General features: G+C 44.0%; 30 protein-coding genes and 3 pseudogenes (1 of these 33 running past the window's edge). 23 read left to right on the top strand and 10 right to left on the bottom strand.

All coding sequences use genetic code 11. The features are described 5' to 3' along the window. Positions 1 to 80: 80 nt before the first annotated feature. The 12 genes from BDD26_RS20675 to BDD26_RS20565 all read left to right on the top strand — a co-directional run bounded on the left by BDD26_RS20675 (position 81) and on the right by BDD26_RS20565 (position 37,679). Complete coding sequence (locus tag BDD26_RS20675) at positions 81 to 1,076, top strand: SpvB/TcaC N-terminal domain-containing protein (protein WP_342353469.1); 996 nt, start codon at positions 81 to 83, stop codon at positions 1,074 to 1,076. Then, positions 1,030 to 4,497 carry a toxin TcdB middle/C-terminal domain-containing protein gene (locus BDD26_RS15010; protein ID WP_342353470.1) on the top strand — a complete coding sequence of 1,156 codons (3,468 nt, stop codon included), beginning with the start codon at positions 1,030 to 1,032 and terminating at the stop codon, positions 4,495 to 4,497. Before BDD26_RS20675 ends, BDD26_RS15010 begins: the two co-directional genes overlap by 47 nt. Before the next feature lie 51 nt (positions 4,498 to 4,548). Further along, on the top strand, positions 4,549 to 7,704 hold the full coding sequence (locus tag BDD26_RS15015) for an RHS repeat-associated core domain-containing protein (RefSeq protein WP_115826984.1): 3,156 nt from the start codon (positions 4,549 to 4,551) through the stop codon (positions 7,702 to 7,704). 300 nt (positions 7,705 to 8,004) lie between these two features. Further along, positions 8,005 to 15,192 (top strand): amino acid adenylation domain-containing protein, encoded by a 7,188-nt coding sequence (locus BDD26_RS15020; protein ID WP_170140415.1) that lies wholly within the window; start codon positions 8,005 to 8,007, stop codon positions 15,190 to 15,192. Continuing rightward, entirely contained in the window at positions 15,189 to 16,358 is a 1,170-nt protein-coding gene (locus BDD26_RS15025) for an FAD-dependent monooxygenase (RefSeq protein WP_115826986.1), read from the top strand. The genes BDD26_RS15020 and BDD26_RS15025 overlap by 4 nt, the downstream gene beginning before the upstream one ends. Positions 16,359 to 16,638: 280 nt before the next feature. Next, positions 16,639 to 17,418: a lysoplasmalogenase gene (locus tag BDD26_RS15030; RefSeq protein WP_115826987.1), complete on the top strand. Its 780-nt coding sequence runs from the start codon at positions 16,639 to 16,641 to the stop codon at positions 17,416 to 17,418. Next, complete coding sequence (locus BDD26_RS15035; RefSeq protein WP_115826988.1) at positions 17,415 to 18,818, top strand: coniferyl aldehyde dehydrogenase; 1,404 nt, start codon at positions 17,415 to 17,417, stop codon at positions 18,816 to 18,818. Before BDD26_RS15030 ends, BDD26_RS15035 begins: the two co-directional genes overlap by 4 nt. An 854-nt stretch (positions 18,819 to 19,672) precedes the next feature. Further along, positions 19,673 to 35,266: a non-ribosomal peptide synthetase gene (locus BDD26_RS15040; RefSeq protein WP_115826989.1), complete on the top strand. Its 15,594-nt coding sequence runs from the start codon at positions 19,673 to 19,675 to the stop codon at positions 35,264 to 35,266. A gap of 285 nt (positions 35,267 to 35,551) precedes the next feature. After that, positions 35,552 to 35,815, top strand: a complete 264-nt coding sequence (locus BDD26_RS15045) for a hypothetical protein (RefSeq protein ID WP_115826990.1) — start codon at positions 35,552 to 35,554, stop codon at positions 35,813 to 35,815. 99 nt (positions 35,816 to 35,914) lie between these two features. Further along, positions 35,915 to 36,955: an IS630 family transposase gene (locus BDD26_RS15050; protein ID WP_115825370.1), complete on the top strand. Its 1,041-nt coding sequence runs from the start codon at positions 35,915 to 35,917 to the stop codon at positions 36,953 to 36,955. Positions 36,956 to 36,967: 12 nt separating this feature from the next. Next, positions 36,968 to 37,297, top strand: coding sequence for a methyltransferase (locus BDD26_RS20865; RefSeq protein ID WP_425330445.1), 330 nt, complete (start codon positions 36,968 to 36,970; stop codon positions 37,295 to 37,297). Beyond that, positions 37,248 to 37,679 carry a methyltransferase gene (locus BDD26_RS20565; RefSeq protein ID WP_342353483.1) on the top strand — a complete coding sequence of 144 codons (432 nt, stop codon included), beginning with the start codon at positions 37,248 to 37,250 and terminating at the stop codon, positions 37,677 to 37,679. Before BDD26_RS20865 ends, BDD26_RS20565 begins: the two co-directional genes overlap by 50 nt. A 154-nt stretch (positions 37,680 to 37,833) precedes the next feature. Here BDD26_RS20565 and BDD26_RS15065 read toward each other — a convergent pair whose 3' ends face one another. Continuing rightward, complete coding sequence (locus BDD26_RS15065) at positions 37,834 to 38,253, bottom strand: type II toxin-antitoxin system VapC family toxin (RefSeq protein WP_115826993.1); 420 nt, start codon at positions 38,251 to 38,253, stop codon at positions 37,834 to 37,836. Then, a pseudogene (vapB, locus tag BDD26_RS15070) lies at positions 38,250 to 38,484 on the bottom strand (type II toxin-antitoxin system VapB family antitoxin). Before vapB ends, BDD26_RS15065 begins: the two are co-directional and overlap by 4 nt. 469 nt (positions 38,485 to 38,953) lie before the next feature. Here vapB and BDD26_RS15075 point away from each other — a divergent pair. Further along, positions 38,954 to 39,373 carry a bleomycin resistance protein gene (locus BDD26_RS15075; protein WP_244922748.1) on the top strand — a complete coding sequence of 140 codons (420 nt, stop codon included), beginning with the start codon at positions 38,954 to 38,956 and terminating at the stop codon, positions 39,371 to 39,373. Between the two features lie 66 nt (positions 39,374 to 39,439). Here the strand turns inward: BDD26_RS15075 and BDD26_RS15080 are convergent. Then, positions 39,440 to 39,670, bottom strand: a pseudogene (locus BDD26_RS15080) (ISNCY family transposase); the annotation flags it as partial. A 473-nt stretch (positions 39,671 to 40,143) separates the two neighbouring features. Here BDD26_RS15080 and BDD26_RS15085 point away from each other — a divergent pair. Together BDD26_RS15085 and BDD26_RS15090 are read left to right on the top strand one after the other, a co-directional pair. After that, entirely contained in the window at positions 40,144 to 41,247 is a 1,104-nt protein-coding gene (locus BDD26_RS15085) for an NAD(P)/FAD-dependent oxidoreductase (protein WP_115826995.1), read from the top strand. Between the two features lie 207 nt (positions 41,248 to 41,454). Continuing rightward, positions 41,455 to 42,555, top strand: coding sequence for an alkene reductase (locus BDD26_RS15090; RefSeq protein WP_115826996.1), 1,101 nt, complete (start codon positions 41,455 to 41,457; stop codon positions 42,553 to 42,555). 46 nt (positions 42,556 to 42,601) lie between these two features. Here the strand turns inward: BDD26_RS15090 and BDD26_RS15095 are convergent, their stop codons facing one another. The 4 genes from BDD26_RS15095 to BDD26_RS15110 are packed head-to-tail and all read right to left on the bottom strand — an operon-like array spanning position 42,602 to position 47,254. Next, the gene (locus tag BDD26_RS15095) at positions 42,602 to 43,852 is read right to left on the bottom strand and encodes an HlyD family secretion protein (RefSeq protein ID WP_115826997.1); all 1,251 of its coding nucleotides are present in this window, start codon (positions 43,850 to 43,852) and stop codon (positions 42,602 to 42,604) included. After that, on the bottom strand, positions 43,845 to 45,308 hold the full coding sequence (locus tag BDD26_RS15100) for a TolC family protein (RefSeq protein ID WP_115826998.1): 1,464 nt from the start codon (positions 45,306 to 45,308) through the stop codon (positions 43,845 to 43,847). The genes BDD26_RS15095 and BDD26_RS15100 overlap by 8 nt, the downstream gene beginning before the upstream one ends. Further along, on the bottom strand, positions 45,301 to 46,524 hold the full coding sequence (locus tag BDD26_RS15105; protein WP_115826999.1) for an ABC transporter permease: 1,224 nt from the start codon (positions 46,522 to 46,524) through the stop codon (positions 45,301 to 45,303). The genes BDD26_RS15100 and BDD26_RS15105 overlap by 8 nt, the downstream gene beginning before the upstream one ends. After that, a complete protein-coding gene (locus tag BDD26_RS15110) occupies positions 46,517 to 47,254 on the bottom strand; it encodes an ABC transporter ATP-binding protein (protein ID WP_115827000.1) in 738 nt (245 codons plus the stop codon). The genes BDD26_RS15105 and BDD26_RS15110 overlap by 8 nt, the downstream gene beginning before the upstream one ends. A gap of 455 nt (positions 47,255 to 47,709) precedes the next feature. Here BDD26_RS15110 and BDD26_RS15115 point away from each other — a divergent pair, with 455 nt between their 5' ends. The 3 genes from BDD26_RS15115 to BDD26_RS15125 all read left to right on the top strand — a co-directional run bounded on the left by BDD26_RS15115 (position 47,710) and on the right by BDD26_RS15125 (position 49,341). After that, a complete protein-coding gene (locus tag BDD26_RS15115; RefSeq protein WP_115827001.1) occupies positions 47,710 to 48,054 on the top strand; it encodes a hypothetical protein in 345 nt (114 codons plus the stop codon). 444 nt (positions 48,055 to 48,498) lie between these two features. Then, complete coding sequence (locus BDD26_RS15120; RefSeq protein ID WP_115827002.1) at positions 48,499 to 48,777, top strand: LCI fold-containing protein; 279 nt, start codon at positions 48,499 to 48,501, stop codon at positions 48,775 to 48,777. A gap of 279 nt (positions 48,778 to 49,056) precedes the next feature. Beyond that, positions 49,057 to 49,341, top strand: a complete 285-nt coding sequence (locus BDD26_RS15125; protein ID WP_038266040.1) for a hypothetical protein — start codon at positions 49,057 to 49,059, stop codon at positions 49,339 to 49,341. Positions 49,342 to 49,389: 48 nt separating this feature from the next. On the opposite strand, the gene BDD26_RS15130 is transcribed toward BDD26_RS15125, so the two are convergent. Further along, entirely contained in the window at positions 49,390 to 50,331 is a 942-nt protein-coding gene (locus BDD26_RS15130) for a helix-turn-helix transcriptional regulator (RefSeq protein ID WP_115827003.1), read from the bottom strand. An 88-nt stretch (positions 50,332 to 50,419) separates the two neighbouring features. Here BDD26_RS15130 and BDD26_RS15135 point away from each other — a divergent pair, with 88 nt between their 5' ends. The 3 genes and pseudogenes from BDD26_RS15135 (at position 50,420) to BDD26_RS15145 (ending at position 53,021) form a co-directional block, all read left to right on the top strand. Beyond that, positions 50,420 to 50,869 (top strand): carboxymuconolactone decarboxylase family protein, encoded by a 450-nt coding sequence (locus BDD26_RS15135; protein WP_115827004.1) that lies wholly within the window; start codon positions 50,420 to 50,422, stop codon positions 50,867 to 50,869. Positions 50,870 to 50,976: 107 nt separating this feature from the next. Then, positions 50,977 to 51,877, top strand: a pseudogene (locus BDD26_RS15140) (LysR substrate-binding domain-containing protein). A gap of 211 nt (positions 51,878 to 52,088) precedes the next feature. Then, entirely contained in the window at positions 52,089 to 53,021 is a 933-nt protein-coding gene (locus BDD26_RS15145; RefSeq protein ID WP_115827005.1) for an acyl-CoA thioester hydrolase/BAAT C-terminal domain-containing protein, read from the top strand. A gap of 286 nt (positions 53,022 to 53,307) precedes the next feature. Here the strand turns inward: BDD26_RS15145 and BDD26_RS15150 are convergent, their stop codons facing one another. Further along, positions 53,308 to 54,492: a DmpA family aminopeptidase gene (locus tag BDD26_RS15150; RefSeq protein ID WP_115827006.1), complete on the bottom strand. Its 1,185-nt coding sequence runs from the start codon at positions 54,490 to 54,492 to the stop codon at positions 53,308 to 53,310. A gap of 332 nt (positions 54,493 to 54,824) precedes the next feature. Beyond that, complete coding sequence (locus BDD26_RS15155) at positions 54,825 to 55,928, bottom strand: alkene reductase (RefSeq protein WP_115827007.1); 1,104 nt, start codon at positions 55,926 to 55,928, stop codon at positions 54,825 to 54,827. A 149-nt stretch (positions 55,929 to 56,077) separates the two neighbouring features. On the opposite strand from BDD26_RS15155, the gene BDD26_RS15160 reads away from it, so the two are divergent. Both BDD26_RS15160 and BDD26_RS15165 read left to right on the top strand, forming a co-directional pair. Next, the gene (locus BDD26_RS15160) at positions 56,078 to 56,575 is read left to right on the top strand and encodes a GNAT family N-acetyltransferase (protein WP_115827008.1); all 498 of its coding nucleotides are present in this window, start codon (positions 56,078 to 56,080) and stop codon (positions 56,573 to 56,575) included. 193 nt (positions 56,576 to 56,768) lie between these two features. Then, positions 56,769 to 57,671: the 5' portion of an amidohydrolase family protein gene (locus BDD26_RS15165; protein WP_051502391.1), read on the top strand. 633 nt of this gene lie beyond the right edge of the window; only the first 903 of its 1,536 coding nucleotides appear in the window; it begins with the start codon at positions 56,769 to 56,771; its stop codon lies beyond the right edge, outside the window.

A 57,671-nucleotide genomic window follows, 5' to 3' on the forward strand; every position in this document is an offset into this window, starting at 1 on the left:
ATCATTCGCAACACCATCCGTTCCTGATAATTGACTACAGAAATACAGACTCTTTCAAGAGCCTGTTGAGGGAGAGTTATATGCAGAGTTCAAAAGATCTGAAACTGGAGATGCCATCGTTACCGAAAGGAGGAGGGGCACTCTACGGAATGGGGGAATCGTTGGGGGCAATTGGGCCGGATGGACTGGCGTCTTTCTCACTGCCATTACCCGTGTCTGGAGGTCGGGGAGTTGCTCCGGCATTGGCATTAAGTTACAGCAGTGCAGCGGGCAATGGGGCATTTGGTATGGGATGGCAGTGTGGAACAGGTTTAATCAGCCTGCGGACATCTCATGGTGTGCCTCAATATAGAGGAGAGGATACGTTTCTCGGTCCTTCCGGCGAAGTGTTGTCTGTTGTTCCCGACGCAAAAGGGCAGCCAGATCGACGTACTGCCACTTCATTACTGGGAACTGCGTTGAAGCAACCGCATATCGTCACCCGTTATCAGCCACGTATTGTCAATGATTTCAGCAAGCTGGAGTATTGGCAGCCGCAGCAAAGCGGTCAGGATAAGCCTTTTTGGGTCATGTTTGCGACAGATGGGCAGGTACATCTGTTAGGAAAACACAACCACGCTCAGATTTCTGATCCGAAAGATGCAACAAAAATTGCCTGTTGGTTATTGGAAGAGACGGTAACGCCAACGGGGGAACATATTTATTATCATTATCGTGCAGAAGATGATGCAGGCGGCAATGCCGATGAACTTCGTCAGCACCCCGGTATGTATGCTCAGCGTTATCTGGTGAAAGTCTGTTACGGCAATATTCTCCCGGAAGCGGCATTTATCGCGCTGAAATCCGGTATTCCGGCGGATGATGCCTGGTTGTTTCATCTGGTGTTTGATTATGGCGAGCGTTCCTCCTCCCTTTATACGGTGCCGGAATATCATACTTCCGGCGAGTGGTTGTGCCGGCCGGACTGTTTTTCCCGCTATCAGTTTGGTTTTGAAGTGCGCACACGCCGTTTGTGTCGGCAGGTTTCTGATGTTTCACCGTTTGCAGATGCTGGCAGGGGAAAACGTCACGAATGAAATTCCGGCACTGGTATCCCGTCTGATCCTGGATTATGACCTGAACAACAATGTTTCTCTGCTACTGAGTGCGCGTCGTCTGGCACATGAAGCAGATGGTACACCGGTTACTCTGGCTCCGCTGGAAGTCGATTATCAGCGCTTTGAAAATGATTTCAACCTGAACTGGCAGAAGATGCCTGAGTTGGAAAATTTTAATGCGTTCCAGCCTTATCAATTAGTCGATTTATATGGTGAGGGAATTCCCGGTGTGCTTTATCAGGATATTCCCGGCACCTGGTGGTATCGCGCACCAGTGAGAGATATGGCAGCAGATGAAGCCGATGTTGTCACCTATGATACGGCAAAACCGTTGCCCCATATTCCGGTTCAGCAGGACAGTGCCATGCTGATCGATTTCAATGGTGACGGACGGCTGGATTGGTTGATCACAGCCGCCGGGCTCAGAGGTTACCACGCTATGACGCCGGAGAGAGAATGGACGCCATTTATCCCTTTGTCTTCTATTCCGGTGGAATATTTTCATCCACAAGCTCAACTGACTGATATCACTGGCACAGGATTACCCGATATCGCACTTATTGGCCCCAAGAGTGTTCGGTTCTGGGCTGACAGCCAAACAGGATGGGATAAAGCTCAAGATGTCGAACACAGAGGAATTATTCCCTTACCGATACCCGGAAGAGATGAGCGCAAGTTAGTTGCATTCAGTGATATGACGGGATCTGGGCAGCAACATCTCGTAGAAGTTTCTGCCGAAGGTGTTCGCTGTTGGCCAAATCTGGGATGGGGACGTTTTGGTGAACCGTTGACCCTGCCGGGTTTCCAAATCATCGGGGAAACCTTTAACCCCAATCGGTTGTATATGGCGGATATAGACGGTTCCGGCACCACTGATCTGATTTATGTCCGTGATACTTATATGGAGCTCTATATCAATGAAAGCGGCAATCAATTCGCAGCGCCGTTGAAAATTGATCTGCCATCTGGAGTGCATTTTGATGACACCTGTCAACTCCAGATGGCAGACACGAGAGGGCTTGGGGTTACCAGCATTATTCTGACTGTGCCACACCTCTCCGTACAGCACTGGCGTCTGGAAATAACAACACAGAAACCCTGGCTGTTGAATGCGATAAACAACAATATGGGGAGTGATACTGTATTAACTTATCGCAGTTCTGCTCAATTCTGGCTGGATGAAAAACAGCAGGCGGCCGAGGAAGGGCGTACGATAGCCAGTTACCTGCCATTCCCGGTCCATCTCTTGTGGCGTACAGAAGTATTAGATGAGATTACAAGAAACCGACTATCAAGCCGTTGTGATTATGCTCATGGGGCATGGGACGGGCGGGAGCGGGAATACCGTGGTTTTGGGCGAGTCACGCAAACGGATACCGATGAACAGGCAGGGGCTACTCATGGAACAGTCGCTGAAACACCAGCCCCCTCCCGCACTATTAGCTGGTTTGCAACGGGAATACCAGAGCTGGATTGTCTGTTACCACACGAATACTGGCAAGGAGATAAACAGGCTTTTACGCATTTTACTCCTCGTTTTACCCGCTATGATGCTACAACCAACCGTGAAATCACAATCACTCCCGGTCAAGAGGAAATGTACTGGTTAAACCGGGCAATGAAAGGGATGCCATTACGCAGTGAAGTGTACGGAGTTGACGGTACAGAGCTGGCAGGAATACCGTATGCTGTCAGTGAGTCACGCCCTCAAATCCGGATAATTGCGGGAGTATCAGTAAATGAACCTTCAGCCTGGCCATCCATTCTGGAGTCACGGAGTTACCAATATGAGCGTATTACCGTTGATCCACAGTGCAGCCAACAGATTATTTTGAAAAGTGATGTGTTGGGATTTCCGACAGATACTTTGAGCATTGCTTATCCCCGACGGCATAAACCTACAGCATCGCCATACCCGGATACCTTGCCAGAAACCTTGTTTGACAGCAGTTATGACGATCAACAAATGTTGTTACGTCTGACTCGTCAGCGCTACGAATATCACCATTTACTTGACGAAACATCATGGATACCGGGATTGCCAGCGATCTCACGCAGTGATGCGAAGGAACTATCTCAGGATATCGTGCCTGACAGAGGATTATCGCTGGAATGGTTCGATGCTACTGATAATGCCGGAGTACTGCCTGGAACGGAAAATGATTATTTGGGGCATTCTGTGGTGAATTATACAGGTGCCGGAGGAAAACCGGATTTTCCGCCCCTTGTTGCCTACACAGAAGTTGCTGAATTTAATAAGACTTCGTTAAAAGCTTTTGCTGGAATAATGAGCTCGGATGAACTTAAGAAAGAGCTTGAAGGTGCGGGTTGGCAGTCTGTTCCGGCACCTTTACAAGATAATAATGTATTCAACGTTTGGGTTGGGCGCCATAGCTACACCGATTTTGCGGGGGCAGAAGGATTTTATCGACCACTGGCGCAACGTCAGACCTTAATGACTGGCAGAAACCTTATTGGTTGGGATACGCATTTCTGTGCTGTAATTCAGGAAAAAAGCCCCACAGGCTCGGTTGCATCTGCTCAATATGATTACCGTTTTAACGTTGTCAATATGGTAACTGACGCAAATGACAATATTTCTACTACCACTTATGATGCGCTTGGAAGAGTGACAAGCGTAAGATTTTGGGGACTGGAAGAAGGGTTGATGCAGGGGTACACCCAACCAGAAAATGAAGTTACACCTTTTATTGTGCCTTCTCTTGTCGATAAAGCTCTTGAACTGAAACCGGGGATCCCTGTGGCCGGGCTTGCAGTGTACGATCCACTGAGCTGGATGCTGCGGGCAACAACGGAATTTACTGACTCTAAAGACTTACTCACCGAAGATAATTACATTGGTCGGCTCGCTCTTAAACGTTATCTGCTACGAAACCCCACCGTAAGTTTAAAAACAGATCCTCATCTCCCGCCTCATATGCTGAGTATTTCGACGGACAGATATGACCGCGATCCAGAACAACAATTGCATCAAAGTATCTCTTTCAGTGATGGCTTCGGAAGAACGTTACAAACCGCAGTCAGGCATGAGGCAGGGGACGCGTGGCTGTTAAATGATGATGGGACGATTATTTCTGATGAAACTGGAGCCCCTATAAATGAACAAACTGATTTCAGATGGGCGGTATCCGGCAGGACAGAATATGACGGAAAAGGTCAGCCTCTGCGTACATACCTGCCTTACTTTCTCAATGACTGGCACTACGTAAAAGATGATAGTGCACGCCGCGATTTATTCGCTGACACAAACTGTTATGACCCGTTAGGGCGTGTCTGGCAAGTAGTGACTGCGGCAGGTTATTTGCGACGGACGTTAATGACTCCCTGGTTTGTTGTCAGTGAGGATGAAAACGACACAGCAGCGGAAGTAAATCAATAACAAATGTTCTAGCCACCGACATATCGGGAAACATTTTTCAGGAGTCATCGAATGGCACAGACACTATATTCAAAAACCCCGTCCGTTGTAGTTATGGATAACCGTGGTTTAAACGTCAGAACGGTTCAGTATTACCGCCATCCGGATACTGTGGATTTTACTGATGAACGCATTTCTTTTAGTCAATATACGCTGGCTGGCTTTCCGGAGCGGATTTTTTCACCACGTCAATATGATTTGTGGAAAAGAGATAACAGCATAAAACCAGACAGGGCCAGTATCCAAAGTTTGAGCGGTATGGCTCTCCAAACAGAAGGTACCGATGATGGCGTTGCGGCGGCATTAAATGATATTGCAGGACGGCCAGTTATCAGTGTTGATGCAATGGGAGTGAAACGGCGATATTTATATGAGGAAAACCATCTGGCAGGGCGCTTGCTGAGTATTACTGAACAAGCACCAGATCAAGAATTCAGTGTTGTTGAACGTTTTGTTTGGTCGGGAAATGGTGAACAAGAAAAGGCATATAACCTGGTTGGAACCTGTGTATCGCGCTACGATACGGCAGGCCGTGAAGAATGTCAGAGCGTATCTTTATTAGGAAGTCCCCTAAGAATAACCCGTCAGCTATTGCCAGATGATATAGAAGCTGATTGGCAGGGAAATACACCTAATGATTGGAATACCTTATTTTCCGGGAATGTTTCCGGGAATAGTTTTACTACGTGTATGACGGCGGATGTCACTGGCGCGCTACTGATACAAACTGATGCTATGGGTAATCAGCTGCGTTACGAATATGACCGGGCAGGCCAGTTAAAAAGTCATTGGTTAACCCCTGCACAGGGAAAAGAAAAAAATATCATTGCATCTCTGACCTATTCTGCCGCAGGGCAGACACTAACCCAAAAAGATGGTAATGGGATCTTGACAACAAATCTGTATGAACAAAAAACCCAGAGGTTGTCTGAGAGCCGGGTTGAACGGCCATCCGATCATCCATCCGGGGCCACAATTTTGCAGAATTTTCATTATAAATATGATCCGGTAGGAAATGTTGTCAGTGTTTACGATCATGCACAGGCTGTGCGGTACTGGCGTAACCAGAAAATTTCCCCCGAAAATCAATATACCTATGACTCGTTTTACCAACTGGTTAGTGCCACTGGCCGGGAAATGTCAACTCTTTCTGGCTCAATCAGTTCTCTTCCATCACCACTGATTCCGGTATCCAATGGTGATGACGTGCATACCAATTACATTCGTCGCTACACTTATGATCGTGGAAACAATCTTACACAAATCCAACATAATGCGCCGGGTAGTCGCAATAACCATGCAACATCTCTGACAGTTTCTTCTCGCAACAATCGTGCGGTACTGAGCGCGTTTACCACTGATCCGGAGCAAGTAGATACTTGGTTTGATGCTGGTGGACATCAAACTTCATTATTGCCGGGTCAGAAGCTTACGTATAACCAACGCGGAGAATTATCTCAAGTAACTCCGGTTAGTCGCGACACTGAGATGGATGAAGAATGGTATCGCTATAATGAAGACAGTCAGCGGCTGGTTAAAGTCAGTCAATATCTGAATGGCAATACTCAACGTAAAGCGCGAACAGTCTATCTTCCCGGACTGGAATTAAGAACGATGTTCAGGGGAAATACACTCAATGAAGAGCTACATATTATAACCGCGGGCCACGTCAGGCTACTTCACTGGGTGTCAGGTCAGCCAGCCGAAATTGAAGGTGACCAGTTACGTTATTCCTACAGTAACTTTACCGGCAGTAGTGCGATGGAAGTTGATGAAGCCGGGAAAGTTATCAGCCAAGAGGAATATTATCCTTATGGTGGAACGTCAATCTGGACTGTTCGAAATCAGACTGAAGCAGCTTATAAGTTTCACAGATATTCAGGAAAAGAAAGAGATGCAACCGGGCTCTATTATTACGGCCTGCGATATTATCAGCCATGGGCGGGACGTTGGCTTAGTGCAGATCCCGGTGGCATTATTGATGGATTAAATATGTTCAGTATGGTGCATAATAACCCCGTCAACGGCGTTGATAGTGATGGAGGAGCATCATTGATGAGCAACGTCATTACGTTGATCGGTGGAATATTCAACAATGGATTTTCTTTGCCAAGCTTCTCCAGACCGTCGTTTTCCTGGCCATCATTTTCTCTACCTTCGTTCTCCAGACCATCGTTCTCGTTTGATTTTGATTTTTCTTTTGATTTCAGCCCAGTAGGTGTAGTTAAGAAAATTGCAGGGCCTGCCATAAAGTTCGTATATAAAAAAGCATATAAAAAGTTGCTTAATTATGCGCTTAGTAAAGCAAAAACAGAGCAGCAGAAGAGAAATATTATTCGTGGATTCAGGGGCGTAAGTGTTGGTGTCGGTGTCGCGGTTGCCATTGCGGGGGTTGTGTCAAGCGCAGGGCTGGCGATACCTGTTGCTGTTGGTGTGGTTGCCGCAGGCGGGGCTATTGCCGGAGCTGTTGGTGTTTTTGCTGGCCCTATTTCACGCTCTTTATCTAAGGCTTACGCCAAATTATTCCGCGGGCGCACAGCCGCGCATTTGTCTACTGCGACAGGTAATTTTATGGCTGGTGGAAGTGCTGGCAGCGCGGCGGTTGCTCATGGTGTGACAAGCGTGAATGATCCTGTTTTAAAACGGCAGGGACGGACGGGTGAATACAGAAGCTTAGCTGGTGCTGAGGTAGGCATTGCATCCGGCACAGTTTCCGCTGTTTTAAATGACGATCTGGTTAAATCAGGTATTGCCGCAAGTGCGGCTGCAATGGGTTCTCAGGTGTCTGAGTCTCAGAAAACACTGGAAGGGGTTGGAGACGTAGCTGCGACAGCAGCGATAGAAGGTGCATCAGCAGGGCGCAAATTAGCTAAAGCGTTTGGTCTTCGCAGCCTGACTGCGCGTGCAGTTGAAACTGTAGCTGAAGTTGCAACTAATGTAGATATTTCGCCTGCGTCTTTAATCGAAAATTCCAGTACCGCCATTTATGCCCATGGAAAAACCTTCCTGCATGTGAGAACAGAAGACACTAATAACTTTGAAGCATTTCGAAATATAGAGGAAACCCTACCTGCTGATGGTGATGCAGGATGGTTAAGTGGAGCTCTGGAAAATGTATGGGGATGGTTTAGCTGGTCCAGAAATCAGAATCAGGAAAGTTTTGCCTGAAACTGTGTAGGGCGATGAATTGGCCTAGTTGATCAGTGAATAGTATTTTTATTGAGTGGAGAATAGATATTATTAAAATCCAGAGCTGTTAATGACAGCTCTGGATGGAGATAAAGCAGTAACTGGGCTACAACAGATATCAGCACTTCAGGAAAAGTACTTCTGCACGATGCACAATCTATCAACCGAGTTTTATTAAACCATTAAGAGAAAATATAATGCAATATAAACTAATAGGCATTGTGTCGAGGAGAGTGTAATTAATAAAATATAGCTTTCTAAAATATGATGTCAGTAGCTATGAACACATTACCAGTTGTACCTCTTACTCCGTATCAAAAAGAAATTTACTATGAATCTCAACGTAATCCAGAAAGTCGTCAATTCACAATATCCATCGCAAAAATATTAAAAGAAGATATTAACCTTGAAAAACTTTTTTATTCAGTTAATAACGTTCTTAGCCATGATGTGACATGCCGGTTGCGCATTATTGAACAAGAGGGTGTGTTAAGTCAGCAGATACAAAATATTACCGATAACCAAGCAGAGATAATTGATGCAGAAGGTGAGGATGTTGCTGTCCTCTTTAAAAAATGGTCAGAACGCGTTTTTAATCTGGATGATAAATCACTCCTTGAGATCGCCCTGTTACGAAACCTGAAAAATGGCGGCATAGCTATTTTTTTTCGTGCCCATCATATTGTTTGTGATGGTTGGGGAATAAACCACTTAGCAAAAAAAATTGCTGATTATTATCAGAATAATGAAATTAATCCAAGAGGTTTTTCTCACAACTCTGAGAAATATATCTCAGCAATCATTGAACAAGAAACAATTCTGTCAAAACCAGAAATAGGACAGCAAATAACAGAATTGGTTATGCTTACACAACGCCACGAACCCGTTTTTTTTAATCGGAGAAAGAAAACTCATTTATCTCGTTTCATACAGCATCGATATATACTGGCTAAGGCGGATGTTGAGAAATTTATTTCTCAAGGAATGAATCCCTACCAAGTCATTATGTCTGCGGTTACTATTTTATTATCACGAATACACAATAACACCGGGCTAACAATAGGTATCCCGTTGCTCAACCGCCGTATTAATCAACTTAATATTGCAGGTCAATGGGCTAATACACTGCCATTGGCTATTGAGGTCAACGCAGAGGATACCCTTATTGAGTTGGCGGCTCGTATTAAAACAGAAATCAAAAAACTAAAAACGTTTGAGCATATTCCTCTTGGGCGTTTGCTTAAGTCTATGGGGACGACAAAGCGTCAAGGGTTTGATGTCACTGTATCTTATAACCATTCATCTGTAACAGCGACTTCCCGTGATACCTATAAAAACGAAGATATCTATGCGGCGGCAACAGCTCATGAAAATGACGCTCTTGCGATCCACATACATACCTACGGGGATAATAGTGAGGTCGCTGTTGATATCACCGGCGCGACAGATATTTTCGATGACGATTATCCATTCGAAACATTTACAGCTTCTTTAGAGCGTATTACCCAACAATTGATTGCATCACCCACACAAACTGTTTCACAACTAAATCTCTCTTCGGCAGAAGAAATGGCTCAATTGGCGCTTTTTGAGCAAGGGCCTATCGCAGAATTCTCGCAGCAAGAGACTTTATCAACGTTATTTGATAATCAGGTTTCATTACACGGGGAAACCGTCGCTATCACAAATTCTGGCGGGCAGCCTGCACTTACTTATACTCAGTTCCAGATCCGTATCGACAATATGGTGACGGTTTTACTGAAAGAGGGGGTGAGGAAAGGAGACATCGTTGCCATCTTAATGGATCGCAGCACGGATATGTTGACCGCTATCTTTGCGGTATTAAAAGCAGGTGCTGCCTATTTACCCGTAGATCCCAATTATCCGCAGGAGCGGATTGATTATATGTTGAAGGACAGTGGTGCCACGGTCATCATCTCCGACAAAATGAGTCAGTCTTTAATTGATCCATCTTATATCATCATTGATGGAGGTAACATTTCAGCGCAAGAGAATATAAAGCAGCTCAACTTATCTAAAGCGGATTCTCTGGCATATATGATTTATACATCAGGTTCCACCGGTCAGCCGAAAGGCGTGATGATTAATCATTATTCAGTGGTAAACCGGATTGAATGGATGCAGGAACGTTATCCACTGGATAATACAGATGTGATACTACAAAAAACACCGATTTCATTCGACGTATCCGTTTGGGAGTTATTCTGGTGGTCGATTTCTGGGGCATCTGTTCACTTATTACCACCGGGTGCCCACAAAGATCCTTTAGAGATCATAAAAGCGATCAGTACACATAATGTGACGACATTGCACTTTGTCCCCTCTATGCTCCAGCCTTTCTTAGATATTTTGGAAGCCAAACCTGAGTTAGTGGAGAAATTAACCAGTCTGCGCCGTGTATTTACCAGCGGTGAAGCGTTACCTTCTGCACGGGTTAATCAGTTCCGTAAGATTTTTTCCTCTTTTGGATTAAATGCACCCGTGTTGATCAACCTCTATGGCCCAACAGAGGCAACCATTGATGTATCGTATTTCGAGTTTATTCCTGAAAATAATGAAGTGATCAAGCGAGTACCTATTGGTTTTCCAATCAACAACATTTCACTGAGAATTATGTCTCAGCATGGTACTCGGCAATCAATAGGTCTCGCTGGTGAGTTGCAGATTAGTGGTGTTGGATTAGCTCGTGGTTATCACAGTAAACCAGAATTAACTGACGAAAAATTCATTTTGGATGGAGGTGAGCGCTGGTATCGTACAGGGGATTTAGCAAGATGGTTATCTGACGGTAGCATCGAATATTTGGGAAGAATTGATAATCAGGTAAAAATCAGAGGTAATCGTATTGAATTGGGAGAGGTACAAAACACGCTTGAGCATATTCAGGGAATTAGTCAGGCGGAAGTTTTACCACAAAAAAACAATAATGGTGATGCTTACCTTTGCGCATACTATGTAATAACTAATCATGATGTAGCAAATAACCCGAATTTTACTTCTGAAAAACTGCGTAAAACCTTACTGGAATTTTTACCTGATTTCATGGTTCCTCTGAAATTTTTCCGGGTTCCTTACATTCCTCTTACACCAAACGGTAAAGTCGATCGTGGAGCGCTTGGCGCATTGGCGGAAACAGAAGTTTCGGGTAACTATGATGATGTTCAGACAGAAACAGAATATCAACTAGCAGAGATCTGGAAACGAGTATTAAAGATTGAAAATCTCAGTGTGCAGGATAATTTTTATACATTAGGCGGTGACTCAATCTTAATGTTGAAAGTGCGTTCTGATGCTGAAAAGGTGGGAATAAATGTCACTCTTTCTGAATTATCACAGTATTTGACGATAGCTGAGTTAAGCCAACAAATTGACTCCGATCGTAAAATTAAAAGAACCGCTGAATTATCTCCTTTCGCACTGATCAAAGAAAAAGAGCGTGCAGCACTTTCTCAATATGAGGATGCATTCCCTGTCACCCAACTCCAACTTGGCCTGATATATCATAGCCAGCAGAGTAAAAGCCTTGCCACTTATAAAGATGTTTTCCGCTATACCCTGAAAGGAAAGTGGGAACCTGAAATCTTTCGTAAAAGTGCAGCAGCGACCATCCAACGTCATCCTGCTCTTCGTTCATACTTTAACCTGGCCGATTTCAGCGAACCTTTGCAAATCATCAATCACAGCATCAATCCTGATGATGCTATAGATATTCAGGATCTCAGCTTATTGACATTGGCTGAGTCTGAACAACTTATCAAAGAATGCATGGAGAAAAGCAGTCGCCAAGACTACCAATTTGATCGTGCGCCATTATATCACATCAGCTTATTCAAGACCGCAGACACTATAGAGATGGTGTTCAGTTTCCATCATGCCCTTCTGGATGGTGGCAGTGTGGCAAATTTAATACGTGAACTCTTTTTTCGTTACTTGAATGAGGGCATATATTTTTCTGAAACTGATGTAATTCCATCACCGGCTTTGTATGTACAAGATGAACTCCATGCATTACAAGATCAGGAACATCGGGTGTTTTGGAAAAACATGTTTAATCAACTTCCCCGAACCCAATTTTCCAGCTACCGATTGTATGAAAGTTTGCCAGTAAATCGGATTTTCTCAAAAAAGGCAATTATTCCAAAAGAAATTGAAAAAAAGCTGGATATCTTAGTACAGCATGAACATGTTTCAATTAAATCGGTATTCTTTGCTGCACATTGTTTAACTGTGGCTAAGGTTACTGCTCAGGATGAAATTGCGACTGGGTTAGTCACTCATGGAAGACCGGATGCACAGAATTCAGAGCAAACACTGGGCTTGTTTCTTAATACACTCCCTGTGCGTTTCTCTGTATCAAACAAAACATGGAAAGAGTGTATCCACTCAGTATTTAGCGCTGAACAGCGTCATGCTCCATACCGTAAATACCCGCTGAATGCTATCCAGCAAGTCGCAGGTGAAGGTGCGAAAATAAGTTCCGCGTTTAATTACATTCGGTTCCACATATTAACGGAAATATTTGGTGGTCCTGATTTATCCCTTATCGGGTTTGATCCGTGGGAAGAAACTAATTTTGAAATACTGTTCAATGTTATGACTGACTTCATCACAGGCCAACATTATTTACGATGTGATTTTGACGGCAATGTTTTCTCACAAGTGCAGGCTGACACTTATATGGACACTTATATGACCATATTGAACAGAATGGTCAGTCATGGTGATCAGCCGGCAACCCTGAGCCAGCCAATTACGCAAAGAAGCAAAATACCATCCTCAAAATTCATATCAACGTTGGACATGATTGCGAAGAATGTACGGGAGCAACCTGATGCAATAGCGATTCGTTATCATGACATGCAATGGAGTTATGAAAAACTCTGGTCAGAGTCCGGTAAAATTGCTTCTGAACTGATTTCTAAAGGAGTTGTTCAAAATATACCGATTGCTATTATTCTTGAACGTTCTCCGACACTTGTTGCATCACTGATTGGTGTAATGAGAGCAGGCGGAGTCTGCTTACCATTGGATCTGAGTTATCCAGCTCAGCGTATTGAAGCAATGGTGGAACAGGCTCAGCCGACACTGGCTATTGTTGATGATAAATCCGCTACATTACTCAATATAGTGACAGTCCCGGCCATGAGGGTAGATAAGTTGATAAACGGTAATACACATGTACCGGATAGAGAAATAGCCCCTGAGCAGCTGGCTTATTTACTGTTTACCTCCGGTTCAACGGGTAAACCCAAAGGCGTGGCAATGCCACATCGCAGTCTGTCAAATTTGATTGGCTGGCAGAATGAAACACATACGGGTAAGAATATTCGTTCTACCTTACAGTATGCACCGTTGAGTTTTGATGTTTCATTTCAGGAAATCTTCTCTGCACTGACTTCTGGTGGCGAGTTACACCTTATTAGTGAAGATGAACGGCGTGATCCTTTGCAGTTACTGCATATTATCAATAACTACCGGACAGAAAGAATTTACCTGCCTTACATTGCACTGCAACAATTGGCTGAAACAGCAGTCGCACTGGACACTTACCCAAAAAACCTGAAAGTGGTTATTTCATCCGGTGAACAACTTCGGGTTACAGAAGATATTCGTCTGTTTGTTGGTCAAATAAATAACGGTATTCTTGAGAACCAATATGGCCCAACGGAAACGCATGTCATCACTGCATTTACGATGGCGGGCGATCCAAAATCCTTCCCTGCGCTTCCCCCTATTGGTAAAAGTATCACCAATTCAGATGTCGTACTCCTTAACAGTCAATTAGAAGAAGTCGCTTTGGGTGAGCAAGGTGAAATTTACGCACGTGGTTTACCGGTCGCGCCAGGTTATTACCGTCAGCCAGAACTAACCGCAGAACGCTTTATTATGCTCAAAGACGGTGATGAGCCACTGTATCGTACCGGTGATCTGGGTGTGAAGCTTAAAGACGGCAATATTCTCTGTTTAGGCCGTAAGGATACTCAGGTTAAAGTTCGTGGTTACCGTATTGAGCTGGCGGAAATAGAATTAGCGGTATCGGGTACACCTGATGCTGATAAAGTACTGAAAGACGTTGCTGTTGTCGTTCAACAGCACGGTGAAAATGATAGTTTTCTGGTCGCATTCCTGATTGGAGAAAAAAACGAAGCATTTGCAGGACGTGTACAACAACATTTGTCTGAAATGCTTCCCAGGCACATGCTCCCCTCCCAAATAGAATGGTTAGAATCATTGCCTAAGACGCCTGGTGGGAAACGTGATGATGCGGCATTGCGTAACATGCGGATCATACATAGGAATAATGATGTAGAAGATATTGCTCCGCGAGACAACTATGAGCAAGTATTGTGTGATCTGGCGGCAGACTTATTGAAAATACCCAGTTTATCTATCCATCAAAACTTGTTTGATAACGGTGGTACATCATTGACAGCCATGAGAATGGTCGTTTTGGTAGATAAACATTTCGGTGTCAGCATTCCTTTGTCCCTTTTTATCAGTAACCCAACTGTCGCACAGTTAGCTGTATATATCAGAGAAAAAGGAGGCTATCCAAAATTCAGCCCTCTTGTTCCCATGCGTACTGAGGGTCATAAACGGCCACTGTTTTTTGTCCACCCAATGGGGGGCAATGTATTGTCCTACTTACGGTTAGTGAAGTATTTACCCAAGGATCAACCTTTCTATGCGTTGCAGGCTTACGGCGTGGACGCAGGATCTAAGCCATTGACCAGTATACAAGAACAAGCGGCAAATTATCTGGAAGCCATACGTCAAATCCAGCCACATGGCCCATATTCAATCGGAGGTTGGTCTTATGGCGGATTTGTTGCATTCGAGATGGCGCGCCAATTGAAAGAAAATGGAGAAGAAGTCGCAAATCTTTTCGTCTTAGATACAGTTGCTCTAAACATGGAGTCTCAGGAAAAAGTGAATGAGGAAGCACTGTTGCGATGGTTTTTCTGGGAATTATTATGGATTAATGAAGGAGCGACTCTCCCTGAGCAGATTGTACCGGAGCATATAACTTCTTTGCAGGAACGATTCGAATACATCACAGAGCATGCAATTGCCACAGGAGTTATTCCACAAGGCAGTTCTCGGGCCGTAGTACAAAGATTATTTGACGTGTATCAGACCAATTGGAAAGCGGCTACAGATTATGCTGCTTATAAGGCAGAGATCAATATGACGTTATTACATGCAACGCGTCCATTACCTGAAGTATTACGTTCTATGCATGATGCAGTAAGAAGTAAGTATCGCGATCCTAAAAATGGCTGGGAGAGTAAGACAACGGGCAGTATCAATGTCATTGATGTGTCGGGTGATCATTTGGAAATTATGGAAGAGCCTTATGTGGAAGAAGTTGCAAAAGCAATCCTTCGGGAAATGAAGGCGTCCTCCCCTATAAAACAAGCCTTATTGGTTTCGGAGGAAGTATGAATCGTCAGTTAAAAGTGATTGTCATTGGGGCAGGAATTGGTGGATTAACGGCTGCTATAGTGTTACGGCGAATTGGCTGTGTTGTTGAAGTTTATGAACAGGCGCCAACTTTACGTACAGCAGGTTCAGGTTTGTCTGTGATGTCTAATGCTGTTGCTGCTTTATCCTCTATTGGTATTAATCTGAAATTGGAGCGCTTTGGTGCTCCCATTAAGTGTTTTGAAATCAGGAATAACCGGGATCGTCTGATACGCAAATTACCAATACCTGAAATTTCGTCTTCTAATGGATTCGATAGTGTTTGTATATCACGTAAAGCATTGCAGGAAGCTCTGCTACAGCAACTTGATCAGAATATTATACATGTCGGCGCTAAAGTCACCGAAATTTCCGAGAGGGATGATGGTATTTCTGTCCGTTTTGCTGATGGCAGAGAAGCACATGGAGATTTACTCATTGGTGCTGATGGGATCTACTCTTTTGTTCGCGATTATATCCAGGGGAATAAGCCAGTTCGTCCAGCCGATTATATCTGTTGGCTGGCTATTACCCGTTATCAACATCCGCAGATAACACCTGGTTACGTTGGTCATTATTGGGGAGCAGGAAAACGAATAGGTTTGATTGATATAGATGGAGGTGAAGTATACTGGTGGGGAACTGCAAACATGCATACTGAGCAGGCCAGCAAATGGCAAGGAAATAATCAAGACATCCTGACATATTATGAGGGATGGCCGTCTATTGTTTCTGATATTATCTTACAAACTCCATCCGAAAATATCATTTCTGTCTCTGCACAAGACAGGCCTTTTTCACCCTTATGGGGAAAAGGCAGAATTACGCTTTTAGGAGATGCGGCTCATCCTATGTTGACAAGCCTTGGTCAAGGTGCGGGTATGGCTATCGAAGACGCTGCTGTTTTAGGGCATGTATTCAGGCAGCAGTCAGATCCAATTTCTGCTCTGCGTCAATATGAAAGAATTCGTATTCCAAGGGCTGAAATGTTAGTTAATACATCAAGAATGCTGAGTGAAACTGAGCAAGAGGATCGTATGTTTCATTGTTTGAAAAGAGATCTGTCCTTACGGTTTGTGCCAACGAAAAATCTCAAAAAAAGTCTCGAAAACTCATTAAATTTTCCTGTAGAAGATCTTAGAGCATAAACCTGTAGTGTAGCAGTACCAAGGCCGGAGCGGACATTCAGGTCGTTACGGCCATGATAGATTTCTTCCAGAGAGATAAAGCCATTTTCATTAATAATGCGTGGTTTCGTATAAAAAGTGCAATCACGGAACAGGTGTATTCAACATAGTTATTCATTTATAACTATTATGGTGACTGGAAAAATGCGCATCCTGGATTACTGGGTCCCACTTGGTTGTTAGTTGCAGGTAAAAAAAATTCTGTTACTGTAAATAAGAAAGAAACCGTGGGGCGAGGCATATGTCATCAAATAATTGCACTTCTCGGCATGGATTGCATAACAAAATCGGATTGCTTTATACATTCCTTTCAGTTAGCGCCATAGCAGGCGCTTCACTCAGTACTTCTGTAAATCCAGCATGGATTTGGCTCCACTATCTGACTAAGCCCACCGCCACAGCCCTATTAGTGCTTTGGATTCTGTTGATCCGTGCACCTGTCTCAATGCGTTATCGCAACGCCATTGCTTTGGGACTTGCATTTGCTGTAGGTGGTGATTTCTTTTTGATGTTACCGAAAGACTATTTTTTGGCCGGACTATTTTGCTTCCTGCTCACACATTGCGCTTACATTTATGCTCTATGTTGCGACAGTGTTTATATTTCTGATATTAAAAACAATCAGTTAATTTCAAAATTTATAATTCTTCGTACGGTTTTCATTATATTTGCAGTTTTTATCATATTTGTAGTAATCGCATTATTAGCATTCATCGGACTGTGGAATAATCTACCTAACAGCATGAAAATGCCGGTTGCCATCTATGCTGCGATTCTGGCTTTTATGGCCGGGTTAGCGGTTAATAGAGCAATTATTTATCCATTTAAAAGCCCGACACCTCCGGCACAACATGCAGCGAATATTGCAGCTCTTGGCGGTGTCTTTTTTGCTATCAGCGATAGCATGCTCGCTTATGGACGTTTTTACTTTGAAACTCCGTTAAGTCCGCTCTTGGTACTCGGCACTTATTATATAGCTCAATGGTGTTTTGCCAGATCTGTGCTGAGGAGTGATCAATGACAGAATTAATCAACACCAAATTTGAAGCACTGCGCCAAGCATGGGAACAGAACCGACCTGATGAATACCAACGCCGAGATGATCTGCTGTGTTTGCGAGCAAATTTTAAAGCCAGCCTGAATGAAATGGTGGAAGCGGTTTCCTACGATTTCGGCCACCGTTCCAGCCACGAGAGCATAATGGCAGAAGCGATAATTGTGTTGAAAGAAATTGATCTTTGTCTGCGGTATCTTAAAAAATGGATAAAACCGCAAAGACGTAAGGCCGGATGGCAATTGTGGCCGGCAAAGGCTGAAATACGTTATGTACCGCTTGGAGTTGTTGGCATTATGGCACCGTGGAACTATCCGGTTAATCTGACTCTCACACCATTAATAGCAGCTCTTGCTGCGGGTAATCATGCATTTATCAAACCTTCGGAACATACGCCGCATACCAATGCCTATTTAGAAAAACTTCTAAGCAAAATTTTTCCTGAAAACCGTGTCAGTATTGCACAAGGCGGAGCAGATATTGCAGCCGCTTTTTCTGCCTTACCCTTTGATCACCTGTTTTTCACTGGCTCCAGGGCGATCGGTAAAAAAGTAATGGCTGCTGCCGCACAAAATCTCACTCCTGTTACGCTGGAACTTGGAGGTAAGTCTCCAGCACTCATTGCCCCCGATGCCGATCTGAAAAAAGCGGCTGCCCGCATTATAACCGGAAAGCTTTTCAATTCTGGACAAACCTGCATAGCACCAGATTATGTATTATTGCCGGAAAGCGAAATTGAGTCGTTTATTGCAGAGGTTAAGAAACAGATTTCACAACGCTATCCCCAACCAAACAACTTTCCAGACTATACAAGCATTATCAATAACAACCAGTATCAACGTCTTATCAAATTGCTTGAAGATGCAAGCATACGCGGTCATCAGATTATTCCGCTTATGCCTCTTATTGATCCGAAGCAAGCGCTTGAGCAACGTATTCTTGTTCCTACGCTAGTTCTAAACCCTAATGATGACAGTGCTATCATGCAGGAAGAAATTTTTGGTCCACTGATACCGATTAAAACCTACCGCTCTTATGATGAAGCAATCCATTATATTGCAAGCCGTGATCGCCCATTGGCCTTTTATTGTTTCAGCAAAAATAACAAGCAAATTGAGGCTGCTTTATTGCACATTGTTGCAGGTAGCATTTGCATCAATGACACGCTGTATCAATTTGCATGTACAGGTTTACCTTTTGGTGGCGTAGGTCCGAGCGGTATGGGGCAGTATCATGGCTATGAAGGCTTTAAAACCTTTTCCAAAGCCATGCCTGTTTTGCGCAAATACAATCTGGCACTGACAGATCAGCTACGTCCTCCCTATGGTAAGCGGATTAATATGATTATCCGTTTTTTAACACGATAAAAAACCTGCCTCAATATTTCAGACAAATTTGAAATAATTAGGACATATTCACACTAAATGCCAACAGATCTGATGCTGTTGGTCAGTTAAGTGGTAAGTAATTATTTATGTTATTGTTTATTTCAGGTATTAAATTCAATGAATTTTCATATTCATAATGTTTTACCATTATTAAAAAATGATACATACAAAAATTATTATTTAATTAAAAATTATTCCATTTCGGCATTAAATATAATTGTCGTTTACATTTACATTAGTTGTGTAATTTGATTATTATAAAATAATATGTAGTGAAGTTAGTTTATTTTTTATATGGGAAAATATACATGAACTCATAATAATATTGTGATAAATAACATTTTTATTTGGTTTTCTCCTTGATTGTTAGAAGCTATTGATATTTATAATCGCCTGATTTTATCTGAAATAATTTCAGTAAGAAATTAATGCTAAATGGAAAAAATACAGCAAGGACTTAGCGTTCATGCCAGTAGATATATTCAATAGATCCATTTTTATTTAGTTGTGGAATTCAGCGTCTATTAATCAAAAATCGCGGCAGACCAAGGACGCTTATCTAAAAAAAGGAAAAAAATGGAATACCCTCTCCCTGTTCATCAAATTAACCATTTATTCTTCTGTCTGGAAAATTATTGTCACATAATTTGGGGTTGTGCAGTTATTAACCAGACCATGACATCCAGCACCTGAGAGAAAGTATTGCCTGAGTATCTTCCGATGCTTGGCGTGCCCGTTGTTATTCCTCCTAAAAATAAAAGAAAAACATTTGTAATGGTTTCTGGGAATAACAATTTTCAAATATCCAATATATTCGTTGAGGTAGTAAATAGATGAAAGACAGTATTACCAGCAAGGAAAATACCCTTGAAGCGGGGTTAGTGAATGTGTCGTCAGAAAAGGTGAGTGATGACATATTTGCGGGAAAGTTTAATGGGTTATCTGAGGCTGAACGTATCCTGTTGCTGGAAACCTGGAACGCCACAGAAACCCCATATCCTGACCATGTATGTATTCATCAATTGTTTGAACAACAAGTAGAGAAAACTCCGGCTGCCGCAGCGTTAATCGCCGGGGATCAAACCCTGAGCTATGCGGAACTGAACGCCCGGGCCAACTGGCTGGCTTGTCAACTGATTGAACAGGGGATTTGCCTGGGTGACCATGTAGCGATCCTGTTAGAACGCTCAATCGAACTGGTGGTGGCTCAGTTAGCCATCCTTAAGGCTGGTGCGGTTTATGTCCCTGTCGATCCCAACATACCGGATGAACGGAAAAATTGGCTGATAAACGATTGTGCCGCCAAATTACTGCTGACGGATATGCAGTCGGAAATCCCGGCTGCATTAGTTGTCCCACGGCTTCTTCTTACCAGCAAGACAGAACCGATCCGTGAGGAAGAGCACCGCAATCTTGATTTATTGGGTGCCAGTACCGGGCCAGCGTATATCATGTACACCTCCGGTTCTACTGGTATACCTAAAGGGGTCATTGTGCCTCACCGGGCTGTCGTCCGGTTGGTTATCAATAATGGCTATGCTGACATCGAACCCAATGACCGGATAGCTTTCGCCGCTAATCCGGCTTTCGATGCCAGCACCTTTGAAGTTTGGGCACCGTTGCTCAACGGTGCTGCGCTGGTGGTTATTGATCATACCACGTTACTGACGCCGCGGGATTTTATCCAGACATTACAAGCGCATCGTATCACGGTCCTGTGGATGAGTGTCGGGCTTTTTAACCGGCTGGCGGAGGAGCTATCCCCGGTGCAGCCTCAACTTAAAATATTGCTGGTCGGGGGAGATGTCCTCGATCCGCATGTCATTGCTCAAGTGCTACGTAAGAATCCGCCACAAAAGTTATTAAATGCCTACGGTCCGAGTGAGGGAACCACGTTTACCGCGACCTACCTCATTCACGCGGTAACATCGGGTACGACTTCTATTCCTATTGGTCGACCCATTGCCAACACCCGGATTTATTTGCTGGATACTGATAGTCAGCCGGTGCCATTGGGGATGACCGGTGAGATTTATATCGGGGGTGATGGAGTGGCCTGCGGTTATCTCAATCGCCCTGAACTGACCGCTGAACGCTTTCTCACAGATCCATTTAGCGATAAACCGAATGCGCGTATGTACCGAACCGGAGATTTGGCCCGCTATCTGCCGGACGGTAATCTGGAATTCCTGGGGCGTAATGATCAGCAAGTGAAAATCCGTGGCTTCCGCATTGAACCGGGGGAAATTGAAGCCAGGCTGGTGGAATATCCGGCGATACGTGAAGCGGTGGTGCTGGCGTTAGGGGAGGGACAGGACAAACAACTGGTTGCCTATGTGCTGACCCAAGAGAATGAGGGATTGGCCGCCCGCCTGCGTGAACACCTGAGTGCGCGGTTGCCGGATTATATGGTGCCGGTAGCCTTTGTGCGTCTGGATGAATTCCCACTGACGCCGAATGGGAAATTAGATCGCCGGGCGTTGCCAGCTCCGGGGGAGGATGCCTTCGCCCGTCAGGTTTATGAAGCGCCGCTAGGAGAGATGGAGATTGTTCTGGCGACCCTTTGGCGCGAATTACTGGGTATTGAGCGTATCAGCCGACATGACAGTTTCTTTGCGTTGGGCGGTCATTCTTTGCTTGGTGTACGGCTGATTGAACGCCTGCGCAATCTGGGATTGACACTGGCCGCCCGTAACCTGTTTCAGTGCCCGGTGCTGTCAGAACTGGCCCAGACATTAGTGCAACATCAGACTGTAGTGATACCGCCGAATGTTATTACGCCAGCTATCACCGCGCTGACGCCGGCAATGTTGCCGCTGATTGATCTGACCCAGTCTGAGATTGATCACATTGTTGAACAGGTGCCGGGCGGGATTACCAATATTCAGGATATCTATGCTCTGTCACCGTTGCAGGACGGCATCTTGTTCCATCATCTGCTGGCGAAGGAAGGTGACCCCTATCTGCTGGCCTATCCGATGATTTTTGCTAACCGGGTGCTGCTGGATCGTTATCTGGCAGCAGTACAACAGGTGGTTGATCGCCATGACATCCTGCGGACTGCATTTATCTGGCAGGGATTATCTGCACCGGCGCAGGTGGTCTGGCGTCAAGTGCCTTTATCAGTCACTGAACTGACTCTGGACCCGGCTGACGGGTCAGTGGGTGAGCAATTGGCTCACCGTTTTGACCCACGTCACTATCGTTTTGATCTGAGTCAGGCCCCATTGTTGCGCTTTGTGGTGGCGCAGGAAACCGATGGCCGCTGGTATGTGCTGCAATTGCAGCATCACCTGATTGGCGACCACACGACAATGGAAGTGATGCACCGCGAAGTGCAGCTCTGCCTTGCCGGACAGGCTGACAACTTGCCGATACCGGTGCCTTTCCGCAATCTGGTGGCGCAGGCCAGGTTGAATGTCAATCAGGCAGAACATACCCGCTTCTTTACCGACATGCTGGCTGACGTGGAAGAACCGACGTTGCCGTTTGGTCTGACCGAAGTGCATCGTGACGGTTCGCAGGTCACACAATCGCACCGGATGTTATCGCCGGAGTTAAACGACCGCCTTCGTCAGCAGGCAAAACGTCTGGGCGTCAGTGTGGCAACCTTGTGTCATCTGGCCTGGGCGCAGGTACTGTCACGGATCAGCGGTCAGAATAAAGTGGTGTTTGGCACGGTGCTGTTCGGGCGCATGGCGGCAGGGGAAGGAGCTGACAGCGGCATGGGGCTGTTTATCAATACCTTACCGCTGCGGCTGGATATGAATGACACCCCGGTGCACGACAGTGTACGGCTGGCACAGTCCCGGCTGGCCGAATTGTTGGATTATGAACATGCTTCACTGGCGCTGGCTCAGCGTTGTAGCGGGGTAGCAGGCGGCATGCCACTGTTTAGTGCCCTGTTGAACTATCGGCATAATGAGCAACCGCTGATCCCACATGAGGTTGTACCGGGTATCGAATTCCTGGGTGAACAGGAACGGACCAACTATCCGTTTGTGCTGTCGGTAGAGGACGGGGGTGCTACTCTGGGGCTGACTGCGCAGGTAGTACAACCGTTTGAACCGGAGCGGGTATGTGGTTATATGCAACAGGCGCTGGCAAGTCTGGCAGAAGCACTGGAGCGGGCACCGGAAACACCGGTACGGGCCCTGAACATTTTGCCTGAAACGGAACGTAAATTATTGCTGGAAACCTGGAACGCAACTGAAACACCGTATCCTGAGCAGTTATGCATTCATCAGTTGATTGAACAGCAGGTAGAGAAAACGCCTGACGCTACAGCACTATTGTATGAAGGACAGACCCTCAGCTATGCCGAATTAAATGCCGATGCCAACCGGCTGGCCCATCAACTGATTGCACTGGGAATCGCGCCGGATCAGCGGGTAGCGATCTGCATGGTAAGCTCACCGGCGCGGGTAGTGGGATTGTTAGCGGTGCTGAAAGCCGGTGGTGCTTACGTGCCGCTGGACCCGGCTTATCCGGGAAAACGTCTGACGCATATTCTGAATAATGCTGCTCCCTCAATAATATTGGCTGATGAGACCGGACGGGCAGCGTTGAGTGAGGAGATGCTTGTCGGGCTGACTCTGCTTGATCCGAATACCTTGCCTGATCAACCGGACAGCAACCCGCAGATACCGACGCTGACTTCCCGTCATCTGGCCTATGTGATTTACACCTCCGGCTCTACCGGCGTACCCAAAGGGGTGATGGTTGAGCATCGTGGGCTGGTCAATCTTATCCGGGATAAAATTGTCCAGTTTGATATTCATTCCCATAGCCAGATGTTGCAATTTGCTTCATTTGGTTTCGATGCCAGCGTCTGGGAAACCATGATGGCGCTGACCGGTGGAGCCAGTTTGGCTATTCCGGCCGACACGGTTCGTCAGGATCCACACCGCCTCTGGCATTATCTGGAAGAGCAGGCGGTGACGCACGCATGTTTGACTCCGGCTCTGCTACGGGATGGCGCGGATTTACCGGCGCTGGCAATAAAGCCGACCGTGATACTGGGCGGTGAAGCGCCCGGCCCGGCGTTACTCCAGACATTGAGCCGTCAGACCACGCTGTTCAATGCCTATGGCCCGACAGAAATTACCGTATGTGCCACCCACTGGCGTTGTCCGTCAAACTATACCGATGAGTTGGTGCCTATTGGGCGTCCGACGGCGAATACCCGGGTTTATCTGCTGGATGACTACGGTCAGCCAGTGCCATTGGGGGCAGTGGGGGAGCTGTATATTGGTGGTGCCGGTGTGACACGTGGCTATCTTAATCTCCCTGACCTGACTGACGAACGTTTCCTGGCTGATCCGTTTAATGATGCCATTGATGCGAGAATGTATCGCACCGGAGATTTGGCCCGTTATTTGCCGGATGGCAATCTGGTGTTTGTTGGCCGTAATGACCAGCAGATTAAAATCCGTGGATTCCGGATTGAACCGGGTGAAATCGAAACGCGGTTGACAGAATATCCTGCGGTGCGCGAGGCGTGGGTGTTAGCGTCAGATGACGGGCAGGATAAACGTCTGATCGCCTATGTTGTGGCGAAAGAAGATAACGGATTGGCAGCCCGTTTGCGTGAACATCTGAGTGCTATTTTGCCTGATTATATGGTGCCGGCAGCTTTTGTGCGTCTGGATGCTTTCCCGCTGACGCCAAACGGCAAACTGGATCGGCGGGCGTTGCCGATGCCGGAGCAGAATGCCTTTGCCTGTCAGGTTTATACAGCGCCACAAGGGAAGACAGAAACTGCATTGGCGGCTATCTGGAGTGAATTATTAGGCATTGAACAGATCAGCCGGTATGACAACTTCTTTGCGTTGGGTGGTCATTCACTGTTGGCGGTACGGATCATGAATCGTATCGCCGCTTTCGGCGTCAAACTGCCACTGGTTGCCTTATTTACGTCACCGTCACTCGCGGCCTTTGCGGAGAAGATCAGCGCCAAGCGCAATGAGGGAAGGGATAGATTGTCTGAGATTATTCCTGTACCCCGTGATAGTGCTTTACCGCTGTCATTCGCTCAACAGCGTTTGTGGTTCCTGGCACAGTTTGATGGTGTCAGTGATACCTATCATATTCCGCTGGCACTGCACTTGCATGGTCAGCTTAATATTACCGCCTGGCAGCAGGCGCTGAATCGTCTGTTTGCCCGCCATGAAGCGTTGCGTTCCGTCTTTATCATGGCTGATGGTCAGCCTCAGGTTGAACTGTTGCCGGCGGAGTTTGGTCTGCAAGTAAAACAATACGATCTGCGTAATACACCTGAAGTGGATGAACAACTTAAGCTTCTGTGTGTACAGGAAGCAGAAACACCGTTTGATCTTGCCCGTGGTCCCTTAATCCGTTGCGCACTGATACAACGGACTGATGAGGATTACGTCTTCTTGCTGACTCAGCATCATATTGTGTCTGATGGTTGGTCTTTAGGGATATTGAAATCAGAGCTGAGCGCCCTTTATTCGGCTTACTTGAATGAACAGCCTGATCCATTACCCTCGCTGGTTATTCAATATCCTGATTATGCTGCCTGGCAGCGTAAAGTATTCTCTGGTGAAGGGTTGCGGGCGCAGAGTGATTACTGGCGCCGCACGCTGGCCGATGCCCCGGTATTGCTGGAATTGCCAACAGATCGGCCCCGTCCATCCCGGCAATCATTTACCGGTGGCCGGATACCTGTGCAGATTGATGCCACGTTGGTACAGGCCCTGAAACAGTTGGGACAGCAACACGGCACCACATTATTTATGACTTTGCTGACCGCCTGGGCGGCATTATTGTCGCGTTTGTCCGGGCAGGATGATCTGGTAATCGGCATACCGAGCGCCAATCGCAATCGGCGGGAGATCGAGCCGTTGATCGGATTCTTTGTCAATACTCTGGCATTGCGCGTTGATTTGTCCGGTACACCGGATATGGTCACACTGCTCCAGCGTGTGCGGCAGACGATACTGGGCGCGCAAGAGCATCAGGATCTGCCTTTCGAGCAGGTGGTTGAGATCGTACAACCGCCCCGCAGACCGGAACATACCCCGTTATTCCAGGTGATGTTTGCCTGGCAGGAGAGTGACACAGAAGAGTGGCAACTGCCGGGATTAGCGGTGACGCCAGCAGTACAGGGATACGATATTGCTAAATTCGATCTGCAACTGGAATTGACGGAGAAGGCGGGTGAGGTTGTTGGGGAACTGAATTATTCTTCTGCCCTGTTCGACCCTGAAACGATTGCAAGACAGGTCGGCTATTTACAGCGCCTATTGCGGGCAATGGTGAACCGTCCTCAACAATCAGTCACAACCGTGGATATTTTGTCATCCACTGAGCGGACATTATTGCTGGAAACCTGGAATGCGACCGTAGCGCCGTATCCTGACCAACTGTGTATTCATCAACTGTTTGAACAACAGGCAGAAAATTCCCCAGACGCCATAGCAGTAAGGTATGAAAACCAGACGCTCAGCTATGCTGAATTGAATGCCCGCGCCAACCGATTAGCGCATCAACTGATTGCATTAGGTGTAATACCAGACCAGCCGGTAGCCATTTGTGTGACGCGATCACTGGAGAGAATAGTGGGATTGCTGGCGGTGTTGAAAGCGGGCGGGGCCTATGTGCCGCTGGACCCTGCTTATCCGGGTGAACGTCTGGCTTATCTGCTCACTGATGCTGAGCCAACTATTTTGCTGGCAGATAATATTGGGCGGGCGGCATTAGGTGAAGAAACACTGAAAACGCTAACTGTACTCGATCCAAATACCCTGCCAGATCAACCGGACAGTAACCCGCAGGTCCCTGATCTCACCTCACGGCATCTGGCTTATGTGATCTACACTTCCGGCTCCACGGGCAAACCGAAGGGAGTGATGATTGAACATCAGAGTGTGGTTAACCTGACGCTGGAACAGATTGCCCAGTTTGATGTTGGTGTAACCAGCCGGATGTTGCAGTTTGCCTCATTTGGCTTCGATGCCAGCGTCTGGGAAATCATGGGGGCGTTGAGCAGCGGGGCTATGCTGGTTATTCCAACGGAAACAATCCGGCAAGATCCGCGCCGTCTTTGGCATTATCTGGAAGAGCAATCGGTGACGCACGCTTGTTTGACACCCGCCATACTCCAAGATAGCGCTGGTTTGCCAGAGATAGCCATAAAACCTAGATTAATTTTCGCAGGAGAAGCGCCGGCTACCGCCTTGTTTCAGACATTGTGTGGCCGGGCGGATTTGTTCAACGCTTATGGCCCGACGGAAATCACCGTTTGCGCCACCACCTGGAATTGCCCGTCAGACTATACGGGGGGATTAATTCCCATCGGTAGACCGACCGTTAACAAACGTATCTATCTGTTGGACAAACACAGTCAGCCAGTGCCGCTGGGCGCAGTAGGTGAGTTATATATTGGTGGTGTGGGTGTGGCCCGTGGCTATCTCAATCGTCCTGAACTCACTGCCGAACGTTTCCTGACAGATCCGTTTAGTGATGACGCTGATGCCCGGATGTATCGTACCGGGGACTTAGCCCGTTACCTGCCGGATGGCAATCTGGTGTTTGTCGGTCGTAATGATCAGCAGGTTAAAATCCGTGGTTTCCGTATTGAGCCGGGGGAAATCGAAGCGCACCTGACCGAACATCCGGCGGTGAGTGAAGCGTTGGTACTGGCACTGGGTGACGGTCAGGATAAGCGTTTAGTTGCCTATGTGGTAGCAAATAATGTAGTGGCAGAAGCGGATAACGGACTGGCCGCCAGTCTGCGTGAACATCTGAGTAATATTTTGTCTGACTATATGATACCGGCAGCTTTTGTGCGTCTGGATACCTTTCCGTTGACTCCGAACGGTAAATTGGATCGCCGGGCGTTGCCGGAGCCTGATCAACATGCCTTTGCCCGCCAGGTTTACGAAGCGCCGCAAGGGGAAATTGAACGCGCGCTCGCCACTATCTGGAGTGAATTGCTGGAGGTTGAACAGATTAGCCGGCACGATAGTTTCTTTGCGTTGGGTGGTCATTCGCTGCTTGCTGTGCGAATGATTGAACGTTTGCGTCGTATGGGACTGGGCGTATCGATCCAAACGCTATTTGAGCATCCGGTACTCAGTGTCTTGGCCCAGTCTCTGGCTCAACATTGTGAAATCAGGGTGCCTGACAACTGCATTACACCGGATATTATTACGCTGACGCCAGAAATGTTACCGTTAATTGATCTGACTCAGCCTGAGATTGACCACATCGTTGAACAAATTCCGGGCGGGATTGCCAACATTCAGGATATCTATGCCCTGTCACCGCTACAGGATGGCATTTTATTCCACCATTTGCTGGCAAACGAAGGCGATCCTTATCTTCTGATAACCCAACAGGCTTTTGCGGATCGGCCTTTGCTGGACCGTTATCTGGCCGCGGTTCAACAGGTGGTCGATCGTCATGATATTCTGCGTACCGCTTTTATCTGGGAGGGATTATCAGCTCCGGCTCAGGTAGTTTGCCGTCAGGTTCCCTTATTTATCACAGAATTGACACTCAATCCGGCTGACGGATCAATCAGTGACCAACTGGCTCAACGCTTTGATCCGCGACAGCATCGTATTGACCTGAGTCAGGCTCCGTTGTTGCGCTTTGTCATGGCTCAGGATACTGATGGCCGCTGGATTGTACTCCAACTGTTGCATCACCTGATTGGCGACCATACCACGCTGGAAGTGATGAACAGCGAAGTACAAGCGTATCTTACCGGACGGGGAGACAGCTTGCCGGTTTCGACACCTTTCCGTTATCTGGTAGCGCAGTCCCGGTTGGGCACCAGTCAGCCGGAGCATACCCGTTTCTTTACCGATATGCTGGCGGCGGTGGATGAGCCGACGCTGCCGTTCGGATTGACGGAAGTACATCATGACGGCTCGCAGGTGACGGAATCACACAGAATGCTGACGCCTGCACTGAATAACCGTCTGCGTAATCAGGCCCGGCTTTTGGGCGTCAGTGTGGCGTCGCTGTGTCATTTGGCCTGGGCGCAGGTGTTGTCGCGTACCAGTGGCCAGAAGCAAGTGGTGTTTGGCACGGTGCTGTTTGGACGTATGCAGGCTGGTGAAGGCACCGACAATGGCATGGGACTGTTTATTAATACCCTGCCGTTACGGTTGGATATGGATGAAACCCCGGTACGGGAGAGTGTACAGGCCGCCCATACCCGATTGGCGGGGTTATTAGCACATGAACATGCATCACTGGCACTGGCTCAACGTTGCAGTGGGGTAGCCAGTGGGACACCACTGTTCAATGCGTTGTTGAATTACCGACATAATACACAGCCGGTCACGCCGGATGAAATCATCAGCGGAATTGAATTCCTTGGCGCACAGGAGCGGACCAACTATCCGTTTGTGTTGTCGGTAGAAGATGGGGGTTCCGATTTGGGGCTGACTGCCCAGGTAGTACAGCCATTTGATCCAAAAAGAATATGCGGTTATATGCAGCAGGCTCTGGAGAGCCTGGCAGAGGCGCTTGAGCAGGCACCGGAAACGCCGGTACAGATGTTGGAAATCCTGCCGGAAACGGAGCGCACATTGTTGCTGAAAACCTGGAATGCGACCGAAACAGCGTATCCTGACCAACTGTGTATTCATCAACTGTTTGAACAACAGGCAGAGAATGCCCCGGACGCCACAGCGTTGGTATATGAAAACCAATCCATTAGCTATGCGGAATTGAATCTCCGCACTAACCGGCTGGCGCATCAGCTTATTGCGCTAGGTGTCGCGCCGGATCAACCGGTGGCGATTTGCGTGGCAAGTTCACCAGCGCGGATAGTGGGGCTGTTGGCAATATTGAAAGCGGGTGGTGCCTACGTACCGCTGGATCCCGCTTATCCGGGTGAACGTCTGATTCATATTTTGACCGATGCTGCACCGGCTATTTTGTTGGCAGATAATACCGGGCGTGCCGCACTGGGTGAAGAAGCACTGGCGAAATTAACCGTATTTGACCCGAATACCCTGCCTGATCAGCCGGACAACAACCCACAAGTCGCTGCATTGACCTCCCGTCATCTGGCCTATGTGATTTATACTTCCGGCTCGACGGGGACGCCGAAAGGGGTGATGGTTGAACACCGCGGGCTGGTCAACCTTATCCGGGATAAAATCAGCCAGTTTGCCATTCACTCCCATAGCCGGATGTTGCAATTTGCTTCATTTGGTTTCGATGCCAGTGTCTGGGAAATTATGATGGCATTAGGCAGTGGCGCCAGCCTGGTTATTCCTGACGATGCTGTTCGTCAGGATCCGCGCCGCCTCTGGCATTATCTGGAAGAACAGGCAGTGACTCATGCCTGCCTGACACCTGCTCTGCTGCGGGATGGTGCGGATTTACCGGCGATGACCATCAGACCAACATTAATACTGGGCGGTGAGGCTCCTGGTGTGGCTTTGCTCCAGGCACTGCGTGACCGGGCAACGGTATTCAATGCTTATGGCCCGACAGAAATAACCGTTTGTGCCACCACCTGGTGTTGTCCATCAGACTATCAGGGGGGATTCATTCCTATTGGACGTCCGACATCTAATACCTGTATTTATCTGCTGGATGCACTCAGTCAGCCGGTGCCATTGGGGGCAGTGGGGGAGTTGTATATTGGTGGTGTCGGTGTTGCCCGTGGCTATCTCAATCGTCCTGAACTGACTGACGAACGTTTTCTGGCTGACCCGTTTAGTGATGCAATTGATGCGAGAATGTATCGCACCGGAGATTTGGTTCGCTACCTGCCGGACGGCAATCTGGTTTTTGTTGGTCGTAATGACCAGCAGATTAAAATCCGTGGTTTCCGCATTGAACCGGGGGAAATTGAAGTTCGGTTGACAGAACATTCCGCGGTACGTGAAGCGCAGGTATTGGCACTGGGTGATGGGCAAGACAAGCGTCTGGTTGCCTATGTGGTGGCAGAAGCGGATAAGGGACTGGTTAACCGTCTGCGTGAACATCTGAGCGCGTCATTGCCTGATTACATGTTACCGGCGGCCTTTGTATGTCTGGACGCCTTCCCGCTGACCCCTAACGGTAAACTGGATCGCCGGGCGCTACCGGTGCCGGGGAAGGAAGCTTTTGCGCGTCAGATTTACGCGGCGCCACAAGGGGAAACGGAAACCACACTCGCCGCTATTTGGCATGACCTACTGGGCGTTGAGCAGATAAGCCGGTATGACAGTTTCTTTGCATTGGGTGGTCATTCATTGCTCGCGGTACGCATGGTCGAACGTTTGCGTAACCTGGGTTTAACGCTGGCAGTACGTGACCTGTTCCAATCTCCTGTACTGTCTGAACTTGCTCAAACTTTGAAACTGAATCAGGGCGAAGGCGTGCCTGCCAACGTTATTACACTGGCAACGACGGAGTTAACACCGGAAATGTTACCGTTAATCGATCTCACTCAGTCTGAGATTGATCACATCGTTGAACAAATACCGGGCGGGATTACCAATATTCAGGATATCTATGCCCTGTCACCGCTACAGGACGGCATTCTGTTCCACCATCTATTGGCAAACGAAGGTGACCCGTATTTACTGGCTGGTCAGATGGCTTTTGCGGATCGGCCTCTGTTGGACCGTTATCTGGCAGCGGTTCAACAGGTAATTGATCGCCATGATATCCTGCGTACCGCTTTTATCTGGGAAGGATTATCTGTTCCTGCTCAGGTGGTTTGCCGTCAAGTGCGATTGTCAGTGACAGAATTAACACTGGATCCAGCTAACGGGCCAGTCAGTGACCAGTTAGCTCAACATTTTGATCCGCGCCGGTATCGTATTGATTTGGGACAGGCGCCGTTGCTGCGCTTTGTTGTGGCACCGGATACCGATGGCCGCTGGATTGTACTCCAACTGATGCATCATCTGATTGGTGATCATACCGCGTTAGATGTGATGAGCAATGAAGTTCAGGCCTATCTTGATGGACAGGAAAACAATCTGCCTGCGCCAACACCTTTCCGCAATCTGGTGGCGCAGGCCCGGCTGGGGGGAAGTCAGGAGCAACATGTTCGCTTCTTTACCGACATGTTGGCTGAGGTGGATGAGCCTACGTTGCCGTTCGGATTGACAGAGGTTCATCATGATGGCTCGCAAATTACAGAATCGCACCGGATGTTGACCGCAGAGCTGAATGACCGCTTACGCCGCCAGGCCCGGCGTCTGGGCGTTAGCTTGGCCGCCTTGTGTCATCTGGCCTGGGCGCAGGTGTTGTCGCGTACCAGCGGACAGGAACAAGTGGTATTCGGCACGGTATTGTTCGGACGTATGGCAGCCGGTGAAGGTGCAGACAATGGCATGGGACTGTTTATCAATACCTTACCGCTACGGCTGGATATGGATAATACCCCGGTACAGGACAGTGTACAGGTGGCACATCGCTGGCTGGCGGGATTGTTGACACATGAACATGCATCACTGGCGCTGGCTCAACGTTGCAGTGGGGTGCGAGGCGGAACACCACTGTTCAGTACCTTGCTGAACTATCGGCACAACGCATTACCGACGGCTTCGAATGAAATCATGGATGGTGTTGAATTCCTTGGCGCACAGGAGCGGACCAACTATCCGTTTACGCTGTCCGTGGAAGATTTTGGTGAAGCACTGGGTTTAACCGCGCAAATTGTCCAGCCATTTGAACCGGAGCGGGTATGTGGTTATATGCAACAGGCGCTGGAAAGTTTGGTGGAAGCACTTGAACAGACCCCGGAAATGCCGGTGCGGATGCTGGAAATCCTGCCTGAGACAGAGAGAGATTTGCAGCTGAAAACCTGGAACGCAACTGAAACAGCGTATCCTGACCAACTGTGCATTCATCAACTGTTTGAACAACAAGTGGCGAAAAATCCTGACGCCACGGCGTTGATCTATGAAGAGCAAGCTTTCAGTTATGCGGAGCTGAACGGTTGTGCTAACCGGCTGGCTCATCAATTAATTGAACTGGGTGTGCAGCCTGATCAACGGGTGGCGATTTGTGTGGAGCGTTCATCATCAAGGATAGCGGGGCTATTGGCAGTACTGAAAGCGGGTGGCGCCTACGTACCACTGGATCCCGCCTATCCGGGTGATCGTCTGGCTTATATGCTGAATGATGCCGCCCCGTTGGTGGTACTGGCGGATAATACCGGGCGTGCCGCACTGGGTGAAGAAGCACTGGCGAAATTAACCGTACTTGACCCGAATTTCCTGCTTGATCAGCCGGACAACAACCCGCAGGTTCCAGCGTTAACTTCACGGCATCTGGCCTACGTGATTTATACTTCCGGCTCGACCGGTATGCCGAAAGGGGTGATGGTTGAACATCGTGGGTTGGTTAACCTTATCCGGGATAAAATCAGCCAGTTTGGTATTCATTCCCATAGCCGGATGTTGCAATTCGCTTCATTTGGTTTCGATGCCAGCGTCTGGGAAATCATGATGGCATTATGTGGTGGCGCCAGCCTGGTTATTCCTGACGATGCTGTTCGTCAGGATCCGCGCCACCTCTGGCATTATCTGGAAGAACAGGCAGTGACTCATGCCTGCCTGACACCTGCTCTGTTGCGGGATGGTGCGGATTTACCGGAGATAAACATAAGACCAACCTTGATACTGGGCGGAGAAGCTCCCAGTGCGGCGCTGCTCCAGGCACTGCGTGGCCGGGCCACGCTGTTCAATGCTTATGGCCCGACAGAAATCACAGTATGTGCCACCACCTGGCGTTGTCCGGCAGATTATATTGATGCATTAACGCCTATCGGACGTCCGACGGCCAACACCAGTGTTTATCTGCTGGATGCCTGTGGCCAGCCGGTTCCGTTGGGGGCGGTAGGGGAATTGTATATTAGTGGTGACGGTGTAGCGCGCGGCTATCTCAATCGTCCTGATCTGACCGCTGAACGTTTCCTGGCTGACCCGTTTAGTCAGATACCGAATACACGGATGTACCGAACCGGGGATTTAGCCCGTTATTTACCGGATGGGAACCTGATATTTGTTGGCCGTAACGACCAGCAAGTTAAAATCCGGGGATTCCGTATTGAACCGGGTGAGATTGAAGCCCGGCTGACGGAGTATCCGGCGGTGCGTGAAGCTATCGTACTGGCTCTGGGTGATGGACAGGATAAACGTCTGGTGGCTTATGTGGTGGCACCAGCGGATGAGGGATTGGTTAGCTGTTTGTATAACCATCTGAGAGCACTGTTGCCTGACTACATGATACCGGCGGCTTTTGTACGTCTGAACGCATTTCCGCTGACCCCTAACGGTAAGCTGGATCGCCGGGCACTGCCGGAGCCTGATCAGAATGCCTTTGCTCATCAAGCCTATGAAGCGCCGCAGGGGGAGGTTGAGATCACATTGGCGGCTATCTGGCGTGAATTGCTGGAGGTTGAGCAAATAGGCCGGTATGACAATTTCTTTGCGTTGGGTGGACACTCACTGCTCGCTATGCGAATGATAAACCTTGCCGCAGGTCGTGGTTTGATGTGTACATTGAATAACCTATTCCAATTCCCTGTACTGGCTGAACTGGTATCAAAAATCACATTAGATCCACTGTCTCAGCCGCAAAGCAGTGCGATACCTGTGCGGCCATTCGGAATGGAACCGCCGCTATTCTTTGTGCCCAGCGGCATGGATGACTACTCCTATGTGTTTGGATTAGCTCAACATATTCAGTCAGACTATCCGATTTATGCATTGCCCTGGCCATCCATCAATGAAGAGCAGGTATCGACTATTGAAGCATTGGCCGCCAAAATGATCACCTTTATGAAGGCGGTTCAACCGGAAGGCCGATACCGGATCTACGGTTACTCTTCTGGTGGTGTACTGGCTTATGCCATTGCTCAGCAACTTTTGGACGCCGGTGAGACCGTCGATTTCCTGGGTTTGATTGATACGCCTGCTCCTCACTGCTTCAAGCAGCAGGTCATTCAACCAAAACTTCAGTTTCTTGCTGAACTGGCAAAACAGTCGGGTAGGGAGCATAAAGAGGAGATTGCGGTATTGCATCAGAGAATCGATAAACTGAATTTGGTGCAATTTATTGCCGCAGCGCAAGAACTGGAACTATACCCGGCAAACCTGAGTCCTGACTTAATCGCAAGACGTTGGGAACAGATGGGAAATTATGTACAAATGGTCAAAGAATATGAACCACAAGCGTTGACGATAACGCTCCACCAGTTCTATGCGACAGAATCTTATCCGCGGATCCCTTTCGTGACAGAAGCCACATTACCTTCCTTGAGTATGGAACCATCATTAGGCTGGAAGCAGGTCGTGCCTGATTCTTCGCTCCAGCTAACATCTGTACCGGGTGACCACTTTAGCCTGATGGAGGATAGTGAAAATAAAACCATTCTGGCTAAAACCTTAAGTATGGCGTTGGCAATGAATTGTGAAGCGGAGGCGGTGTAATGTCAGTGATATTGCAGGAATAGCAAGCGATTATTGACGAAGATATTGTCCGGTTAAAGATGTTTATAATGGCCGGACATTTTTTCCCAAATAGAATTAAGGTAAAAAATATTAGATGTAATTAGATAAATATTAGATAAATATGACTTGACCTCAAGTTAGCTTGAGGTTTTAGGGTATGTCCATTAACCAGAAGAAATAAAAATGAATACGTTTATTTAAACCTAACAGATTTCAAAATTAGGCAAATCAATCTATTTAAAAATCTGAATCAGGAGAATAATAATGTCATTGGAAATAGTGACTGCCTATCGTAAATCAAATGCACTATTTGCTTTTGTAGACAGCAACGCACCATTATATTTAAGTACCCAAGATGGCAAAACAGTGGAACAAATTTCTCAGTTATGCAATGTTTATCAAGATAGATTCCATAGACTATTGGATTATATGCAAACACTCAATGTGTTAACAAAAAAAGAGGATAAATTTTACCTTACTGAACAATGGGCATCACTCAGTGATCCAAACAGCTTTGAAACGTTATAAATAAGCTTTCAAAATAGTAGATCACTTGAAGGGAACTCAGCCCGGTTTTTGCGATCTGATTAATCGCCAAATCAAAAAAATCCCAAAATGGACTGAGTAATGCCAATCATAGCACCCATACCCCGAAGTGAACGACGTCAGATGAAAAAATTTATTCATAAAACCCGGGATAAAGATTATGCACGCCGACTCATGGCACTCTTAATGTTACATGAAGGCAAGACCGTTTCTGCCATCTCCAGAACCCTTCATTGTTCACGTTCTTCGGTTAATCGTTGGATAAATTGGTTTACATTATATGGGCTGGAAGGATTAAAAAGTTTACCGTCAGGAAGACCTGCTATCTGGAATTTAGCACCACTTTTTAGTTTGCTGTCGTTCTTATTACAGCACTCCCCACAGGATTTTGGCTGTCTGCGTTCACGTTGGAGCATTGAGCTGATTACTCGAATAATCAATGAATTATTCTGTTTGTCGCTTTCGCAAAGTACGTTCTATCGTTATTTCTGTCAGGTCGGTATTGTCTGGCGAAGGGCAGCACCTACCGTAAAAAAGCCTGATCCTGAGTATGACGAAAAAATGGCAAAAATCACTGAAGCTTTATCCAACGTGTCAGAACCACATCCTGTTTTTTACGAAGATGAAGTCGATATTGACCTTAACCCAAAAATCGGGGCGGACTGGTGTCTGAAAGGGCAACAAAAACGGGTCATGACGCCGGGAAAAAATCAAAAACACTACCTCGCGGGCTGCCTTGACGCCCAAACAGGCCAAGTGACTTATGTCAGCGGTATAAAGAAAAATTCTGATTTATTTATCAACATGTTAAAGGAACTGAATGGCCAATATCGCCATGCAAAAAACATCACGTTGATTTTAGATAACTATGGCATTCATAAAAGCCGGAAAGTCAGGGCATGGCTAAAACAAAATCCTAAATTTAATTTGTTGTTTTTACCGGTCTATTCGCCATGGATAAATAAGATTGAACGCCTATGGCAATCATTGCATGAAACCGTCACACGGAATCATTGTTGTCAGTATATGTGGCAACTCTTGAAATGCGTTGAAGCGTTTATTAACGCATTTTCATCAGGGCAACAACCGGGAATGAGAAAAATGGGTGTATCACTATTATGAAAACTTATTTATATAAAGTTCGAATTAGATCCTGCCTTTTGGAGTGCTTGGTCACAATACAGTACGTCCTTAAGTAAAACAAATGAAAAATCTGCTTTTGAACTTACCCATCATGAGCCATTTTTTGATTATCTCAGTCATGAACATAATAAAACTATCAAAACGATTTTTGATAATTTTTTGGCGAAAATGGCCAATGAGATGGATAAACATATTATTGAACATATCCCTCTAAATGGTATTTCCTCATTTATTGACATTGGGGGTGGGGTAGGCTCTTTTTTCAAAAAAGATAAAAATGAATTATCCACATGTCCAATGTCACGTCTTCGATCAATATGATTTTACCAGGCTAGAATCAGAAGGGGTTACTTTCATTAATGGCAATTTCTTTTCTGCTATTCCATCAGGATATGATGCTTACAGCATAAAAAATGTTTTGGATGATTGGCCAGATAATCAAGCTATTGATATTCTAAAAAATTGCCATAAAGCAATGCGGGCGGATTCCGTTTTATATGTTATAGATATAATTAAAGGACCCAATGATGCAGTGTCATTTGATTTATACATAGATACCATTTTGTTAGGCCGGAGAAGGTATCAATCAGAATTTGAATTTATGGCAAAACAGTCTGGATTATCTATTACAAATATCTACAACTTGAATTTTTCCACAGAAAATGGCAGCTACTACATTATTGAAATGAAAAATTCAACCTAAACCAGAGCAAGTTCATTGTTATGCCATCCCGAATGTTAACGTTATCCGTGAAGATTTTGATATGGAATAATCCCCTAATCAGAGACCATCAGCAGTTATCCATTGATTGATCTGTAAGTATTGGGCTTTGTGCTTGTTCCTATCATCGCTGGTTTTAAGGTTTTGTCCAATCTTCGAGTTTAAGCCCTTCGACTCGAGAAAATTCACGGGTATTATTTGTTATCAATATTGCATTAACCGCGATTGCATGACCGGCTATTGCTGTATCATTATTGCCTATTGACATTCCAGCATCAGATAAACATTTTTTTATCAAAACTGTTGCGTCTATTGCTTTCTTATCCCAAGCCAGAATAGCATCAAGACGTTCACAAAATGCGTCAACTAAAACATTATGTTTAGGTGATGCTTTTTTTCCTATTGCGCCAAAACGCATTTCTGAATAGGTGATTGCTGAAACCACAATAGTATGGCGTTTCATCACACACTCTTGCAATTTTTCAAGCAGATATACGGGTCGTTCTCTCATAATGAAAGAGCAAATGTTTGTATCAAGCATGTAGACCTTTTTCACAGAATAACCCGCCCATCTTCGATAACATCATTACGTTCAGTCAGGAAATCATTATCTGCTTTTTCTTCTTCTTTAAATGAAAGCCAATTAAGTTTTGCTGGGCGTAGGATGATGCTATCACCATCACGGACAATCTCTAATTCGTTCACTCCATCAAAGTCAAAATCTTTCGGTAAGCGAATGGCTCGGTTATTACCATTTTTTAAACACAGAAACTGTTCTTGTTTTCATAATACACCCTCCCTACTCACTGAATAATTAGGCATATGTATGGTATATGCTAAGTCAAGCATATGTCAACATATTTTTTGTTAATCCAATACAAGTCTTCAGGGTAGTTTTCAATGTAGATTCGTTGCTCATTAGCAGCTTCCGTTCACCATAATTTCTTATTCTATAAAATTTGTTTGCAAGTTGCCTACGACATGTTGACAGCTACAGTAATGTTATTTGCAATTTGTATACAACGCCAATTGAGAGCGTTTTTTTATTGGATAGGATAGTAAGAGATCGTTAGGAAGGTGATTTCTTTGCTAGAGATGGAAATGCTAATCATAGAGCTTTTATTTTTAGCTTGAATTGTCAAGGCTAAGTAGAAATGTCCGCCTTTCAGCAAAGTTGAAATGTCCTGATTTATGCGTGTATTATAAATAAATATCTCAATTTAAGTTAAATGTGAACGCAGAGAAAAACCTCAATAATGACAAAGATGAAAGAGCGCTATTGGAACCGCATGGTTCCCGAACTAACCGTCACCGATTTCCAAATATCCCTATATTTTTACGTTGATATTCTTGGCTTTACTATAATGTTCAAGCGAAATGAACCTGAATTTGCTTACATTAATTTTGGGGAAGCTCAATTAATGCTTGAGCAACAGCACACTGAAGGCTGGAATACAGCTGAACTTATTAGACCACTAGGACGCGGGGTTAATTTCCAAATTGAAGTTGATGATATAGATCCCATTCTCTCCCGGCTCAATGAGAACAATATTAAATTATATCAAAATGTTAAGTTGAATCATTACATCACAGGAGATGACGATTCTTGTCAAAGAGAATTCTTAGTTCAAGATCCAGATGGTTATCTTCTGCGTTTCAGCCAGTATCAAGAATAACAGGGAATGGTTTTTGTGTAGACCTGATTATTCAGGCTTTACTGCTAAATTAATGGCATCCAGATATTACCCAGTATGATTGGTTGCTTTCGCTCCAAATATTTCCTCTGATGATCGTGACTGAAGTTTTACCAGAGCGTTGAGCATATCGTCATAATTTAAAGCACGTTGAGATTTCTTTTCTGTCGACTGTTTACGGCTCTTGCTAGGTGGATCATCACCAGCAGGTATGCTTTGTGAGCGACTATTATCGAGTTTATCTTGAACTAATTTAACAAACTCTAAGGTGCGACCCAAAACTTAGCCCAGAGAGGACATTACAACTTTGCTATTACATCATTGGTTCGCCTAATGTATATTATGTTAAATTTAATTGATAGGCCATTGAGTTCATCATTATCTTTTTTCCACTTCAGAATAATCATAAAGTTACTTGTCTTTCTAAATGCTAATAGATTTTGATTGAACAGATATACCTATCCCCTGCTCATTGGTAATGGAATGAAAAACACGGAACTGTAGTAGAGAAATTAGTTCGACCAAAAAACTGTATCGTATGTAAATGTATCCTGGCCGATATGGGTTACAGTTCCTATAAATAACGACAACACAAAAACAACTTTGTCCTTATGGCCTTTTTTCATAATGAGTAAAGTATATTGGGAAAAGGACAGATAAAGGAATTGACAAACTACAGCATATTTTCTCTTGCTGAACATTATGCTTATAATCTATTTTTTAAGTGCATAATAATAGACAGATTATGAACCATGAATACGACGAAAAATAATAAAATTGTTATTGTTGGTGCCGGTTTTGTAGGCACAACGCTGGCATGGTGTTTATCTTGCCACTATAATGGCGAAATTATCCTGATTGATAAAGGACAGGCGGGTAACGGAGTGACTAAACAGGCCTTTGCATGGCTCAATGTTTCTTATGGTAGACCGGATGCTTACAGCAAACTCAGGCAGCAGGCAATCAATGAGTGGCATTATCTCGACAGACAGACAAACGGAAAGTTAAATATAAATTGGTCAGGTGCTATCAGTTGGCAGGAAACTGAATCTGCAACCCGTGAATTTATCGATGCTTATAGTGAATCGGACTTTAATGTTAAAGCATTGACGAAAACTGAACTTCAGACACTGGAACCACAGCTTGCAACCCTCCCGGAGCTTGCTGCCTTTGCAACAGAAGAAGGTGCTGTTGATCCTCTTCACGCAACACAAGTACTTTTACAGGAAGCCCTAAACAACGGTGTCACCTATCTACCGGAAACGGAAGTGACTGCCATTAACTATGATGGCAAACAAATTCTCGGAATTGCTACATCACAGGGAGTTATCTGTGCTGATCAGGTTATACTAACTGCCGGTGTCGGTATAATTTCTCTGATGGAAAAATTGGGGGAACAACTTCCCTTATCTGCATCTCCTTCTATCATCGTGCAATATCAACATCAGGCTGAAACTCCTTTTGTACGCCACATTATCTCAACTCCTGATATGGAAGTACGTCCGATATCAGGAACAACTTTGCTTGCAGCAGAAGATTATTTAAATGATTGTCCTGAAAACAGCGCTACATGTATCGCACTGAATGCCTTACCTGTCATAAAAAAAGCCTTTATAGGCAGTGATAGTCTATGCTTAGGAAAGGCTTCTGTTGGCATGCGCCCAATTCCTAAAGATGAAATGCCCATTGTTGGAAAAGTTGCTGATTATCGTGGCTTATATATGATCAGCATGCATTCAGCAATTACACTTGCACCACTGATATGTCGATTGGCGCAGGAAGAAATAATAAATGACACAGAACAGGCTGCGTTAAATCCATACAGACTAACACGCTTTAGTGCTGAAGGCTTATGATCACCCTTTGCGTGATTTTCGCTAATCGCACAGTCTGATTGGTTTTCAGTGGATTACCGGGTGATTAGCATGTTCCGCTCCCTTTCCTATCATTGTATTTTTGCAATATCAGTAAAAGACTTCTGCGTTTATTGCTCTTTTTTAGAGTAATTTATCTCATGATAATAAAACCCTTCTTAATCAAATATTACCTATATGAGATTTATTATGCTTTTTGAACACTATTCTCTGAATGGCTTGTTGTTATCTAATCGTATTGTTATGCCACCGATGACTCGTTCGCGGGCAGGAGCAGACGGTGTAGCTACTGATTTGATGGCTCAATATTATGCACAACGTGCCAGTGCAGGGCTTATTATCAGCGAAGGGACACAAATCAGTCAGCAGGGACAAGGATATGCATGGACACCGGGTATTTATAAACCTGAGCACGTAATAGGATGGAAAAAAGTAACAGATGCAGTACATAAGGCAGGTGGCAAAATTTTTGCTCAATTATGGCATGTAGGACGAGTTTCACACACTATTCTGCAACCTAATAATGCTGCGCCTGTTTCTCCCTCTGCCCTTCAAGCAGAAGGCGTAAAAGTTTTTGTGGATGTTGAAGGCCGTGGACCTGAACATGGTTTCGGTGAAATGGTACAACACTCGCAGCCACGAGCACTGGCACTTGATGAAATTCCTGATATCGTAGCTGATTATGTTCAAGCAGCAAAAAATGCTATTGCAGCAGGTTTTGATGGCGCAGAGCTTCATGCAGCGAATGGTTATCTGATTAATCAGTTTATTGACTCCCAGTCTAACTTACGGGATGACGAGTATGGCGGAACTTTACAAAAACGGTTACGTTTTTTGAAAGAAGTCGCTATGTCAGTAGCTGCCGCAATAGGTAAAGATAAGCTAGGTGTTCGCCTGGCACCACTCACAACCCTGATGGGCTCAAAAGACGATACCCCCGAAGCAACTTATCTGGCTGCCGCGAGTGTGCTTAATGATATCGGAGTGGCCTATGTTCATATTGCTGAAGCGGATTGGGAAGATGCTCCTGTTATGCCAGTCGCCTTCAAAGAAGCGTTCCGCATGATTTATCACGGTACGCTGATATATTCTGGAAAATACACATTGGAACGCGCTGAAGAAGCTCTGACTAAAGACTGGGCGGATCTGATCGGGTTTGGCCGTTCTTTTATTGCTAACCCAGATCTACCCTACCGTCTTGCCAATGGGCTGGAACTAAACCAGCCGATAAGAGAGAAATTTTTCGGGGGCAATCAGGAAGGTTATACCGATTATCTGGCGATAAGCTAACAGAAATATATACCTTTCGTTTTTCAAGTTGCCTCTCGGTAGCTTTTCAACGAGGTAACGCGATAAATCCCTTTTCCAGCCCGTGAACTTCCATACCTTCCGGCATAGCTTCCCCGACAGTTACCCGACGAGATACCGTCGGGCTTTTTAAATCCGGGCGCCAGGTTACGGTTACTTGTCCATCGCTACTGTGAGTTAATGCTTTTTCTGGCACAACAATGCCCTGTTCATTGCGATAAATAACAATATTTACCTTGGCACTCATTCCGGGTCTGATGGGGTAATTCTGGCTCATGGGTGAAGTCACTTTAATCACAACATCGTAATAAATTGCCGAGCCTGATTTATCGTTATTCGCGCTTTGCATGGCAATAGTTTCAATTTCGCCATCCAGAAGATGATCAGAAAACCCTTCTCCGCTAATTTTTACTGCCTGCCCTTCTTTAATTTTGGCGAGATCTCCCTCTTCAACTTTTGCCAATACCTGGTACTGAGTTGTATCCATAATTTCCAGTAAAGGCATTCCTTCGGTAACCCGGACGCCAGTCTGAATCGTTAAATTTTTTCCGTTTTCTCCCTGAGCCGCCTTGAGCATGACGCCAGAAAAGGGTGCTTTAATTTCTTTCTGAGTGGACTGCTCCTGTAGCGCCTGATAGCGGCTTGTTGCATTCTGTAATTCCATCTTGGCAACATGCACATTATTGGCGTTTCCTTTTTGTCGGGTGGATTCCAGATCATCCCGTACTGAAGCGAGTTCCGTTGACTGGCGGCGAAGTTGCTGCTCAAGGTTTTCCACTTCCATTCGTGGAACGATGCCCCGTGAAAAAAGTGCCTGTGTTTTTGCCAGATTATTTTTTAATTCCATCACCATATGATTCGCATTTTCGACATTTCTTCTGGCCCGGATAACTTCCTGACTATTTTCCCAATCATGCAATTGCTCAACGGCAGATGAGGCTTTGATCATTTCAACCTGCGCCTGCCGAAGTTCAATATCCAGCTTGCGGGTATCAAGTATCACTAATGTCTGGCCAGCTTTCACTTGTTGCCCTTCTTTGACTAAAACTTGTTTGATAATGGCATCAAATGGCGCGGGGATGGTTTCAAGACGCCCGGATTGCAGCTTGCCTACCAGACCTAATTGTTTTTCTATAAGTCTGTGTTTTACTTCAATCCACTGCACTGATCCCTGATCTGGCGGTTCTTTTGAGGACAAATACCCTGAAAATAACAAAGCAAAAAAACAGATCACTACTACAAATACGCCAGCGATGGCCCACTGATAACGTTTAGTCATTGAGAACGATCTCCCAGCTTTCCAGTGTCGTGCCAAGAATTTGATCCAGTTCAGCCTGAGCATTAAGATACTGGATAAGTGTATTCAGGCGTGCATTTTCGGCATTTCTCAAGTCGGTTTCAAAACTCAGAACCTGAAAGTTACTGGATCGCCCTGCCTGTAATTTTTCCTGTTCAATTTCGAGTTTCTTTTGAGAAAGTGAACTGGCTTTTATTGCTAACTGATATTCCTGCCAGCGTGATTCTGTATCCCGGATAGCATTGATGACTCTTTGTTCCAGATTTATTTTGGCTTCTTCCAGATGTAATGCCTGCTTCTGGACATCAACCTTGGCCTGAACTTCTGCTTGTTTCCGGGTCATATCACCGATTGGAATATCCAGTTGTATACCCACATAATTTTCCCAGTTGCGGGTTTCAGAAGAGGATGAACGATACTGGGATGTTCCTCCAACTAATGATAAATCCCAGAGCCGGTTATCTCTGGCCTGCAATAATTGAATATCTGCCGCTTTTGCGGAAAGTAAATGGATAAGATAACCCGGCTGCTGAGCCTGCGCTTTTTTAATGGATTGTTCAACATTCAGACTGACGTGAGTTCCTTCCAGCGTATCGGTCGCCTGGATGGGAGTTTTAAGGCTCAGGGCAAGTAATTTAAGTAATGCCAGCTTTGCGGTATGCACATTATTTTCAGCCTCTTTTGCCGACAGTTCCTGCATGGCCAGATCAGCCTGCGTCTGGATGATATCTGTCTGAGCCATTCTGCCGGCATCAATTAACTCTTTGTTCGTCTCCACTAATTTCTGCATACGTTTAAGGGAAGCGACAGATAATGCTTGTTGCTCCTGAGCACGGAGTAATGCATGGTAGGCCAGAATAATTTGTGTGATGGAATCGGAAATAGTGGCTTTTAAATTCAACCGGTTGGTTTGTTCCCGGAGTTTTGCCAGTAAGATCGGGGCATTATTAATATCGGTTCCTGCCCCCCGTAAAAGAGGCTGTATTACAGTAATACTTGCACCATCATTGTGAAGTTTGTTTATCTCCGAGTTATTGTTCTCACGCGTCCAGGAAAGTGTGAAACGCGTCCCCAAAGGAGTGAGCAACGTGGCATTGGGAGAAAGGTTAACTTTCCTGAAACTTGCATCCTGGTTTTTACCCGCAATATAACGTCCGCTTAGCTGTAACTTTGGTGTGAATCGGTCCTCTGCCACCCGTAAATCAAATTTCTGGGCGATGCGATCCAGATAAATACTGCGGATTGCGTAGTTATTCCTTAAGCCAAGCGATATCGCGTCACTCAACGACAGGCCGATCACTTCTTCAGAAGTTTCCCGGCTCAGACTGTAATCAGGTTTTGCTAAAGCTAATCGTCCCTGTTCAGATGCAGAGATTCCTGTTTGAGAAAAACAGGAGAACAAAGTCAGAGAGCTATAAAGGAAATATTTTTTAATCATCACGTAATGCCTGTACCGGTTCCATTTGAGAGGCTTTATGCGCGGGATAAAAGCCGGAGATAAGTCCTGCCAAGATTGAGCTCCCTATTCCTAACGGAATAGATAAAGGAGCCAGAGAAAATGACCAGCCAGAATAAACAACAAAAAGAAAGGCGACGATGACACCGACTAGTGCACCAAGGATTGCGCCGGCAAACGTCAGTGCCGCAGCTTCATACAAAAAAAGACGCCGGATATCCTGAGTTCTTGCCCCTAAAGCCATCCGCAACCCAATCTCTTTTCGCCGGGCCGAAACATTCATCAGCATCACATTTGAAATTGCAATACCGCCGGTGAGCAGCGAAATCCCCGCCAACCCGATCAACATAAAAGCAAAGGTTTTACTTTGTTCTGTCTGCCCTTTCAGTAGTTGTTGAGCAACCCGAACATCAATGTCAACTGTGGGAAACTTATGCTTAAAGAACGTTAATAAGTTATTTGCATCGGCTTCTGTGGTGGCACTTGTTACAGTGCGGGAAATAATGCCATTCAGATCTGCACTGGGTGATATTTTACGCATGGCATTAAGAGGAACTACAACGACCGAGTCCAGTGAAAAAGGAAAAATAGGGTTTTGCCCTTTTACATCGAAAATACCAATGACTGTATATAAATAATCACCAATCTGAATTTGTTTTCCAAGTATCCGTGATGCGTCCCCTTCACCGAGAGTAACGGCGACTTCATTACCAATGACCAGATAAGTCGAGTGCTGATCATAATCAGAGATAAATCGGCCATAACGAAGTTGCAGTTGCATAACTTCTTCAAGTTCTGCCGTGGAGCCTATCAGAATAAGATTTTCTGTTTTTCCGTTATAGCGTACAGGGGAAGGATAATAAATCCACGGTGCAACTGAAGATAAACTGGGAATAGCTGTTTTCAGGTCAGATATTTTAATTGAATCACTATCGATACCACCATGGTAGGAATATAGATTTGTTGTAATGACGTTGATATCAAGCCCGCTGAACATCTTCAATGCAGAAAGAGTGGCGTTATGTCCGGTATTCACAAATGCCACCACAGACGCACAGCCAATAGCAATCCCCGATAAAGCAAGCAACGTGCTTCTCCCTGTTGCCATTAAATTACGCCAGGCTTCTCTCCACATCATTAATGCCGACATGCCGTAGTTTCTGCGGGAATAATTGCTGAACTGGCTTTTATCATGCATGCATTGTCATTCCTCTGATTTCATGTAATTGCCCATCAATCATGCGTAATTCACGCTGCATATGGTTTGCGACCATAGCATCATGGGTTATTACGACCAGCGTCATCGCGTTGTCTGTGTGAAGAGAAGAAAGCAGCAATAAAATTTCTTCCGCTGTTTGTTGATCCAGATTGCCGGTGGGTTCATCAGCCAACAGTAATGAAGGTTCTCCGACTAATGCTCTGGCGAGTGCCACTCGCTGACGCTGCCCGCCGGATAAATCTGCCGGGTAATGTCCGGCACGGTGAGAAAGCCCCACCAAATGCAGTTTATCTCTGGCAATTTTATGAGCCTGTGAGGCAGAAATACCACGATAAAGAAGCGGCAGAGCGACATTTTCTGTCGCTGTCATTCTGGGCAGTAAATGGAAGCTTTGGAAAACAAAACCAATTTCTTTATTGCGCATTCTGGCGCGAAGATCATCATCTGCCGTTGACATATCAACGCCGCAAAGAAAATATTTCCCGGCGGTGGGTTTATCCAGCAGGCCGAGAATATTCAGTAATGTGCTTTTACCTGAACCCGATGTTCCAACAATAGCGCAACTCTGACCGGCAAAAATTTGTGCTGTGATATTTTTCAGAACTGGCGTTTCATCCTTTTCACCTTGCTGATAAACACGGGTTAGTCCTTGCATATTGATAACCGATGATATCGGTGCTGTAGACTGAGTGGTATTTATACGATCCATTGTTTTTATAACTTCCCCACTTGAATATTTATAATTGCCTTTGTCTGAATTCCCTAAATAAAAGTCAGCCTGACTGTAAGTTTATTGTTTTTTGTATTTATTTACTCTTATAAAAAATAACATCATCATTATTAAAATGATATGCCTATGTTAACGAAGATAGAATAATAACCAAATAATAATTTGATTTATTTAAATAAATATAGTTTTGATTTAATGCGTTGCAATTACAAATAAAACACTCCATTTGTATAACTAATGCTGTCGTAATTACTTATCATAAATTATGATAATGAGAGGCAAGTTTATAATATGAAATTTAATATATTGGTTGTTTCAAATTTTAAAATTGCAACTTCATTATATAATGATTTAGATTTGGCCTGCGTTATAATATTTTTTTATAAAAGACACATTTAATCTGAAAATTATAAAACTATGACAGGAGAACTTTTATGTTCAAAAAATTATTAGTTGGTGGAGCATTGGCAACAGCATTAATAGCAGGAATTGGGACTGCTTCGGCAACAGAATTAATCGCGGAAATTGGGCCTGAATCGGCAAAACTAAAACCCTGCCCTAGCCAGAGAGTAACCTTAGTAAGACATGACGACAAAGGTCCGTTGTATGAGAAACATGTTATTAATCCTTATAATAATTTTGCTGTGACATATAACAAGTATGAAGAAGATGTTGGAAAAAAAATCAAATGGGAATTACAACGTAAAACTGGTCAGTGTTTATTTAAAGGACCACACAAAGGCTTTGGTGCTTACTATTTAGGTAGAGTAATCTGGTAGAGTAGTCTGGAATTCTATTCCAAATTTTTTCTGCATAATCTCTTAATAAATATAATAAACCTCGTTAAAAATGACGGGGTTTTTTCTTTTTAAGAAAAAAACATCTCCTATTTTTCTTATGAACCTGTTTTAACTGTCTTTTAAAAAGTCATTTACTGAGTTTATATAACATTCTCTTCATTAACAATTCAAAAACATTTCATCCCATTAAATCTCAATTATAAATAATTATCTTATATAACTAATAATAACATGATAATTTATCATAAATTATGATAATAGAAATTAGATTTATAATTTAGAATGAAATGTATAGATTGTTATTAAATTTTGAAATGGTAACATCGTCAGATGATGATTTAGATTTAACGCGCGTTATCAAAAACAATTTGATAATTGATGTATTTAAGTTACAAATTTTAAGACTATTACAGGAGAATGTTTATGTTTAAGAAATTATTAATGGTAGGGGCATTTGCTGCGGGTTTTTTATTGAGTAGTAATGCAATGGCACTAAATAATTGTCAGGTTGAGAACGTACCAAAACATCTTACCGGCAACCTTTATGAAATGTATGTTGTTAACCCTACAAATAATTTTGCAAATACCTTTGAAAGGTATGGTATTACATGGTATTTTAAAGGAAAGATTGGAAATGGAGAGTGTAAATATAATACTGGAAGGAAAGCCTATCAAGCTTATTATCAAGGAAGAAAATACTAATTCGCCAGAGAAAATTATTATCATGGTAAGTTTATGATGCAGATAAACCCCGTTTAAAACGACGGGGTTTTGGCACGTATAATGAACAATATATTCCCTTATTAGCTGGTTTTAACGGTCTTTTACAACACCATCTAAACTTCCAATATAAAATAAAAATATATATAGTTTCTAAATTTTGAAATGGTAAAATAATTTTGTGATGATTATATTTATCGTGTATTATCAAATATGATTTGATAAGTTCAAACCATAATAAACTGTTAATGAAAGGTTTTTATGTTTAGGAAATTATTTGTAGGTGGAGTATTATCAGCAGTTATTACATTAACTAGCGGCATTGGAACTGCATCAGCAAACACAGATATTCCCTGGAATAATTGTTATTCTTCTCCTGAACTTTATAACAATGGTGTATATACTAAATATCTTGTTAAAGAAGGTATTGTCTTTCTTGATATACGTAATGAAAATGGAATCAAATGGTATTTAAAAGGTTTCAAAAAGCTATATGTCTGTGGCATGAATGTTTATGTTGGTAAGTATGAAGGTAAGAAAATATAAGATTCTCAAAAAAGCCTCTAATGAGAGGCTTTTTTCTCAGCAAAGCACTTACTCCAACTGATGCAAACGTACTCTAATTTCATCAATATACATTCGCTTTAATTTTTCTGGATTAATATCAATCAAATGCTGAGAAAAGCCATTGATATAATCCAATAGATAACCAAGCTCTTCCTTATGATAATGACCAGATATTAACGCACTATCATCATCAGTTAATTGCAAAACAATATGTGAGAATGGCTTTCCATGATAATGCTCAATGCCTGATCTTTTTATTTTTATCTGAAAATAATGTTGCTGTTCTTTCTGCCTTAGCTGATCGAAATTAAACAGATTAAAATCTGTAAATCGAACATTTTCAGGAACGATTAATGACTTTGTCGTCGGATGAAATGACTGGATTACGTTACAACGTAACACCCGTAAATCTTGTTCTTCATAATCAAATACAGCCAAAAACCATTTTCCGGTTTCAAACCACATTGCAATAGGATAAATAAAAATCGTTTCGTTATGATAAGTTATCTCCAGATTTTCCTGTTGCAGAATATGGTTTAGCAGTATATCCAGTTTTCTGATCGGATTGATCTGCTTTACAGTACGTATACCTAAGTGCTTACGCAATTTATCTTCCCTCAATTTTTCATCATGGGGCAGAACCTGCTTTAGCTTTTCCGAAATACTGCGAAATTGCAGATTGAAAGGCGTGGATTGCAAAACATGCATACCTGAAATAGCAAATAACATTGCATGAATTTCATCCGCACTAAACCTGACCGGAGTTAACCGGTATGTCGGGGCAATAACATATCCTCCGTTCCTTCCCCGCTCAGAGTATAAAGGAACACCCAGTTCTTCTAAGGCGGATATATAGCGTAAGACACTACTGCGGGATAAATTAAATTCCTGCATAAGTTCATTTAAGGTCACTTTCTGCCTGCCCTGTAAGAAAAGTTGCATCTGTTGCAATAACACAGTTTTTTTCATCGTAAATCCTTAAAAAAGGTGTCAGAAAGTGAAACCTATCTGTTTTATGATAATTCATTACCTAATGAAAAGTTAAAAGGAAAGCATTATGACACGTATTTCTTTAGCAAAAACGTTCCCTGATATTTATCAGCAACTGCTATCAGTAAGTGCTGAAACAGATAAAGCGGCTTTATCTGCCGGAATTACTGAAGGGTTCTGCCATCTATTAAAATTGCGTATCTCGCAGATTAACGGGTGTGCATATTGTATCAGGTTACATACCAGAGATGCCCTACAGCAGGATGAATCTATTGATAAAGTTGCCCTGCTTACGGCATGGCAAGAAACAGAATATTTCACAGAAAAAGAACGGGCAGCGCTGATGTTAGTCGAGGTGGTAACAGAAATACAAAATGATCATATCCCAGATGATATTTATCAAAAAGCAGCGGAATTATGGAGTGATACGCAGGTCGCTGCAATTGAGTGGTTAGCTATTATGATGAATGCACTAAATAGATTAGGAATAGCGTGCCGATATAATGTGGCTCCGTAAGTACTTTTATTATCAATAACATTACTGGAAGGAGGAGTGATTGAGCTAAGTTGATCTTTGCAGAAATGGTTAGTAATCTGATAAAAACAATTAAATATAGTGCAAAAATGAAAATTACTCTGGAAGAAATGCAGGTGTTTATTTCTGTGGTAGACAGCGGATCAATAACCGCTGCTGCCGAACGACTGAATCTCACTATTTCCGCTACCAGCCGGGCTTTGTTACGCCTTGAAGAGAAAATGGATAGCACTTTGTTATACCGTACTACCCGACGGATAAAACTCAGTGAAGAAGGCGCTGCATTTTTACAAAAAGCGCGTGAAGTGGTGAAGCTTGCGCAAGAAGCGGAAGAAGTGTTGATAAGTCACAAAAATATTCCTTCCGGTACTCTGCGGGTGGATGCATCTACTCCCTTTCTACTCCACGTCGTTACGCCTCTGGTTGCTCAATTTCATGAAATCTATCCGCAAATAACACTGGAACTGACCAATTATGAAGGTGTGACCAACCTGCTGGAAAAGCATACAGACATTGCCTTTCGTATTGGGACACTGACAGATTCTTCCCTGCATGCCACATTGTTAGGTCATAGTCAGTTACGTATTCTGGCAAGCCCCCTCTATTTACAGCGCTATGGGGAGCCTAAAACGGTTGAAGAACTACAACAACATTGTTTACTCGGATTTACTGCACCAGAAAGTCTCAATAAATGGCCACTGTACTATGGTGATAAAAAGGGTTTTTAAAATTACGCCGACGATCGCTGCAAACAGCGGAGAAATTTTGTGTAATTTGGCTCGGAAAGGTGTGGGCATAGTGTGTTTGTCTGATTTCATGACTCATGAGATGAGAGAAACAGGAGAGTTGAAACAGATATTGCCTCACATCACTTTCGAGCAAAAACAACCGATCAATGCAGTTTATTATCGTAACCAAACACTTTCTCCGCGCTTACGTTGCTTTATCGATTTTATTAAAAGCTATAGTTCAAGCCTTAATCGGTTGTGACATTGTAATATCAGGTCGTGAATAGTGACCAGTGGGATCTATTACAGCCTTTGCTAATGTAATGTCATCCAGGTCGATATCTGCATACTATCAAATACAGAGTGAACCTGGTTACTTTGAAATGTTGTCATAAGATTGCTGCTTTATCCGTTAATTTGTGTATTGCGGCTATCTCGCATAACTTTATCTTAATTAGAATGGTCAGGATATTATGAAAAAAATGCTTATTTACATCGTATTTGCTTTAACCTCTATACAGTCTATGGCTGAAGAGACCAGATATGGTCTACGGGGAAATGATGGCAAAGAAATTACTTATTATTTGATAAAAAGAAATAGCACACCTTCTGAAGATCTTCTTGTTCTGATTCAGGGTTCTGATTGTAACAGTGTTATCAATAACCGGAAAATGATAGAAAATTTTGGCGCTACTTTTCCTGAGAATGATATTCTTTTAGTAGAAAAAGCAGGGCTTGATAGCAGTATTGGCAAAGATGGGGTTGAAGTTGATGATTTGGCATGTCCACAGGTATATATTCAGAATGATTCTCCATTAAAACGCGTTAAGGATTACCTTACCGTATTAAATCAATTAAAAAACAAATATCGCCATATTATCCTTATTGGAGGAAGTGAAGGCGCACTGGTTACCAATATGATAGTGTCTGATGCGGATTTTATTACTGCTGCGATTTCGATTAATGGTGGTGGGCGTTTCTTTATTGATAATGTCATCCATAGTATCAGGCGTGAAACTCCGGAAGAAATATCCAATGAAACAGTTAACAGTTTTAAAACTTTTGCGGAAGCAGCAAAGAAAAATAACTTACCTGCTGGCATGGTAGTTAGTGGACATGGTGCAAAATGGTGGTATGAGTCGTTATCCATTGATAATCAGAAATTGATCCAATCCAGTAAAACCCCACTATTGGTTATCCAATGTATGAGTGATAATAATGTTGATGCGGCTGGAATACTAAAGGTGATGGAAGCTATTGATAACCCAAGAGTTTATTTTAAGACCTATGATGGGTTAGATCATTTTTTCAAGGATAGTGGCGGAAATTATCATGCTGCAACGATTATTAAAGATATTAAAAGCTGGTATCAGCTACAAAACAAGGGTACTGTTGCAAAACAGTAATAATAAGCATTGTTCTCCATAAAAATTCATCAATCGAGATCGCGAATATAGGGTAACAGTGAAGAGTACGGGTATCAGGAAGAGATAAGTTGCCGATTCTTGTAGCAGGTTTTATGTTGTACTCGGTCATTTTTCCCTCAAAATGAAAAATAGTATAGACACACAAGACCAATAATGAAGCATGAGAGTTACCAACTTCACTTTTAAATTTATAATATTTAATAAAAGTTGGTAACTCGTTTATTTTAAAGTCGAAATTTCAAAGTTTATTTTGAGCTAAAATATTTCAGATTCTACTGAGCAGGTTATATTTTTTTAATATTTCTCTAACTCTGTCTTTAGGAATAGCATAAGAAGTATTACCATTTCTACCAACCATTGTTTTAGCTGCAAACATCGCATTAATTATGGCTTCTTCCGTTGCATTTATGGTTGCTTCATATAACGGGTCCAGTTTGTCATTTGGCAATATTTCTACTGTTTTTATATCCTCTCTGGAAAAAGTACTATTATTGGCAGTGGAAAATGCAATAAATATTTCACCGCTGGTATTTCGGGCTACTCCCCCTACTTTTGCAAGTCCAAGAGATACTCTTTTAGCTATTTTTTCTAATTGGTGAGGCGCTAATGGCGCGTCTGTAGCTACCACAGCTATTATAGATCCAGCATCTTTTATTTTTTTCTTATCCCCATAGTATATCGGGGTAATATCTTGGATTTCTTTACCAATCTGAATCCCTGAGATAATAAGATCATCTCTAAATCCAAAATTCCCCTGAACAAGTACACCGACAGTATATCCTCCGTCTTTTTTATCTAAAATTCTTGATGAAGTACCCGTCCCGCCCTTAAAATTAAAGAGGTTCATCCCGGTTCCGCCACCGACATTACCTTCTTTTATAACTCCTGATTTAGCACTATTTAACGCATGATATACATGTTCTTTTTTTACATGCATACCATTTATATCATTTAATATTCCATCCCATGTTTCTGTAACCACGGGTAGTAACCAAAATAAATCATCTTTTAGTGGTGATATTAGATTGTTATCAATCATCCAGCTAATTGTTGAGTCTCTGACAACACCGACACTGTGAGTGTTGGTTATTAATATCGGAGTTTCCAGAAAACCACTCTCCTGAACCCATTGACTGCCTGTCATCTCCCCATTTCCATTTAAAGAGAATATGCCGGAAAATACCGGGTTAAAATTTTTTCCTCTGGGTAATATCGCTGTTACGCCTGTTCTTATCGGGCCTTTGCCAACTTCTAGTTTTCCATTTCCCTCAATGATAGTTGAATAGCCAACTTTTACACCATTCACATCGGTAATTGCATTATATTTCCCGGTTGTTCCAGAGAAAGGAATGCCGAAATCTCTGGCTCTAACTTCATTGGCTAGAGAATTTGATGATATCATTATCGAGATAGATAAGATTAGTATATTCAATATCTTCATGCTGTTCATAAGTACTCTTTGTTATAATAAATCAACCTTAATATTAAATTTCATAATCATTATGAATCAAAAAAATACTTTATTAAAATAAGATCATAATGAACTTTGTTTATTAAGTTTATTTTCACCACGAGTAAACTAAATAATTTGTCTGCAACGGTAAACAGTTTCACGTAAATGAACCGTTTTATAAAAAATCACGAAGTTAATTATTTTTGATATTTATCGAATTTGAAGTGTTAAAAATCACTTGGTATTCACAGAAAAATAAGCAATTTTCTATAAGAAAAATATGGCGGCCGCACTGAAACAACTCAGTTAAGCCGCCTGTCAGCATCAGATTAGGAATTCGCTTTCGGCCAGTCGGTATAACCTTTTGCCCCATTACCGTAATAAGCGTCATTATTGACACTGGTCAGTTCAATGTTATAACGCAAACGGTCGACCAAATCAGGGTTGGAAATAAAAGGACGTCCAAATGCAACCGCGTCAATTTTTCCTTTTGCCCGACGGGAAATGGCCATTTCCAGATTGTAGTCGTTATTGCCGATGTAAGCGCCTTCAAACAATGACCTTAATTTGTCTAAATCAATGCCTTCAGGAATCACTCGGTCTTTTCGTGTCGTCCCTTCAACAAAGTGCAGATAAGCCAGTTTGAACTGGTTGAGTTGTTGAATCAGATAGCCATATGTTGCCATTACATCGCTATCAAGCGGTGTGTTTCCTACTTCAGTTGTTACCGGAGACAGCCGGATACCAACCCGACCATCACCCCAAACTCCGGTGACAGCCTCAACAACTTCCAGAACCAGGCGGACTCGGTTTTCAATAGAACCGCCATATTGATCAGTACGGTGGTTAGTTGAATCACGTATGAATTGTTCCAGCAGATAGTTGTTGGCTGAATGGATTTCTACACCGTCGAATCCTGCCCGTTTGGCATATTCAGCAGCATGTCTGTATTGCTCGATAATATCGGGGATCTCATCGGTTTCCAGTGCACGTGGCATGGAAACTTCCTGCATGCCGTTTTCAGTGTAAATATTACCATCAGCTTTAATGGCAGACGGTGCTACCGGCGGCTCTCTGTTAGGTTGCAAATCGACATGTGAACAACGCCCGACATGCCACAATTGCATCACCATTGTGCCACCAGCAATGTGAACAGCGTCGGTGACTTTTTTCCACGCAGCTACCTGCTCTTCTGTCCAGATACCGGGAGTCATCGCATAGCCGCGTCCCTGTGCTGAAATATTGGTTGCTTCTGAAATAATCAGACCTGCACTGGCCCGCTGAACATAGTATGTTACGTTGAGTTCGTTCGGGACACCTTCCCTATTCACACGACTGCGTGTTAACGGTGCCATAACTATACGGTTAGCGAGTTCAATTTCTCCTAGTTTAGTTGGTGAAAAAAGATCGGTGCGAATGCTATTGTCAGACATAAGGTTTCCTTTTTTAAGGTTTGAATTCAGAATTTTTCCCTTGGCTTTTGAAAGAAAAGCAATATATAACACATGATCATTAATATTGATGCCATTTTGACAAAATTTGTTTATAACATCTCTTAGTTAGAACATAACCAGGAAACAGTATGGGATTTTCACCACTTATCAGAGTATTGTCAGCAAACGATGTTGCAGAATATCAACAACTTAGATTCGAAGCTCTACGTTCTGATCCTGATGCTTTTGGTTTAACATATGAAGAAGAACATACCAAAAGTGAACAGGAATTTATAACCATATTGACTGATTCACTGGTGTTAGGAGCCTATTTAAATAATGAATTAGTTGGCATGATCAGGTTTCAACGAGGTACTGAGTATAAAAATTTACATAAAGGAACTATTTGGGGTTTTTATGTTAAACCTGACTGTCGAGGTTTGAAAATAGGAGAAAAACTTATTGAAAAACTGGTAGTTCTTTTGGAAGGAAATGTTAAACAAGTATCATTAGCTGTTATCGAAGAAAATGTATCAGCTATAAATTTATATAAAAAATTTGGTTTCGAAATATATGGCACTGAGCCTATGCCACTAAAAAATGACTCCACATACGTTAATATGGTATTGATGTACCTGATAATGTAGGTTTCTATTTTTAGTAACTTAATTCTTAATTAAGAATTATAAATTTTGGTGTTGAGTAAATTTCTGACAAAGACATTATGGATGGTGTTGATATTGAAATATTTTCCTTATTAAAAAGCAGAATAGGTAGTACTACTTCTCTCCTGGTACACCTGTAATTCACTCAACAAACATCGAAACTAGGAAAAAGGTCATGAATGCTTTACCTATTGTAGCCATTTTATTGATGTTATTTTCTTGTTTGGTTAATGCTGATAAAGTAAACACAGATTTAGTGGAGAAAAACGAAGCAGCAACTGCGCGTTTCTTCAGTAATCTGATTGAGACTAATGATCCGAATATTGCAGAGCTAACTATGGCAATAAGAATGATGCCTAAGGGTGCAGATATTCATCTTCATTACTCTGGTGCAATATTTGCAGAGAGTTATCTTGACTTGTTAGGTGATAAAGGATATTGCATTTATGACAGGACTGAGCCGAAACTTAAAATAGAAATTTATCGGGTAGAAACACGTCCGAAAAATCAACTCCCGGAAGGAAGTCAGCAATTTTGCCTCAATAAGGATGAGATCATCGCAAATTATCCCTTCTACCGAAAATTGTTAGAAGTATGGTCAACTAAAGATTTCTATAACCATTATGATATACAGAAAGCTCCGGACCAACACCTTTTTGACACCTTTAATTATTTCGGCCCGTTAGCAAATCAAAATTTAATAGCTGGATTTACTAAATTAAAAAATCGGGCTAAATATGAAAACGTTCAGTATTTAGAAGTCATCTTGCAAGAGGCGCCTTCTGTTGAATATCCAGATCTTGCGAAAGCGCTTGATGCGTTAGATCCGAATGCTGATGAAAACGTCGTTTTCGCAGCTCTGGCTCCCTATGTGGAGTTTATGGCTAAGGATCCAAATTTTGCGCAAAGCATATCTGACTACATCCAAACAGGAGAAGCTGCGATTTCTGGGATGGACGATGATAAATTTCGTGTTCGAATTCAAGCCTATGTTTATCGTGATGAGCCACGTGCTATTGTATTCTCAAGTTTATATTCGGCATTTTCAGCGGCGAATGCCAGCAAAAAGATTGTTGGT

This window comes from Xenorhabdus cabanillasii, from assembly GCF_003386665.1.
Classification (GTDB): domain Bacteria; phylum Pseudomonadota; class Gammaproteobacteria; order Enterobacterales; family Enterobacteriaceae; genus Xenorhabdus; species Xenorhabdus cabanillasii.

What these genes read in the sequence shown, in the direction of transcription:
- BDD26_RS20675 (WP_342353469.1), top strand. Translation starts at nt 81, where the DNA reads ATGCAGAGTTCAAAAGATCTGAAACTGGAGATGCCATCGTTACCGAAA.
- BDD26_RS15010 (WP_342353470.1), top strand. Translation starts at nt 1,030, where the DNA reads ATGTTTCACCGTTTGCAGATGCTGGCAGGGGAAAACGTCACGAATGAA.
- BDD26_RS15015 (WP_115826984.1), top strand. Translation starts at nt 4,549, where the DNA reads ATGGCACAGACACTATATTCAAAAACCCCGTCCGTTGTAGTTATGGAT.
- BDD26_RS15020 (WP_170140415.1), top strand. Translation starts at nt 8,005, where the DNA reads ATGAACACATTACCAGTTGTACCTCTTACTCCGTATCAAAAAGAAATT.
- BDD26_RS15025 (WP_115826986.1), top strand. Translation starts at nt 15,189, where the DNA reads ATGAATCGTCAGTTAAAAGTGATTGTCATTGGGGCAGGAATTGGTGGA.
- BDD26_RS15030 (WP_115826987.1), top strand. Translation starts at nt 16,639, where the DNA reads ATGTCATCAAATAATTGCACTTCTCGGCATGGATTGCATAACAAAATC.
- BDD26_RS15035 (WP_115826988.1), top strand. Translation starts at nt 17,415, where the DNA reads ATGACAGAATTAATCAACACCAAATTTGAAGCACTGCGCCAAGCATGG.
- BDD26_RS15040 (WP_115826989.1), top strand. Translation starts at nt 19,673, where the DNA reads ATGAAAGACAGTATTACCAGCAAGGAAAATACCCTTGAAGCGGGGTTA.
- BDD26_RS15045 (WP_115826990.1), top strand. Translation starts at nt 35,552, where the DNA reads ATGTCATTGGAAATAGTGACTGCCTATCGTAAATCAAATGCACTATTT.
- BDD26_RS15050 (WP_115825370.1), top strand. Translation starts at nt 35,915, where the DNA reads ATGCCAATCATAGCACCCATACCCCGAAGTGAACGACGTCAGATGAAA.
- BDD26_RS15075 (WP_244922748.1), top strand. Translation starts at nt 38,954, where the DNA reads ATGACAAAGATGAAAGAGCGCTATTGGAACCGCATGGTTCCCGAACTA.
- BDD26_RS15085 (WP_115826995.1), top strand. Translation starts at nt 40,144, where the DNA reads ATGAATACGACGAAAAATAATAAAATTGTTATTGTTGGTGCCGGTTTT.
- BDD26_RS15090 (WP_115826996.1), top strand. Translation starts at nt 41,455, where the DNA reads ATGCTTTTTGAACACTATTCTCTGAATGGCTTGTTGTTATCTAATCGT.
- BDD26_RS15095 (WP_115826997.1), bottom strand. Translation starts at nt 43,852, where the DNA reads ATGACTAAACGTTATCAGTGGGCCATCGCTGGCGTATTTGTAGTAGTG.
- BDD26_RS15100 (WP_115826998.1), bottom strand. Translation starts at nt 45,308, where the DNA reads ATGATTAAAAAATATTTCCTTTATAGCTCTCTGACTTTGTTCTCCTGT.
- BDD26_RS15105 (WP_115826999.1), bottom strand. Translation starts at nt 46,524, where the DNA reads ATGCATGATAAAAGCCAGTTCAGCAATTATTCCCGCAGAAACTACGGC.
- BDD26_RS15110 (WP_115827000.1), bottom strand. Translation starts at nt 47,254, where the DNA reads ATGGATCGTATAAATACCACTCAGTCTACAGCACCGATATCATCGGTT.
- BDD26_RS15115 (WP_115827001.1), top strand. Translation starts at nt 47,710, where the DNA reads ATGTTCAAAAAATTATTAGTTGGTGGAGCATTGGCAACAGCATTAATA.
- BDD26_RS15120 (WP_115827002.1), top strand. Translation starts at nt 48,499, where the DNA reads ATGTTTAAGAAATTATTAATGGTAGGGGCATTTGCTGCGGGTTTTTTA.
- BDD26_RS15125 (WP_038266040.1), top strand. Translation starts at nt 49,057, where the DNA reads ATGTTTAGGAAATTATTTGTAGGTGGAGTATTATCAGCAGTTATTACA.
- BDD26_RS15130 (WP_115827003.1), bottom strand. Translation starts at nt 50,331, where the DNA reads ATGAAAAAAACTGTGTTATTGCAACAGATGCAACTTTTCTTACAGGGC.
- BDD26_RS15135 (WP_115827004.1), top strand. Translation starts at nt 50,420, where the DNA reads ATGACACGTATTTCTTTAGCAAAAACGTTCCCTGATATTTATCAGCAA.
- BDD26_RS15145 (WP_115827005.1), top strand. Translation starts at nt 52,089, where the DNA reads ATGAAAAAAATGCTTATTTACATCGTATTTGCTTTAACCTCTATACAG.
- BDD26_RS15150 (WP_115827006.1), bottom strand. Translation starts at nt 54,492, where the DNA reads ATGAACAGCATGAAGATATTGAATATACTAATCTTATCTATCTCGATA.
- BDD26_RS15155 (WP_115827007.1), bottom strand. Translation starts at nt 55,928, where the DNA reads ATGTCTGACAATAGCATTCGCACCGATCTTTTTTCACCAACTAAACTA.
- BDD26_RS15160 (WP_115827008.1), top strand. Translation starts at nt 56,078, where the DNA reads ATGGGATTTTCACCACTTATCAGAGTATTGTCAGCAAACGATGTTGCA.